Here is a 57,671-nt window from a genome sequence, read left to right on the forward strand (position 1 = left end):
CGTCAGATTTTTTTCCGCCTGCTCCATTGTCGGCTTTTCTCCGGGCTTAAGCGGTTTATAAGCAATCGCGATCGTACGCAAAGCTTGCGACGCCAGCTCTTTCAGAACCGCTTCCGTTTCTGCTTTCTTTTCTCCTGAAAATGGCGCGCTTCTTGCGTCGTACATCAGATGTGACGAGCGGTCAATCAGCACATCGGGCGCTCCTTTAGTGATGACGAACTGCTTTTTTTCCTTATCCTCTACAATGACGGTCATCATTTTGCGGACGGAGTCAAACGGAAACTCGGCAACCACACGGTAATGCCCGCTGAGCCAATCGTTTGAATAGCCGCCCTTTCTTGCAGCCGTCAGCAGCGCTCCTTCTGTCGGATCACCGTCGAGTACATAATGGCCGTCTTTCAGTGCGATTTCGGATGTGTTGCACAACGCGCCGAAAACCAGCATCTGTTCAAGAATCTTCTCATCTTTCGGCTTGATTTCCCGCTCATCTCGGGTGAAAACGCCCTCAGGCTCATAGCCGATGCCTGACACTTTAAATGTTTTTCCCCCTGACCACATATGGGTGACGGTCATTTTGTTTTGTGTCAGCGTGCCGGTTTTATCAGAACAAATGACAGAGGCGCAGCCCAATGTTTCAACCGCCGGGAGCTTTCTGACAATTGATTTTTGTTTGATCATGCGCTGGACGCCGATTGATAAGGCCACCGTAACAATGGCGGGAAGCCCTTCCGGAATCGCGGCGACGGCCAATGACACTCCGGCCAAAAACATGCTGTAAAGCTCATGTCCCTGTAAGACGCCGACTGCAACGACCAATACCGTTAAAAGGAGCGCGACGATAATTAAAATTTTGCCGAGCTCTTCAAGTCTTCGCTGCAGCGGTGTTGAAAGGCTGCCGGCGGATTCCAGCATATCGGCGATTTTCCCCATTGCCGTATTCATTCCTGTACCGACGACGACGCCGACACCGCTGCCGCGCGTTACGATCGTACCCATAAACGCCATATTGCTGATGTCGCCTAACGAAACCTCCGGCTTTCTCAGTTTATCAGCTTGTTTCACCACCGGAATTGATTCCCCGGTCAGCGCCGATTCCTCAATTTCAAGGCTTTTCGCTTCAACGATCCGCACATCCGCGCCAATCCGGTCGCCGCTTGAAAATTTCATAATATCGCCGGGAACGAGCTCCTTGGACTGAATTTTCTTCCAGCTCCCGTCCCGCAACGCTGACACATACGGCGTTGACAGCTCTTTTAATGCATGTAAAGACTTTTCCGCACGCCGCTCTTGAAAAAAACCGAGAACCCCATTGACAAATACAATCGCCATAATCGCTACGGCATCTACATATTCGCCTAAAAACCCGGATATTAAGGTTGCCGCCAGCAGCACGAGCACCATAAAATCTTTAAATTGGGCGAAAAACACCGCGATCGCCGGTGTCCTCTTGCCCTCCTGAAGCTCGTTCGGTCCGTGCTTTTCAAGGCGTTTTTTCACCTCTTTTTCGGTCAACCCCTGTTTAATGGACGTATTTGTTGCTTTCAGCAAATCGGTTTGTCCCATTTCATGAAACTTCATTCTTCTCGTCCACTCCCCTGCCTCGCTTTAGAGATGTCACTCTGTAAACAAGCTTATTCTGACTCGTCCCTTTTCATGCTATAATTATCGAATGCAGGAAGAAGGAAAGGGTGTTTTATATGTCTTTTGATGGCATGTTTACATACGGAATGACACATGAATTAAACAGCCGGATCGCCGGAGGCCGGATCACGAGAGTCCATCAGCCTTTTAAGCACGATGTGATATTCCATATCCGCGCTAACGGAAAAAACCATAAATTATTATTATCGGCGCATCCGAGCTATTCACGGGTGCACATGACAAACCAGGCCTATGAAAATCCGAGCGAGCCGCCGATGTTTTGTATGCTGCTCAGAAAGCATATAGAAGGCGGATTTATTGAGAAAATAGAACAGGCCGGATTAGACCGGATTATGATATTCCGCATAAAAAGCAGAAATGAAATCGGCGACGAAACCGTCAGAACGCTGTATGTTGAAATTATGGGACGGCACAGCAATATTATTCTGACTGACGGAGAAGGAGCCATCATCGACGGACTGAAGCATTTATCTCCGTCGATGAACAGCTACCGGACCGTTCTGCCGGGCTATGATTACAAGCTTCCCCCCGCTCAGGAAAAAATTTCGCCGCTGGCCGCGGATGAAGAAGACATTTTGCGTTATCTCAGTTTCCAGGAAGGACGGCTTGACCAGCAAATCGTCAGACATTTCTCCGGTGTTTCTCCGCTGTTTGCAAAAGAAGCCGTGCACAGAGCGGGTCTCGCTAACAAAATAACGCTGCCGAAGACGCTGATTGAAATGTTCCATGCTGTGAAAGATTGCAGGTTTACACCGAACATTACAACAGCCGGCGGAAAGGAATACTTTTATCTCCTGTCTCTCACACATGTAAACGGAGAGGAGCGCACCTTTCACTCACTGAGTGAGCTGTTGGACCGGTTTTATTTCGGCAAGGCGGAACGCGACCGCGTCAAACAGCAGGCTCAGGATCTCGAGCGGTTTGTCGCAAATGAACGGAAAAAGAACGCCAATAAGATAAAAAAGCTGGAAAAGACGCTCGACTACTCAGAGAATGCGAAGGAATTCCAGCTATACGGCGAACTGCTGACGGCAAATTTGTATATGCTGAAAAAAGGTGACAAAGAAGCGGAAGTCATCAATTATTATGATGAAGAAAGTAAGACAGTGACCATCCCTTTAAATCCGAACAAAACACCGTCAGAAAACGCGCAGATGTATTTTACAAAGTATCAAAAGGCGAAGAATTCCGTCGAGGTGGTAAAAGAACAGATCCGTCTGGCCGAGGAGGAAATCGCTTATTTCGATCAGCTGATCCAGCAGCTCTCCTCCGCCTCCACAAAGGATATTCACGAAATAAGGGAAGAGCTTGTCGAAGGCAAATATCTGCGACCGAAACAGCAGCGAGGACAGAAAAAACAGAAGCAGCACGTTCCTGTTTTGGAGCAATATGAATCTTCACGGGGATTGACGATTCTTGTCGGCAAAAACAATAAACAAAATGAGTACTTAACGACAAAAGCTGCCGCAAGGGATGATTTATGGTTCCACACGAAAGACATTCCGGGTTCCCACGTTGTGATTAAAAGCAGCGATCCGGATGAACAATCCATACTGGAGGCGGCTGCGATCGCCGCTTATTTTTCCAAAGCGAAAGATTCCGGCTCCGTTCCGGTTGATTATACAAAAATCAGACACGTGAAAAAGCCAAACGGCGCAAAGCCCGGATTTGTCACCTATGACAGCCAGCACACCGTATTTGTCACACCTGATGCCGACCTTGTCATACGGCTGAAAAAATAAACGCACCTCCAAGCTGAAATCCACACTCAGCTTGGAGGTGTTTTTTATTACGTATAAACGGAGACGAAACTCTACCAGCCGTCAGAACCGATCTTTACAATATCTGATCAGTTTCCCGTCATGTCTGCCTGATCCGCCGGGGCCGTCTCTGATTAAAGCGGTCACACCTTGATTTGGCGGCGGATACTGTCAACTTCCCTCGCCGCACCTGAGCACATCCGGGCGGGTCTCTGATCTTTCCTTGAATGCGGGCGGAATCCAGGCGGCATTGGGATCAGATACATATTCCGCATCACTTCGCAATCCTGACCGCTTGTCGGCATATACCGTTCAAACTGCCCGCTTTCGTTTTGAATTGTTCACATTCGACGGACTGTCAGGACAGTATAAAAAACACCCTGCCTGATGACAGACAAGGTGTTTTTATGGTCTTCTTCTTTTCTCAAATAATCGATCCACTTCTTCAGCCAAATCAGCAGTAATGAGAGGCTCTATGTCCTCAGCCAGTCTTTTCGTATGTACCGGGCTTGCGCCGCTTGTTGATACGGATACTTGAATGCGCCCTTTGCGGATGATCTTCGGCATATACACGCTGCCCTGTTCAGCATCGCTTACACAATTGACCAGCTGCGTTTCAGAAGCGCTCGCGGCTATCTCCTGATTCACGCTGCGGTCATTTGTCGCGGCAATGATGAAAAAAGCGGGCGCGAGATCCTTCATTTCAATTTTACGGGAAACCCAGCGGATACGTCCTTCATCCGCCAGCTGTTTAATTTCAGGCAGGGCATCGGGACTGATTACAGTAATATCCGCGCCTTCCGGAAGCACCGTTTTGAGCCTTCTTAAGGCAACATTGCCTCCGCCCGCGATGATAATTCTTTTTCCGCTTAAATTAATGTGCAGAGGCAGCATACTGTCCCCCCTTAAAATCAAACTGACCGCCGGGGTTTCGAACAGCTTCTGACACACGGTTCAAAAACGCCTGCTTAATATGAGGGTGAAAACCTAAGTATGAAGCGAGATGAACATTTTGATTGATCGTTTGAAGCTTTTGAACTTCCCGTTCAATCTCAGTCATTAAAAGCCCGGTAAACAGAAGATATGGAACGATAAAAACGGGTGCTCCGTCATCCTCTTCAAGGCCGGCAAACACTTCTTTATAGTGCGGGTCACATGCTGTTAAAAAACAAGGGATGACTTCTTTAACAGGTGTAATCGCCTCAAGTTTTCCGGCAATCTCACTGACTGCGTTTTTAACTGCCGGATCTGTGCTTCCTCTTCCGATCAGCACCACTTTCGCCTGCTCAATGGGCACTCCGGTATCTTCAATGCGATGATGCACCGCTTTTAAGACTTCATCGTCCACTCCGATCGGAACACCATATGTCACTTTTATATCGGGATGCAGGGCCGCCGCACGGGCGATTTCAGCCGGAATGTCATGTTTTGCGTGGACAGCGGTCAACAGCAGCAAAGGCACGGCCGCAATATGAGTGGCGCCTTGTCTGACACATGCTTCAAATCCCGCTTCAATAGACGGTTCCTGCAGTTCTAAAAAACAGATTTCTTGAATGGGAGCGTCAGCGTGCGGCATGCACCCTTTTAAAAACGCCGCCGACTCTGTCTGCGCTTTTTTCAGCCTGCTTCCGTGCCCGATGTATAAAATCGCCTGCTTCATTTACAACGCCTCGCTCAAATCCAGATTTTTCTGATCAGATGCATACCAGTCCAGTTTGCAGTGATAATTGACGACATCACCGATAACAATTAAGCTCGGGTTTTTGATTTCTTCTTTTATCACGGTGTCTGAAAGCGTGCCGACGGTGCAGACGACTGTTTTTTGCCTGGCCGTCGTTCCCCAATGAATAAAGGCTGCCGGAGTGCCGGCGTCTCTGCCGTTTTCCAGCAGCATTCTTTCAATCTGCCGGATATTTTTAATTCCCATATAAATCACCAGCGTATCAATGCCCGTCGCCAGCGCTTTCCATTTTTCTTCAAAGTCGTCTTCTTGTTTATAATGCCCCGTAACGAATGCGACATTGGAGCTCGCCTCTCTGTGCGTCACGGGAATGCCGGCATAAGCAGCAGCCGCGATTCCTGATGTAATGCCGGGAACGATCTCAAACGGAATGGCGTTTTGCGCGAGAGCCTCCGCTTCTTCGCCTCCGCGGCCGAAAACAAACGGGTCGCCTCCCTTGAGCCTTACAACGGTTTTCCCCTTTTTCGCATACTTCACAAGGAAACGGTTGATCGTATCCTGTTTCATAATGTGAAAATCCGGGAGCTTGCCGCAGTAAATCAGATCCGCCTCTTCTCCGGCATACTGTAAAATCTCTTTGCTTACCAATCTGTCATATAATATAACGTCCGCTTTCTGTATGGCTTTCATTGCCTTCACCGTTAATAAGTCCGGATCTCCCGGACCGGCTCCAACGATAAATACTTTCCCCATAGCATGTCTCCCCGATCCGTTTTGAAATCTTCCCAGAACAGCCGCGAGGCCGCACTTCAGCTATTTTACCATATCCCGCCATTGCGGGGGATATCCGGCTGATTGCGCGGCCTTTTTGGACCTATTATGCTAAGCTGTTTTTCACAAAGTCAACCAGTCTTCCGGTGCATTCTTCGCGTTCACATTTGCCTGAATCAAGTACGAGCTCAGGCGCTTTCGGCTCTTCATACGGTGAGTCGATCCCCGTAAAGAACGGAATTTCACCATTTCTTGCTTTTTTATATAAACCTTTCGGATCGCGCTTTTCACATATATCGAGGTCGCATTTAACATAGATTTCATTAAATTCGCCCTCTGCCACAAGCTCTCTCACCTGATCTCTGTCCTCACGGAACGGAGAAATAAAAGCCGTGATGACGATGGTTCCCTGCTGAACGAAAAGCTTCGCCACTTCCCCGATGCGGCGTATATTTTCCTTGCGGTCATCATCAGAAAAACCTAAGTCCTTGTTTAAGCCGTGGCGGATGTTATCACCATCAAGCACGATGACTTGATAGCCTTGTTCAAACAGCTCGCGCGCTGCGGCGTTTGCAATCGTGGATTTCCCTGAACCGCTTAAGCCCGTCAGCCAGAGGATAGAGCTTTTATGCTTGTTTTTCTGCTGGTATTCTTCTTTCGTTATTGAGGCTTCATGCCACACGATATCACGATTTGTCACTCTATTTTCCTCCTTAAGAAACGCCTGCTTCTTCTTTCGTTTTCAGCCCTTTAATCAACACCTCGACAACTTCAGGACGGCTGAATTCCGCCGGCGGCATGACGCCGCTTCGCAGCATTTCTCTGACCTTTGTTCCTGACAGAATGACGTGGTCTTCTCTTTCATGCGGGCATGTTTTGGCAGTTCCCATGTTGCCGCATTTCTGGCAGAAGAAGCTGTGCTCGAATTTCATCGGTGTAATCCCGAGTTCATCCGCTGTAAATTGATCAAACAGCTCTTGCGCTTCATATGTGCCGTAGTAATCACCGACGCCGGCATGATCGCGGCCGACGATGAAATGCGTGCAGCCGTAGTTTTTGCGGACAAGCGCGTGGAAAATGGCTTCTCTCGGCCCCGCATACCGCATAGCCGCCAAAAATACGCCGAGGAAAACGCGGTCTTTCGGATAATAATGATCGAGCAGCACCTGGTAGCTTTCCATTCTGACATCCGCCGGAATGTCATCTGATTTTGTTTCACCGACGAGCGGGTTCAAAAACAGGCCGTCTACCGTCTCAAGCGCGGTTTTTTGGATATATTCGTGGGCGCGGTGGACCGGATTTCTCGTTTGGAAACCGACAATGGTTTTCCAGCCCTTTTCTTCGAAGCTTCGTCTTGTATCGGCAGGTTCAAATGTAAACTCGGGAAACTGCTTTGACGCTTTTTTAATTAATGTGATCGGCCCGCCGACATACGTATCGCCGCGTGAAAATAATTTTTTCACGCCCGGATGCGCGGCATCATCGGTTTTATACACGTGAACGGCTTCTTTTTGTTTATCCGGCGTATAAATATCTTCGATGTCGACTACGCCGTATGTTTCTCCGCCGTAAGTCAGTTTCACCGTGTCGCCGACGGCAAGCTCAGCCGCTTTTTCTGAATCGACCGGAAGCGTGATCGGCAGGGACCAGACAACCCCGGATGCCAGACGCATATTTTCAACGACTGACACGTAATCTTTTTCTGTGAAAAATCCTTCAATCGGGCTGTACCCCCCGATCCCGATCAGCTCTAAATCAGCGAACGAAATCAAATCAAGCTCAATTTCTTTTTGGACGGATGTAAGATCATACTGCTCATTCACCCGGTTAATTAATGTTCCTCCGTGCGGTGCTAAACTCATAATACATGATTCCTCCCAGTTAACAGATAAATAAACTCAGATTAATAGTTAAATGCCTCCGCCTTGTTCATGGACAGAGCGTTTCTCTTTTCGGATGGCTTTCATCAGACTGGCGGCTCCGCCAGCTGCCAAAAGCACGCTGGCCATCATAAAGATGGAATAGTAATCTCCTTTTAACAGCAGGGAGACAAGCAGATACGAAATCGACAGTGACAAAAACGGCGAAACGACCCATACTTTGAGCATCGTTTTCACGACTTCTTTATGAAAAACGTTCGGCCCGTTTTTGGCCATTCCGATACCGATAATTGATGATGATGTGACTTGCGCCAATGGGACCGGCAGACCGAAGACGGAACTGATAATGACAAGCCCCGCGCCGGTTCCTGAAAGCAGTATACCTTCTCCGGCTGAAAAGCTCGTAATCTTTTTCCCGTTGGTTTCAAGCACTTTACGTCCTAAAAGCAGAGCGCCGAGAGCGACAAAGATGCCTCCGTACAGCGTTCCTTTGGACACGCTGAGCACGCCCGCAGCAACCAAAGGGCCCACCGCATTTGCGACATTGTTCATTCCGGCTGAAAAAGCTTCCCAAAACCCCGCAATCAGCAGCACAATCCCTAAAATCTTCTGTTTCCGATTCGAAATGACTCGAATATTCAGAGAACTGAATACCTTCGAGACGAGAAACGTGAAACAGAACGCAACGAACGGTACGAGCACCCAAAAACTCACGATGACCAAAAGATGCTGTAAAAACAATACTTTGTACGCGACGCCGACACCGACAATCGCCCCGACAGTGACCTCACTCGTCGACAGCGGAATGCCGAGCACATTCGCCGTGAATAACGATAGCGCCGCCGATCCGATAATAATGCAGACAATGGTGAGCGTAATAGTTTGTTCGGGAATGATTCCGCCGCTGATCGTCTTAACGACTTCACCGCCGCCGATAACCGCCCCTGACAGGACTCCGGCCGCGCAGATGATCAGCGCATACGTTTTCTTTTTGACGGCGCCGGACCCGTAAGCGACTCCCATTGATGCCGCGGCCCCGCTGGCTCCGATATTCATGGCAAAAAACAGGCAGAATAAAATAGCGGCTAATTCCATCGTGGAGCTCCTTTATTCATGCAGTCCGCATTCTGTTTTCGCCATGCCGTTCCATCTGCCGCTCCGCAAATCTTCCGCGGTAAACGCAGGTGAAGTGCACGGTTCACAGCCGATGCTCGGATACCCCTGATCGTGGAGGATATTGTAATCCAGCTCATGCTTGGAAGTATATCTCCAGATGTCTTTCCATGTCCAATGGATCAGCGGGCATACTTTAATCGATTGAAACTTGTCGTCTTTATTCAGGAAATTCGTGTTCGCCCGGCTCGGCCCTTGATCCCGGCGAAGACCGGACAGCCATGCCGGATGCCCTGCGAGCGCTTCTCTTAACGGCAGAATTTTTCTGATGTAGCAGCACTGGTTCGGTTCTCTTTCCCACAGTTTATCTCCGTGAGCCTCGGCCTGTTCTTCAAGAGTAAGGCTTGGCTTTTTCAGGATAATGTTCAGTCCCGGGTAACGCTCTTTCACTTTTTCGATCGTTTCATATGTTTCTTTAAAGTGAAGACCCGTATCGAGAAACACGATTTCCGCGTCTTTCTTTACTTTAGAAATTAAATCGATCAGGACGATGCCTTCAATCCCGAAGCTGCACGCGTAAACAAGCTGGTCTCCGTAGTGGCCGTATGCCCATTTTAAAACGGACAGCGCCCCTTTATAGGAATCGTCTTCCGGAAATGTAATCGCCGGCTCTTCCCATGTGTCATACGTTAGCATTTTTCCTTTCCTCCTCCCGGAGACAATCAAACAGCTGTTGTTTTCTGCCGGTTGTCTTATCCCTCAATCTTTTTTCATATAAAAAACTTTCAATCCAGCGGAATGAAAGACAGTGACCCGGTATAGCCCTTATCTTCAAAATGCTGTGCATTTTTCTGGATGCGGCACCTTGCATGACACGCAGGTTGCCGGGCGTCATCGGTCCAGTCCCTCAGCCGCTCTTGATAAGCTTTTTAGATTTGTACTAAATTTTAGCACAATTCTAACAGAAGTCAACCCGAGTTTTTTGATAGGAATAATAAAACAGGCCCTGAGGCCTGTTTTTATTGTCATTATTTTTTAAACCAATCTTTTGACTCGGGATTCAATTTCCATGATTTCAGTTTTTCAATGTCAGCTGAATGAATCGTTCCGTTTTCAAGCGCGACTTCAATCAGCGTGTCATAATCCGTTAACGAGTAATAAGGAAGACCCGCTTTTTTAAAGGCTTCTTTTGCTTTCGGCAGTCCGTATGTAAAAATGGAAATGACGCCGAGGACTTCCGCGCCCTCTCTTTGAAGGGCCGCCGCAGCTTCAAGCACGCTGCCCCCGGTAGAAATCAAGTCTTCAATCACGACTGTTTTTTGTCCTTTCTTAATGGCGCCTTCTATTTGATTTCCTTTGCCGTGCGCTTTCGGTTTGCTTCTGACGTAGCACATCGGCGCGCCTGTACGGTCTGCGAGAAGCGCAGCATGCGGAATGCCCGCCGTTGCAGTGCCCGCGATCATCTCTGCCTCGGGAAAATGCTCTTTCAGCAGTTTGCCGAGCCCGTCCGCCACATCATTTCTCACTTTTGGATACGACAATGTCAGACGGTTGTCACAATAGATCGGTGATAAAATGCCGCTCGCCCACGTAAACGGCTCATTCGGGCGTAAAAAGACAGCTTCAATGTGTAATAGATGTTTTGCGATAGCCTGTTTCATCGGCGAACGCCCTCCCATTCCAGTTTAATTGCTTCATATGCTTTAACGGGGTTTTCCGCTTTTGTAATTGAGCGGCCCACGACGATGGCTGACGAACCGTTTTCTTTCGCAAATGACGGAGTCGCCGTCCGGACTTGATCGTCAGCTGCGTCACTGGCCGTGCGGATGCCCGGCGTGACTGTCAGAAATGAAGGCCGGACCGCTTCATAAATGGCTTTTGTTTCATGTACCGAACATACCACTCCGTCCAGCCCGCACTCTTCCGCCATTTTGCCGTAATGCACAACCGTTTCTAACAGCGGCTTATGCAGCAGAAGCTCTTCCTTCGCCACCTGCTCTGAAGTGCTGGTCAGCTGAGTCACCGCGATTAAAGACGGGCGTTTTCTGCCTGCCGGCGTGCCTTCTTCAAGCCCCTCAAGGGCCGCGCGCATCATGCGTGCGCCCCCTGCTGCATGCACATTGACGAGATCAACGCCGAGGCCGGCCAGCCGCTTCATCGCTTTATTGACCGTAGTCGGGATATCATGAAGCTTTAAATCTAAAAATATATCACAGTTCCGTTCTTTTAATTGGTGAATGATGGCGGGGCCTTCCTGATAAAAAAGCTCCATCCCCGTTTTGACAAAAAGCCTTTCCTTTTCAAACAAGTCTAAAAACGTTAAAGTCTCTTCCCCTGATGCAAAATCAAGCGCGATGATGGGCAGGTTGTTTTTCATGTTTCCAGCTCCTTCCGATGCATTCACTTACAGATTGAAAGCCGTGTTGGCGCAGCACACGGGGGAGCTGTTCTATGATTTCCGGGCAGACGAACGGATTGACGAAGTTTGCCGTGCCGACGGCAACCGCACTCGCTCCCGCAAGAAGAAATTCTAATGCATCCTCTGCGGTCTGAACGCCTCCCATCCCGATAATCGGAATTTGAACGGCCTGGCTGACTTCGTATACCATCCTGATGGCGACCGGTTTGATCGCCGGGCCTGACAGTCCGCCCGTTTTATTTGCTAAGATCGGCCGTCCCGTCTTGAGATCGAGCCTCATCCCGATGAGTGTATTAATCATCGTCAGACCGTCAGCACCGGCCGCTTCAATCGCTTTGGCAATTTCGGTTATGTTTGCGACATTAGGCGAAAGCTTCACATACACAGGCACTGCGGAAACTTCTTTCACCGCTTTTGTCAGTTCGGCCGCCATGACGGGATCAGTACCAAAAGCAATCCCCCCCGTTTTGACATTCGGACATGAAATGTTAAGCTCAAGCGCATGCACATTCGGCGCTTGGCTGATGTGCTCGGCCACTTCTTTATAGTCGTCCACCTGAGAACCGGCGACATTTGCGATAATCGGCGTGTCAAATTGTTCGAGCCAAGGCAGCTCATGATTGAGCACATGCTCAAGGCCGGGATTTTGCAGTCCGATGGCATTCAGCATTCCCGCGCTTGTCTCCGCCACTCTCGGTGTCGGATTTCCGAAGCGGGCTTCGTTCGTCGTGGCTTTAATCATAATGCCTCCGAGGCATGATAAATCGTAAAACCCGGCATATTCTTTCCCGAAACCGAAACATCCGGAAGCGGGGATGATCGGATTTTTCAATTGGAGACCCGGCAGATTCACTTCTAACATTACAGCGCCACCTCCTCAGCTTTAAATACCGGCCCGTCAAGGCAGACCTTTACATAGGATGTATCGCTTTCACCCGTGCGGCACACGCAGGCGAAGCAGGCCCCGATGCCGCAGCCCATCCGCTCTTCCATCGAAAGATAAACCTCTTTATGGCTGTACTGCTGCTTCAGAGCTTTCAGCATCGGTGTCGGTCCGCAGCTTAGCAGGACATCGAATTCGAGCTGCTTTTCACGGATGACATCGGTGACAAACCCTTTCTCTCCATATGTTCCGTCAGCCGTCGCCACATAGGTGTCTCCGTACGCACGACATTCCTGTTCGTAAAAAACATCCTTTGCTGATTGAAATCCAAGCACATGAATGACGTTTATGCCTTTTTCCGTCAGGCGCTTTGACAGTTCCTGCAAGGGCGGAACCCCGACTCCGCCTCCGACTAACAGCGCGGTTTTGCCGGGTTCAATCCGCCGGACGGGGAACCCGTTCCCGAGAGGGCCGAGAACGTCTATCCTGCCGCCCTCTTTTTTCTCGGCCAAAAGACGCGTTCCCTCACCGTCAGCTCTGTAGATAACGGATACTTCATTCGCAGCGAAATTGACGTCCGCAATGCTGAGCGGTCTTCTTAATAGCGGCGTGACCGCGTCACTCACCTTCAGATGAAGAAATTGACCCGGCTCGGTAAGGTGCCGGACAAGCTCTCCTTTCAGCACCATCTTATAAATCCGGTCGGCAATCTCTAAGTTGGATTGAACAGTCAAATGCGCTTTTTTCATATCGTGACTGCCGCCTTTTGATTGGTTTCGGATGCAGGCATATGATCCGCCCGGAATGTCATGCTTTCCAGTACCCGCAAAATGGCTTCGGCCGTATCTAAAGATGTCAGGCAGGCGACTCCGTTCTCAACGGATTCGCGGCGGATTCTGAAGCCGTCTCTGGCCGGCTGTTTGCCCTTTGTCAGCGTATTGATGACAAATTGCGCTTCGCCGTTTCTGATAACATCGAGCAGATTTTTCCCTTCTTCGCCGATTTTTCCGACGACTTGAGCCGGAATCTGAGCGTCTTTCAAATAAGCCGCCGTTCCTTCCGTTGCCAAGATTTTATAGCCGATGGCGTGGAACCGCTTGGCGATCAGCAATCCTTCTTCTTTATCTTTATCGGCAACAGTCAACAGCACTGAGCCGTAGTTCGGGATTTGAATGCCAGAAGCAATCAGCGCTTTATAGAGCGCTTTTTCCAGGGTTGAATCTTTGCCCATGACCTCTCCCGTCGACTTCATTTCAGGGCCTAACGTAATATCCACTCTTCTCAGCTTCGCGAATGAGAAGACAGGCGCTTTCACGAATACCCCCTGCTGTTCAGGCTGCAGCCCCTCTTGATAGCCGAAATCAGCAAGCTTTTGACCGAGGATGACCTTTGTCGCCAGGTTCGCCATCGGGATTTTTGTGATTTTGCTTAAGAACGGCACGGTTCTGCTTGACCGCGGATTTACCTCAAGCACATACACCTCACCTTTCGACAGGACGAACTGGATGTTCAGCAACCCGATGATGTTAAGGCCTTTTGCCAAGGCTACAGTGTATTGTTCGATTTTTTTCTTTATGTCTTCGCTTAAAGACTGAGGCGGATAGACGGCGATTGAATCCCCTGAATGGACGCCGGCCCGCTCAATATGCTCCATAATTCCCGGAATAACGACTGTTTCGCCGTCAGATACGGCATCGACTTCGATTTCTTTCCCCGTCAGATAACGGTCGATTAACACCGGGTGCTGCGGGTTGATTTTGACCGCATTTTTCATATAGTGAAGCAGCTCTTCTTCGTGATAGACGATTTCCATCGCCCGGCCGCCGAGCACATACGAAGGGCGGACAAGTACCGGATAGCCGATGGATGCGGCGATTTTGACAGCTTCGTTCACCGACACGGCGGTTTTTCCGAGAGGCTGCGGCACATTCAGCGCCTCAAGCGCCTGCTCGAACTTATCCCGGTCTTCCGCACGGTCTAAATCTTCTAGTGATGTGCCGAGAATTTTGACGCCGCGGGCGCTCAATTCTTCCGCAAGATTGATCGCCGTCTGGCCGCCGAATTGGACAACAACGCCTTCCGGCTGTTCCAAATCGATGATGTGCATGACATCTTCAACCGTTAGCGGTTCAAAATACAGTTTGTCTGATATGCTGAAATCAGTGGACACCGTCTCAGGATTGTTGTTGATAATAATCGCTTCATAGCCTGCCTGCTTGATCGCCCAGACAGAATGAACGGTCGCATAGTCAAATTCCACGCCCTGTCCGATGCGGATCGGACCGGAACCGAGGACGACGACGCTTTTTCTTGATGTAACCTCAGACTCGTTCTCTTCCTCATATGTGCTGTAAAAGTACGGGGTTTCTGATTCGAATTCCGCCGCGCATGTATCCACCATTTTATATACAGGCTTGATGTCGGCTTCTTTACGCATTTGATACAGCTCTTGTTCCGGCATATTCCATTCCCGGCTGATATATTTGTCGGAGAAACCGAGTTCCTTCGCTGTTTGAAGGACGGCGAGGCTGCCTTTTTCCGCTTTCAGCTCTGTTTCAAAAGCGACCAGCTTCCAGAGCTTGTGCAAAAAGAATACGTCAATTGCGGAAAACTCATGAAGCTGCTCCACTGTATAGCCTCTTCTGAACGCTTCAGCAAGATAAAACAGGCGTTCATCCCCGGCTTTTCTGATCCGTTTTTCCAAAAGTCCGTCCGAAATCTCTTCCGCATCCTTCAGTTCCAGGTGATAGACATCGGCTTCCAGTGAGCGGACCGCCTTTAACAGCGATTCTTCAAGGGTGCGTCCGATGGCCATGACCTCTCCGGTGGCTTTCATCTGCGTCCCGAGCCTGCGGTTTGCCGACTCAAATTTGTCGAACGGCCAGCGCGGGATTTTAGAAACAACATAGTCCAGCGCGGGCTCAAAAGCCGCATATGTTTTTCCCGTTACGGGATTCATCATTTCATCAAGAGAAAGCCCGACTGCGATTTTCGCCGCAAGCTTTGCGATCGGGTAACCCGTCGCTTTTGAGGCGAGGGCAGATGAGCGGCTCACCCGCGGATTCACTTCGATAATGTAATATTGGAAGCTGTCGGGATCGAGCGCGAGCTGAACATTACAGCCGCCTTCAATGCCGAGCGCGCGGATCAGCTTTAATGAAACATTGCGCAAAAGCTGGTATTCCCGGTCGCTCAAAGTCTGGCTCGGGGCAACGACGATGCTGTCACCCGTATGGATGCCGACCGGATCGATATTTTCCATGTTGCAGACGACGATCGCGTGATCTCTGCTGTCTCTCATGACTTCATATTCGATCTCTTTGTAACCGGCAATGCTTTTTTCCAGAAGGCACTGATGGACGGGGCTGAGTTTTAATCCGTTTTCGACGATCTCTTTCAGTTCCGCTTCATTCGAGCAGATGCCGCCGCCCGTTCCGCCTAATGTGTAAGCAGGGCGCACGATAACCGGAAACCCGATCCGGCCGACAAATTCCTCGGCTTCCTGTAAAGTGCGGATGATCTCACTTTCCGGCACCGGTTCATTCAGCTCATTCATCAGCGTACGGAATAAGTCGCGATCTTCCGCCTGCTGGATGGCGGACAGCTTTGTGCCGAGCACTTCCACTCCGCATTCCTCAAGAACCCCAAGTTCAGACAGCTCGACGGCAAGATTCAGTCCGGTCTGTCCTCCCAGAGTCGGCAGGATGGCGTCCGGCCGTTCTTTTCTGATAATACGCGTGAGAAACTCCGGCGTCAGCGGTTCTATGTATACCCGATCAGCCATTTCCGTATCCGTCATAATCGTTGCCGGATTCGAGTTGACGAGAATGACTTCATAGCCTTCTTCCTTTAAAGCGAGACACGCCTGTGTGCCCGCATAATCAAATTCCGCCGCCTGTCCGATAATAATCGGGCCAGATCCGATCACTAAAATCTTTTTAATATCTACGCGTTTTGGCATACCGCTTCCCCTTCTTTCTCAGTTGTTTCGATCAAGTCAATGAATCTGTCAAATAAATGATTGGCGTCTTCCGGCCCCGGTGAAGCTTCAGGGTGGTACTGAACCGTAAATGCCGGCAATGTTTTATGCTTGAGTCCTTCGATCGTTTGATCATTGATCGCAATGTGCGTCACTTCAAGCTCTGTCTCATCTATTGAAGAAACTGTATACCCGTGGTTTTGGGCGGTTAAAGCGACTTTCCCTGTCGCAAGCTCTTTAACCGGATGATTGGAACCCCTGTGTCCGAATTTCATTTTTTCCGTTTCCGCTCCGGATGCCAGCGCAAATAATTGGTGGCCGAGGCAGATTCCGAATAACGGCACCTTCCCGAGTATGCCTTTTATCATTTCAATGGCTTCCGGCACATCTTTCGGATCTCCGGGTCCGTTAGAAAGCATGATGCCGTCCGGCTTGAGCTGAAGCACTTCTTCCGCCGTTACATTGTACGGCACAACGATGACATCGCATTTTCTTTTGTTTAACTCTCTTAAAATGCCGTGCTTCATACCGAAATCGACGAGTACGATGCGTTTGCCGCGGCCCGGACTCGGATATGCCGTTTTCGCAGATACTTGAGCGACTTGATTTCTCGGCAGTTCCGTTTCTTTCAGCCTTGCAAGAACCTCTCCGACATTCTCCTCACTTGAAGCAAACGTTCCTTTTAATGCGCCGGCCGTGCGGATCATTCTTGTGAGCTTTCTCGTGTCAATCCCTTGTAAGCCGGGGATATTTTTCATTTTCAAATACTCGTCAAGCGTGTAAGCCGAACGCCAGTTGGAAGGCAGCTCGCACAGTTCTTTTACGATCAGCCCTTTTACAAAAGGAGTGATGGATTCAAAGTCATCTCTGTTAATTCCGTAGTTGCCGATCAGTGGATACGTCAGCGTCACGATCTGCCCGCAGTAAGAAGGGTCTGATAAAATTTCCTGATAACCGGTCATTCCCGTGTTGAATACGACTTCACCTGCTGTATGTTCCAGGCTCCCGAATGCTTCACCCTCAAATACCGCTCCATTTTCCAGCACTAGTCTTCTTTTCATTTGACGAGTCTCCCTTCTTCGTATGCAAGCTTACCGGCAGCCATCGTTGCAACAGGCCAGCCGAAGCACTTCATCTTGTTGAATGGCGTATTTTTTCCTTTAGATAAAAATGTATCTTTGTCAATGGCCGCTTCTTTTTCCAGATCAATCAGGGTGATGTCAGCCGGCGCGCCCGGTGCAAGCGTTCCGTACGGAAGACCGAATGCCTCGCAAGGTTTTGCCGTCATGAAATCAACCAGCTGCTTCAGCGTCCACGCCCCGTTTTTCACAAAATGTGTGTACAGAAGCGGAAAGGCTGTTTCTAAACCGACGATACCGAAAGGCGCAAGCTTCATGTCCGTGTTTTTCTCTTCTTCTGTATGCGGCGCATGGTCAGTGGCGATGAAATCAATCGTGCCGTCTAAAAGCCCTTCAATCAGCGCCTCTCTGTCCTCTTTGCTGCGAAGGGGCGGATTCATTTTAAAATTGGTATCAAGTCCCGGGATATCTTCGTCACAAAGCAGCAGGTGGTGCGGCGACACTTCCGCCGTCACGCGGATTCCCGCTTTTTTTGCGTCTCTTACGGCTCTGACGGATTCTTTCGTGCTGATATGACACACATGGTAATGGCAGCCCGCCGCTTCCGCCAGCAGCACGTCACGGGCGATATGTACCGCTTCACAAATGGAAGGTATGCCGTTCAGGCCGTTCGCTTTTGAAAAAGAACCTTCATGCACGCTCCCTCCGTAAATAAGCGAGTTATCCTCACAATGAGCGACAATCGCTTTATTTATTGAAGCCGCCCGTTTCATGGCTTCATACATCATTCCGGCAGTCTGAACGCCGACGCCGTCATCGGTGAAGGCGAATGCGCCGGCTTCATGAAGCGCTTCAAAATCTGTCATTTCTTCGCCGGTTTGTCTGATCGTAATCGATGCGTAAGGAAGAACTCTGACAGATGAGGTTTCTTTGATCCGGTTTTGCAGCCATTCCATCTGCTCTTTCGTATCCGGCACCGGTCTTGTATTCGGCATAGCTGCGACTGTGGTAAAGCCGCCCCGCGCCGCGGCTTTAGAGCCCGTCTCAATGGTTTCTTTTTTCTCGCCGCCCGGTTCTCTGAAGTGGACATGAAGGTCTACGAGTCCCGGTGAAACGAACAGTCCCCCAGCGTCGATCACCGTTTCTCCGTCTTTCGCTGTCAGAAGCCCGGTTTCCGAAATGAATTCACCCGTTACCCGGATATCCTGTGCCACTTTTTCTCCTTGTTCATTTAACATCCAGCCGTTTTTAATGAGATAAGACATAAGCCGCTTCTCCCCTTTTCACATTGGTTTGCAGTGCTCTTTTTAAGACTGCCATTCTGATATACACACCATTTTCCATTTGTTTAAAGATTCTTGATTTTCCGCATTCCACTAATGTTGTGTCAATTTCGACTCCTCTGTTCACCGGTGCGGGATGCATGATGATGGCATGCCGCTTCATGCTCTCCGCCCGCTTTGCGGTCAGCCCGTATGCTTCCAGGTAGCCTTTTTGGTCGGCTTCTGTCTGATGCCTTTCATTTTGGATGCGGAGCAGCATGACGACATCTGAAGCTTGTATGGCTTCATCCGTCTGAACACAGGTGCCGAAGGCGTTTTTCTCATCCTGCCATTGCGGCGGACCAGAAAACAGCACACGTGCGCCGAGCCTTGTCAGCACTTCGGCATTCGACCTTGCCACCCTGCTGTGTTTGATATCGCCATGAATGGAAACCGTCAGGCCCTGAAAGGTCTCAAATTCCTCTTGAATCGTCATTAAATCAAGCAACGACTGGGTCGGGTGCTGGCCGCAGCCGTCGCCGGCGTTTAAGATCGGAATATTGACTCTGCCGGTCAGATCTTTGTAATATTCATCCGTGCTGTGCCTGATGATGCAGGCGTCCGCTCCGATTGATTCCAGTGTTTTGACCGTGTCGTATAAGGACTCGCCTTTTTGAACGCTTGTGCTCGTGCCGTCTAAGCTGAGCACGTTCATCCCGAGTTTCTTTTCCGCCACTTCAAAGCTGAACCGCGTCCTCGTGCTCGGTTCAAAAAACAGATTCGCAACGAATTTTCCCGCGAGATCGGGACGGACTGTACCCTCTTTTATCGCTTTTGCCTCACGCAGCAGTTCTGTAATTTCAGCAGTGCTCAGTTCAGACATCGCCGTTAAATGATTCATGTTTTTCTCCTCCGTTTCCGCTTGAAGGCCGTAAAAAAACACCCCGGTCTATAGACTCGGGGTGCGGTTAAAGAGAGAAGCAGCGTACAGCTTCTTCCCGTTATAACCCTTCCAAGCCTCTCTGGACTTTCTTTAAAAGGTTTTACATATGATTTTGTTTTTCTGATGCCATCGCGTCTTCTTCATTTGCATGCGGCAGGATAAGGTTTAGGATGACTCCGACAATTGCCGCAAGCGCCATGCCGGATATTTGGAACCCGCCTTTTGATACTTGAATAAAAGCCCCTCCGACGCCGATCACGAGGATGACGGATGTGATAATTAAATTTCGCTTGTTTTCATAATCAATGTTGTTGTCAATCAGCATTCTTAAACCGCTGGAGGCGATAATTCCGAAGAGCAGGAAGGAAACGCCTCCCATAACTGCGGACGGAACAGAGCTGATCAGCGCTGATACTTTTCCGATAAATCCGAAGCACAGCGCAATCACTCCCGCGCCGCCGATGACAAAGACGCTGAAAACTCTCGTAATTGCCAGTACACCGATGTTTTCGCCATATGTTGTCGTGGGCGGGCCGCCGATTAACGAAGCAATGATCGTCGCTACGCTGTCCCCCATTATGGAGCGGTGCAGTCCCGGCTTTTTAATGAAATCCTGTCCGACGACTTTACTCAGCACCATTTGGTGGCCGATATGTTCTGACATCGTCACGAAAGCGACCGGCACCATCGCAGCCGCAATGCCCAATGTCACTGACGGCGTATAGTCTTTGAAAGGGATGATAAATTCAGGAACGGCGAACCACTTTGCATCAATGACCGGCTGAAAATTGACGATGCCCTGTGTCAGCGCAAACAGATATCCGCCTATAATGCCGATCAATACCGGAATCAGGCTTAAAAATCCCCGTAAAAAGATGGCGCAGATAATGGTGATTGCCAAAGTGACGCCGGCTACACTGAAATGTTTCAAGCTGTAGACGAGTTCCTTCGCATTCGGATCAGCATACATTGCCATATTGACGGCTGTGCTTGCCAGTCCGAGGCCGATGACGATGATGACCGGCCCGACGACCACCGGGGGCAGCAGCTTCATCAGCCACCCCGTTCCAAGCTGCCTGATGAGAAGTGCGATCAGGCCGTACACAATTCCCGCCAGGAAAGCGCCGACCATGGCAGCCCCCGGCCCTCCCGTCGCCTTCACCAAGATAATCGGTGATATAAAGGCGAATGATGAGCCGAGATAAGCGGGAATCTGGCCTTTTGTCACCAAGAGATAGGCGAGTGTCCCGATTCCGCTCGTGACAAGCGCCACTGCCGGGCTCATTCCGACCAGTTTCGGCACGAGTATGGTTGAACCGAACATGGCGAATAAATGCTGCAGGCTGAATGACAGCCAGGACAATGGATTGGGGACGTCCCTGACTCCCAGGTTTACTTTTTTCTTACTCATGGCGTTTTCCTCCCGGTTGACTTTCAAATGGTATAAAAAAACCTCTTTGCTTTTTGCGCAAAGAGGCATACAAAACCCGGCCGCGTCGATCCGCCCGGCTCTGTGTTTTAAAATCCTCTTTGCAAACTCTCTGGAATGCATTTAAAAAGGGTGATTATTCATTTTCGTAAATGGCGACCATATCAGTCTGATCAACTTCGCTCAGCTGAACCATCACTTTTTCAGCTTTTGAGGTCGGAATGTTTTTCCCGATATAGTCCGCTCTGATCGGCAGCTCCCGGTGCCCTCTGTCGACAAGCACGGCAAGCTGTATCGATGACGGCCGCCCGACATCAACGAGGGCATCCATCGCAGCTCTCACCGTCCGGCCGGTATAAAGCACATCATCAACCACAATGACCTTTTGGTCTGTGATATCGGCCGGAATGTCCGCGCCTTTTACAAGCGGCTCTTCATTGCTCGTTTTTTTCGTGAGATCGTCACGGTAAAGGGTGATATCAATTTCCCCGACGGTGACCGGATTTCCTTCAATCTGTTCGATCCGCTCGGCCAGCCGCTTCGCTAAATAAATGCCTCTTGTTTTAATCCCTACAAGAATGCAGTCATTCATTCCTTTATTCCGTTCGATCATTTCATGGGCTATCCTTGTGAGCGCCCGCCTGATCGCCTGTTCGTCGAGAATAACAGCTTTTTGATTCACTCGTGACACCTCTCCATTCGTATATAAGAAGAAAAAACCCCTCCTGCCAGAGCATAGAGGGGTTCCTTTCCAGGACGAAGACACATGCGTATCTCTTCTGTCCTATCCGTTATCCTTCTCAGCCTCTCTGGACTGTGTTAAAGAATCTATTCAGCTTGTTTTTATTATTTCAGAAAAGAAAGTCGCTGTCAATGGCTATTTCTTAAATCTTCAATGAGTTTTTTCATATCTTCAGGAAGGGGCGCTTCAAACTCAATGTATTCGCCCGTCCGCGGATGATCAAAACCTAATATTCCGGCATGAAGCGCCTGACCATTGAAATCAATGGTTTTTCTCGGTCCGTATTTCGGATCGCCCGCCAAAGGAAACCCGATATATTTCATATGAACACGGATCTGATGCGTTCTTCCGGTCTCAAGCCGGCACTCTACGAGCGTGAAATCTTGAAAACGCTCAAGCACGTGGAAATGCGTGACGGCGTTTTTGCTGCTTTCTCTTGTTACGGTCATGCTTTGACGGTCTTTTTTATCTCTCCCGATCGGAGCGTCAATCGTTCCGTCATCATGTGAAATCACCCCGTGGACAACCGCTGTGTACTTTCTGGTCACGGTTTTATTGACGAGCTGATTAACGAGTGATTCATGCGCCATATCGTTTTTAGCGACCATTAACAGGCCGGAAGTATCTTTATCAATCCGGTGGACGATTCCCGGGCGCATGACGCCGTTAATGCCGGAAAGGTCGTTGCAGTGAGCCATCAGTCCGTTTACAAGCGTCCCTGTCACATGGCCGGGCGCCGGGTGTACAACCATGCCGCGCGGTTTGTTCACAACCAAGACATCCTGGTCTTCATAGTAAATGTCCAAATCCATCGGTTCTGCAAGCACGTCCAATTCTTCCGGTTCAGGAATGGTGACGTTAACCTGATCGCCGGGCTGCATTTTATAATTCGCTTTTACGGATTTGCCGTTAACGGATACCAGTCCCTCTTTTACCCATTGCTGCACTTGAGTGCGTGACCAGTTTTCTCCCGTTGAAGCCAAAAATTTATCAATCCGTTCGCTCTTTTGTTCAGGCTGAACGGTTATCTCAAATTGATTCATGTTATTGCTCCTTCTTTTTCCCGCTGTCAAACAGCATATGAATAAATAAAAGTATTACACCGACGCATAGTGAGGAGTCCGCGATATTAAAAATCGGATAGTGATAATCCACGATGATGACATGAATAAAATCCACCACTTCCTGGCGCGCCGCCCGGTCAATAAAGTTTCCGGCCGCACCGCCCAGCATTAAGCCGAGAGAAATTCCGAGTAACATCTGCCCTTTTGCATAACGCTGTATGTAATAAACGATTCCGATAATCACGGCGATGGTAATGACGTAGAAAAACCACATTTGGCCGGCTAAAATCCCCCACGCCGCTCCCGTGTTGCGATGAGATGTGATATAAAGCACCTGATCGATGACAGGTATGCTTTGTCCCAATTCCATATGGCTGACGACAAGCCATTTGGTCAATTGGTCGGCAATAATAATAAAAAGAGCGATAAGATAATAAAGCACACACGTTCCTCCAGTATACAGTTACTTTTATCCTTTATGAATTTTATCAGTAAAAGATGCCAGAGTAAAGGCAGATCATAAGCGCATGCAAACAGACGCTGTCACTCATACAGCGCCTGATCATATGCATAATCTCCGGGTTCCCAATATGGAAGGGTTTTCTTTTCAAATTGAGCGGGATAATAAAAATCATCAGCGGTTCTGGCCGTAGGCAACACCGCAAGTTTTTCAATCGGAATGGGGTCGCCTGTTTTTTCACAATAACCGTACGTATTGCTTTCAAACTTAGACAGGGCAAGAAGAACGTCCTGAAGTTCTTCTTTTATATGATAGATCAGAGTTGCTTCTTGGTCGTTCATTGAAGGTTCAACAGATGCTGACATTTGAAAGCAAGAATATTCGAATAGTCTTGATTGAAGTTCTTCTTTCATCATGAGAAGCTCCGTGTGGATTGCGGTCAGTTGATCATTCATTCATCACAACTCCTGCTCTTGATGTTATGGCTTTATTGTTGCCCCCAGAGCGCCATTTGAAGCCCATAAGATTTTTCCTGTCGTTCTAATCGATGACATTGCTGGCATGTAAAAAAGCGCCCGGCTGTCACCGGGCGCTTTCTCATTTATTATTTTTGATAATATTTTTCAACGATTTCCGCATTGCGCAGTGATAATGTCGGATATTTCGGATTGGCTCCGACATCTTTAGAAATTACGCGGGAACGTTCACACATCTGGCCTTCCGCTTTTTCTACGATCATTTTTCCTGTTGTGAAGCTTTGCGCGTTTTCCGGCGCTTCACTTTCGTCTTTTACTGTCAGTTCTGAAACGATAAACAGCTGCGCGATGTTTTCTTTAATGGATGACAAGAGGTCGCGGTTTTCTTTGTTCGGATACAAAGTCAGGCTCGCTTCCAATGATCTTCCGATAATTTTTTCGTTACGGGCTGTTTCCAAAGCTTTCAGTACGTCGTTTCGAAGCTCCATGAAGCGGTCGAACTTTTCTTCTGTCGCTTGACTGTCCGGAACAGCAATGGTTTCCGGCATATCTGTCAGCTGCACGCTTGCTTCTTCAACAAATGATAAGTGAGACCACATTTCATCCGCCGTGTGCGGGAGAATCGGCGCCGTCAGCTTCACTAACGCCAGCAGCGTTTCATAAAAGACGGTCTGCATGCTGCGGCGGTCCGGATGATCCGCATGCTCGATGTACACAACATCTTTTGCAAAATCAAGATAGAAAGAGCTGAGCTCGATCGTACAGAAATTGTGAATGCTGTGATAAACAACCGCAAATTCATATTCATCGTACGCTTTTTTCACCTTATCGATCAGCTTATTCAGCTTGATCAGCATATATTGATCCACTTCGCGGAGATCTTTTACATCCACGGCATTGACGCTTGGATTGAAATCGAACAGGTTGCCGTGAAGGAAGCGGAACGTGTTGCGGACTTTCCGGTATACTTCCGCGACCTGCTTCAGAATATCTTCAGAAACCGGGTGATCGGCCTGATAGTTTACGGAAGATACCCATAAACGCAGAATTTCAGCTCCAAGCTGTTTTGCGATTTTTGTCGGGTCAATCGTATTGCCGAGTGATTTACTCATTTTACGGCCGTTTGCATCAAGTGTAAATCCGTGGCTTAATACGCCTTTATACGGCGCTTTGCCGGTGACTGCAACAGCGGTGGAAAGAGATGAGTTAAACCAGCCGCGGTATTGGTCAGAGCCTTCAAGGTATAAATCAGCCGGACGGACAAGATCATCACGTTCTTCAAGAACAGCCTGATGGGAAGAACCTGAATCAAACCATACATCCATAATGTCTTGCTCTTTCGTGAAGATTCCATTCGGGCTTCCCGGATGTGTAAATCCTTCCGGCAGAAGGTCTTTTGCCTCTCTTTCAAACCAGACGTTTGAGCCGTGCTGTTTGAACAGCTCAGACACGTGTTCAATCGTTTCGTCAGTGATGACCGGCTCACCGTTTTCTGCATAAAATACCGGGATCGGAACGCCCCAGACGCGCTGTCTTGAGATACACCAGTCACCGCGGTCACGCACCATGTTGTAAAGGCGCTGTTCACCCCACTCCGGCACCCACTTCGTTTGTTTGATGGCATCAAGCAGATCGGATCTGAAATCTTTAATTGACGCAAACCATTGCGCCGTCGCTCTGAAGATGGTCGGTTTTTTCGTTCTCCAGTCATGCGGATAGGAGTGTGTAATAAACTCGAGTTTCAAGAGCGCGCCGTTTTCTTCAAGCTTCTCCGTGATCGGTTTATTGGCTTTATCGTAAAACATTCCTTCAAAGCCCGGCGCTTCGTCGGTCATGTTTCCTTTTTCATCAACAGGGCACAGTACTTCTAAGCCGTACTTTTGGCCGACGATAAAGTCATCTTCCCCGTGGCCCGGAGCAGTATGAACACAGCCTGTTCCGGCATCGGTTGTGACGTGGTCACCGAGCATGACGAGTGAATCTCTGCCGTACAGCGGATGTTCTGCAGTGATGTATTCTAATTCTCTGCCTTTATATGATGCGACAACTTCAGGATTTTCAAAGCCGCATGCCTCCGCTACGTTTTCGATCAGTTCAGCCGCCACTACATAACGCTTGTCTCCAACCTTGATGACATTGTACTCAAGATCAGGATGAACGGAAATTCCGAGGTTGGCAGGCATCGTCCACGGCGTCGTCGTCCAGATGATGAAGCTTTCTCCGTTTTCCAGAACGCCTTTACCGTCTTTCACCTTAAACGCAACATAAATAGACGCGGAACGTTTGTCCTGATATTCAATTTCCGCTTCCGCTAAGGCAGATTCACTTGAAGGCGACCAGTTGACCGGCTTCAGACCTTTATAAATATAGCCTCTTTTCGCCATCTCGCCGAAAACGCGGATCTGCTGCGCTTCAAATTCAGGCTGAAGCGTAACATACGGGTTTTCCCAATCGCCTCTGACGCCGAGACGCTTGAATTGTTCGCGCTGTCTTTCGATCTGCTGCCATGCATAATCTTCGCAAAGCTTGCGGAACTCAGCGACGGACATTTCTTTCCGGTTTACTTTTTTGTTTTTCGTCAGCGCCGTTTCAATCGGCAGTCCGTGCGTATCCCAGCCCGGCACGTACGGTGCGTTGTAGCCGCTCATTGATTTATAGCGGACGATGAAGTCTTTCAGGATTTTGTTCAGGGCATGGCCCATGTGGATGTCTCCGTTTGCATAAGGAGGTCCGTCATGCAGCACGAATTTCGGGCGGTCTTTCGTCCGTTCTTGAACAAGACGGTAAATGTCCTGCTCCTCCCAGTCTTTTTGCATGTCCGGCTCACGATTCGGCAGATTTCCGCGCATCGGAAAATCTGTTTTCGGCATTAACAGCGTATCTTTGTAATCCATTTTCATTCCTCCACAACATTTTTCAGAAAATAAAAAAAGCCCTCTCATCCCATAAGGGACGAGAAAGCTTATCTCGCGGTACCACCCTTTTAGAAAAAACGGATCATCCGTCTTTTCCTCTCGAACATCGTAACGTGATGGAACGTCCTATCCTACTCTCGGTTCAGAAAGGAAACTAAAGGGCTGATCTGCATGATTCCGGCCATCCCGGGCTTTCACCTTCCCCGGGTCGCTTTATAGCCTGTTTTGAGTCATGCCGGTCCCTTTCAATCGTCTTTTCATCTGAATTTATGAACGTATTATATTCGAACGGGCCGGAGAATGTCAAGAAAATCAGAAAATTATTCTTTTTCCTCAAATACCGCGTCGACTTCGTATTCCAGCAGATGATCCCAATCATCGTTCTTCAGCAGGTCGAGCTGCGCCTCAATCAGCATTTGGAAACGTGTTCTGAAGACTTTAGACTGTTTTTTCAGCTCTTCAATTTCCATTGCGATTTTTCTTGATTTGGAAAGCGACTCATTGATGATGCGATCGGCATTTTTTTCTGCTTCACGGACGATCAGCTTCGCTTCCTTCTGCGAGTTGCGCTTTACGTCTTCTGCGGCTTCCTGGGCTACGAGAATTGATTTATTCAGCGTTTCTTCGATATTGGCAAAGTGGCCGATTTTTTCGTCCAGCTCGTTCACTTTCGCCTCAAGCTCCGTTTTTTTACGGAGTGCGATTTCGTAATCTTTTCTGACCTGCATTAAAAATTCATTTACTTCATCTTCATCATATCCGCGAAAACCTTTTGTAAACGTTTTGTTATGGATATCATTCGGCGTTAATGGCATATTGCCACCTCCATTTTTACATTTCAGTACGGTTATCTAGTTCACATTATAAAACAAATACGGCACAGATGGAGAAAAAAACTGAAAAAACGACTCATTTTTGCCGTTCAAATGTAACTTTCCATTTGTCTTTTTTCGTTTTTCCGTCAACTTTTGCCAAACTGCATCGTCCGAAGCCGCGAATCGAGAGCATGTCCCCTTCAGCAACCTGATAAGACGGATCTTCAATGGCTTTCCAATTCACCTTAACGAGCCCGTTTTTCACAAGCGCCTGCGCTTTCTGACGGGATTGCCTGCTCATTGAAGCGCAGACGGCGTCCAGACGCAATGAAGAAACCGTGTCATCCCTTATTTCGACATCTGAAGCGGGAATGTGAAGAGCGGAAAGCTCGATTTTCTCAAGCTTTACCGGCGCTTTGCCCGCCTTGGTCAGCTGAGTGCTGACAAAATCGGCGATTTCACCGGAGACGATCAGCTGCACGGCTTCCTCTGAGAAAATCAGATCGCCGTATTTCTGCCGCTTTAAGCCGATCCCCATTAATGATCCGAGAAGAGAGCGGTGGTCAATGCTGACGAATTTTTCAGCGTATTGAACGTCAAAAGCCCGAAGCTCAAAATCATCCTGTTCAGGTTCCATATATTCAGGGTATAAAATCGCGCGTTTGCGCTCAGCCCTGTCATATCCTCCGAAAAACGCAAGACCGCAGGCGTCGCCGATAACGGCCTTTACAATGACCTGTTCTCTGGGATCTAAGAAATCAGTCAGCTTCATCCGATACTGGTCCAGGACAATCTGTTTCCATTCAAGCGCCTGATCAATAAAAGGCCGCTCGTCTTGTCTGAAGTGCTGGTAAATATCGCTCATGTTCTTTCCTTTCTATGTAAAGAGGCTTGGCTGGTGCCAAGCCCGTATCAAACTGTCGCATTCAAGTATACATTGCGATCATGCGGTATAGGCCCCAAAGTCCCGTCGTGGCAAACCGAAGCACGATAATCGCTACAATCGGGGATATATCCAGCATGGCAATGGGCGGAATGATCCTTCTGAACGGCTCTAAATACGGTTCGCAAATCGCTGCGAGAAACCGTCCGACCGCCGTTTCTCTCGTACTCGGCACCCATGACATAAAGATATAGATGATCAGGGCAAACGAGTAGATGTAAATTAAATAACTCAGAACGGAAAAAATTTGATAAAGAATCATCCTGCTTTACCACCTCTGATGTTCGTCTTCATTTATAAGCTCCGAAATCGTGCCGGAAACGTCGACATTATCAGGCGTGCACAGAAAAATATCTGAACCGATTCTCTGAATGTCGCCGCCGATGGCGTAGACGGTACCGCTTAAAAAGTCGACGATTCTTTTCGCCTGATCATGCTGGATGCGCTGCAGATTGACGACAACCGCCCGCCTGTTCTTTAAATGATCGGCGATTTCCTGCGCTTCCGCATATACACGCGGTTCACTCAAGACCACTTTAGAGGATTTCTGAACACTTTGCAAGCTTACTACGTTCTGCTTGCCCTGCGGCTTCTGAGCGTAAGCAGGCTGTTTATCTTTCTGCTGTTCATGCTCTTCCTGATGATCCTGCTCTGTTTCAATGTATTCGTACTCGTACTCCTCCTCATCCATTGAGAAAAAGTTTTTCAGTTTATTTTTCATGCTCATTTGTTTACACCCCCCGGTTCATTTCCGACTAATGAAGAGCCGATTCTGATAAAAGTTGCGCCCTCTTCAACAGCGATTTCATAATCATTTGACATGCCCATTGACAGTTCCCGGCACGGTGCGTTTGTCTGATTCAGTTTTTGCACCTGATCCCTCAGATCACGCAATTGCCGGAAGCAGGCTCTGATCGTTTCTGTATCGTCTGTCAGGGGAGCCATCGTCATCAGGCCCTCTACAGAAATGTTTCTAAACTCAGAAAGCTCTCTGATAAAGGGGATGACCTCCTCTGTTTTCAAACCGTGCTTAGACGGCTCAAGCGAAGTATTCACCTGCACAAAACAGCGAACCGTATGCTGCGCCCGTTTTTCAATCTCTTTTGCCAATGACAGTCTGTCTAAGGAATGAATATAAGATACACGGTCAACGACGGCCTTCACCTTTCTGGACTGAAGACTGCCGATAAAGTGCCACTCCGGGCTGCCTTTGATGACTTCCTGCTTATGGATAAGCTCGGCATCCCGGTTTTCTCCCAGACTTGTAATACCGGCATCAACGGCCTCTTGAGCCCTTTCGGCTGATACGTATTTTGTAACCGCGATGACGGTAACATCTTCGGGGCTTCGGCCCGATCTGTTACATGCTTCGTTTATTCTTTCGTTTATATGTCGTAATTGATCAGCAACACGCAAGATCTTACGCCTCCTTCATTCCGATAAAGGACATCATGCGTCCCGTTTTCCCTTTGTCGCGGCGGTGTGAAAAGAATAGTTCACGCTCTCGTTCAGTGCATAAACCGCTGACTGAAATGTTTTCTTCCGGAATGCCGCAATGTATCAGAAGAAGACGGTTGACCTCTTTTAAATCAAGCTGATACTGGCCTTTTTCCGTTTCGCATATGGCGGATTCAGCCGTAAAAGGCAGCGCCCGCACTTCATTGATGACGCGATCGTCGACTTTATAGCTTCCCGCGCTGATGGACGGACCGATGACAGCCTGAATATCTGTTAAACGGGAGCCTTCTTCGTTTACCCAGCGTTCCGTCATGATGCGTCCGATTTGTTTGACCGTCCCCTTCCATCCGGCATGGGCAGCACCGATAATGGATTTTACCGGGTCATAAAAATACAAGGGCACACAGTCCGCAAAACAAAGGGCCAAAAAAAGATTCGCATCTTTCGTGTAGAGCCCGTCCGTCCCGCGGAATGCGGAAGAATAGTCTCTCGCTCCTTTTCCTTTATCCCCGGCTGTCACGCGCCGGACGCGGTTTTCATGTGTCTGGTCGGCGAACACCCAGGAATCCAGATCAGTACCGCATAAGGACGCTATGACTTCACGGTTTGTCACAACATCATGAGCTTCGTCCCGGACGTGCAAACCGGTATTTAATGACTCATACGGAGGATTGCTGACCCCGCCGTTTTTCGTTGTGAATCCGGCGATGACCTTTGTGTTAAGCTGATTCACACAGTTCCAGTCTTCTATCATGAGTGCCGAGGGGGTGGTAAGACTAAACGGGTGATATGTATTCATGGAGATCCAACCTTTCGACAAACATTAAAAAAGCGTAATTTCCCAATCATTTTAACACAATTTTGAGCATACGTTTAGCGGCTGATTGAAAAATGAGATAAATAAATGTGCCGGAAACATTGAGATTTCCGGCATTTTACAAGTAAAGGGAGGATTACGCTCCCCCCTTTGGTTCGTTTACACGCACTAAGATGACATCTTCCCCAATTTTAACTATATTTCGCCAAGGAATGATCATTTCCTCTTCTTTTCCGAAAAAACCGAGAACTTTTCCGCTGCCGCCTAAAATAATCGCCTGAATTTTTCCCGTTGTCACGTTAATATCAATATCACCGATGCTTCCGAGTTTTTTTCCGTTCGACACGTTTACCACATCTTTTATTTGAAATTCAGATATGCTGATCATCCGTATCACGCCCTTTGCCCATTCTTTTTCCTATTATATGAACGGCCGGGCTGAACCTTGTCACATCGGGCAATCTTTTTTGCGGCTGCACCAGCCGAGGATAAATCTCAGCATGATTTTCGTATAGTCCATAAGCTCATCAACAGACACTTCCTCGTTTACGGAGTGGGCGTTTTTTAAATCGCCGGGACCGTATATGACGCTCGGAATCCCGGCATGATAAAGCCACCCTCCGTCAGTTACGGTTTGGGAAACATCAATGACGGGCTCCTGTTTTTTGACGGCTGAGTGTGATGCAGCCAAGACAGAAACTGCCGGATGGTCCGGGTCGATTTCCAGCGCCGGGAATACCTCTCCTCTGTCTTCAATCATCGAAGATCCGCCCCATTTGAACACCGGCCTGTTTTCTTTGAGCCACAGATCACTGTCAGCGACACGATTAATATAGTCTTCGATTTCTGCGGCTGCTTGTTCGTGCGTTTCGTTCGGATAAAAGTGGACGGTGATCCATAAACGGCATTCATCGGCGACAAACGCTGCGTGTCTTCCGCCTTCAATGACGGCGGGGTTGATCGTATTGGTGCCGGGCGCAAAGCCGGGATAGCTTTTCGTTACCGCCCAGTGGCGCTCCAGCTCTCCCAAGGCAGCGATGATTTTCGCCATTTTTTCAATGGCGCTCGCTCCGAATGTGCCTCCGCCCGCATGAATCATATTGCGCCTCATGCCGTCATGAAATGTTTGTTTGCTTTTCAATTCTATCCAGCCGGTGATGACTCCGCCCTGCCCTTGAATATGCAGGCTGCTCGTATCCGCGACAACCGCAAAATCCGCGTGATAGCCGCGTTTGCAGCATTCCAGCGTCCCCGCCTCACCGACTTCTTCTCCGATTACAGACTGTACAATGAGGTCGCCCGGAAGCTTAATGCCGGCATCATGAATCAGCTTCAGAGAGAAAAGAACACACGCCAACCCCCCTTTCATATCAGCGGCGCCCCTTCCGATCAGCATGCCGTCTTTTACGAGCGGCTGAAACGGGTCAGAGTGCCAGTCTTCGCCCCCGGCTTCTGCCACATCAATGTGTCCGTTTAAAATCAGGCTTTGATGCCTGCTTGAATCTGTCCCTTTTAAAACACCGACTACATTCGGGTCTTCCGGATACACATCCCACATATCGACCGAGCAGCCCGTTTCTTTTAAAAAGCCGGCCACCCACTTTTGGGCTTCTGCCGTATTTCTTGCTGGCGGAGCCGGAGTGGGAAAGGCTATCAGTCTTTCAGCAATATGTATGAAGTCGTGCCGCCGTTTCTCCGCCTGGTGTAACAGCATATCAATCTGATGCATTGGAAATCTCCCCTTTGGCTGTATCAAAAAACCCGTTCATTCATGAAATGAAACGGGTAAAAAACGGATCTTCCTCCGCTTTTTTCACCGCTTCCCTCCGCCGGCATGATCCGGATCAGGTCCGTTAAGGGTTGAGACAAACGTCTCTCTCAGCCGCATGGCAGCACCCCCAGGGTGAATTTATGTTATTTTACGGATGATGCCTCTTTTGCACGCGTTAAAAACGGACGGCCATTGTTCCACAAGACATTGACAGGCATATCGAAAAACGCTGTAAGCCGCTCGTCAGAAAGCATGTCCCTGATTTTCCCGGAGGCGAACACCTCGCCCTGTTTTAAAAGCAGCGCCTGATCAAACACCGGCAGAATTTCTTCAGCGTGATGGGTGACATAAAGGATGGACGGCGCATTTTCTTTTTCGGCGATCGACGTAATCGTGTCCAGCAGCTGCTCCCTTGCCATAAAATCAAGACCCGTCACGGGTTCGTCCAAAATCAGCAGTTCCGGATCAGCCATAAGCGCCCGCGCAATCAGCGCTCTTTGTCTTTCCCCTTGTGATAATGTTTCATACCGTCTGTCGGCGTAACCGATGGCGCCCAAATCCTTCAGAAGACCGATCGCTTTTTCCCTTACCTGCTCACTCGGAGTTTCGTACAGCCCGATTGAGGCGTACGCGCCGCTGAGGGCGATTTCAAAAGCGGAGTCCGCGGCATATAATTTGTGCTGAAGACCTGCCGAAACAAGACCGATTTTCCTTCTGAGCCTGTCACCGAGCTCTGTTTTGCCGAATTGATGGCCGAGCACCTGCATCTCTCCTGAAGTGGGGAAATAATAAGAGCATAACATATTCAGCAAAGCCGTTTTTCCGGCTCCGTTTAATCCGTACAGCACCCAATTTTCGTTTTTCTCGACGCGCCAGTTAATATCTTTCAAAATCCATTTCCCGTTTCTTTTTAATGACACACTGTCCAGCTGTAAAATCATTGCCGTTTCCCCCGTTTGCTTTGTTTAAATTTTCTAAAAACTTTTACACATTAGAATACATTACTTTTTTGCAAACGTAAACCATCGCATGAAAAAAGCCTTTAAACAAGGTTTAAAGGCTTTTTTCGTTATTGATGGATATTCTTATTCATTTGTTTAATGGCTGCCTTTTCAAGCCTTGAGACCTGAGCTTGGGATATGCCGATTTCTTCAGCGACTTCCATTTGGGTTTTCCCTTGGAAAAAGCGCTTTCGCAAAATCATTTTTTCCCGTTCGCTCAGTCTTCTCATGCCTTCTTTCAGAGCCAGCTCCTCAATCCATTGTGTATCCTTGTTGCGCTCATCGCTGATCTGGTCCATCACGTAAATCGGATCGCCGCCGTCATTATAAATCGGCTCAAACAGTGAAACCGGATCCTGGATGGCGTCAAGGGCAAACACAATTTCTTCATGGGGCACTTCAAGAACTTTGGCGATTTCCTCTGCTGTCGGCTCCCTGCTTGTCTCACTGATTAACCGCTCTCTTACTTGAAGCGCTTTATATGCGATATCGCGAAGCGACCTCGAGACGCGGATCGGATTGTTATCCCGCAAATATCTGCGGATTTCTCCGATGATCATCGGTACAGCGTATGTTGAAAACTTAACATTATGGCTTAGGTCAAAATTATCAATGGATTTCATTAGTCCGATGCAGCCGACCTGAAATAAGTCATCAACATACTCTCCTCTGTTGTTAAACCTCTGAATGACGCTTAAGACAAGGCGCAGATTGCCGTTTACAAGCTTTTCCCTCGCTGAATCATCGCCCTCATCCTGTAATTGCCTAAACAGCTTTCTCATCTCTTCATTCTTGAGCACCGGTAATTTGGAGGTGTCCACCCCGCAAATTTCGACTTTATTTCTTGACACGTTTTTCCCTCCCACTAGGAGCTGCTGTACAACGTTAAGTATCTCCTCGGGTGGGAAAAATATGCACCGTCATTTTACAGAAATAAACATCCGGCGGCGGCAATCCTTGCAGCAGTAAGGGCTGTAAGATGGAAAAAAATTTACACCATTTTGTTAAACTCTTTTCTCAGTCTTTTGATAATCCGCTTTTCGAGCCGGGAGATATAAGATTGTGAAATCCCCATCATGTCGGCTACATCTTTTTGTGTTTTTTCTTCTTCTCCGACAAGCCCGAAACGCAGTTCCATAATCTGCTTTTCTCTTTCGTTTAATTGCTCAAGCGCTTTTTTCAAAAGTTTTTTATCCACATTGGCTTCAATGTCTTTTGTAATAATATCATCATCTGTGCCGAGCACATCCGAAAGCAGCAGCTCGTTTCCGTCCCAATCAATATTCAGCGGTTCATCAAAGGACACCTCTGAACGGATTTTGTTGTTTCGGCGCAAGTACATTAAAATTTCGTTTTCGATACATCGCGACGCGTAGGTGGCGAGTTTGATTTTCTTTTCCGGATTAAAAGTGTTTACCGCTTTGATCAAACCGATGGTGCCGATGCTGATTAAGTCCTCGATATTGATGCCGGTATTTTCGAATTTGCGGGCAATGTAAACGACAAGACGTAAGTTTCTCTCAATCAGAATGGCCCGCGCCGCCTGATCCCCGCTCGGCAGCTTTAATAAGAGCACCTGCTCCTCTTCTTTAGACAAAGGCGGCGGCAGCGCCTCGCTTCCTCCTATGTAATACACTTCATCGCTTTTCAGTCCGAGTTTCATCAGCCATTTATACCACAAATATGTCAGACGCAGCTTAAGTTTTTTCATCTTCCTCCCCCTTCTAAATACAACGCGTTTTGAGTATGATGAATAACAGACTTTTCGTCAGGAAACATGTTTTACAGCCTTCCCTGTCAGCATCTTCGGATGAACGATTCCGTCAAATTCACCGTCCGCGGATAATGGTTTCGTGCTGATGCCGATCAGGCATTTTTCACAAGCGAGCATTTCGTCTTTTGTTAAAATCGTGACGTAATCCGGCTTTAAACAGAGTAAAAATTGATTGTCCTGGCCGACGCCCCTGTATGGAATCAGCCTCAGCTTATCCGCATGGCGGAACGAATCATCAAGCCGCTCTATCACTTCAAGCGGACTGGCGGATTTGATGAGGTCCGTTTCCTTTTCGCTGAGAATCGGAGCGAATCTGTCAATGTGAAGGATCATGACCGGCGTTTTCGTCAGCGGATCATACAGCTGATTCCCGGAATCCACCAATCCTTTCGCGCGGATTGTCTGTCCGCTGAATTCCGCCTGCACCATGACAAGTTCATCGTACTGAATGGACTTCGTCTCGATGTCTTCAATTCTCTTTTTCGAAAAAAACCATATGGCCGGAAATCCGATAACTACAAACATCCAGCTGATCGGGTCGCCGAATCCGGTCTGGCTTGTGACCATTACGCCTTGCTGCACAATTGATTCTGTCTGCAGCAGGGAATGTACGCCGATCATTCCTCCGCCGACGAGAAAAGTCGCGAAATAAAAGGCGAACAAATTTTGAAAAAAGTATCGGAACCGTTTAAAGCCAAAAGCCGCAAGCACGATGACTACTGAAAACGCCATTTTTCCCGCCGGATGCTCCACAAAGGGAGAAACAGGCGTAAACATCAGAAGCACAATGGCTGACCCGATAAAACCGCCGGCGGCCACTCTTCTTTTTTTCACCTGGCGTTTTAAAATAAAGGCGGTCAATAAAAGCAAAAGAGAATCAAAACAAAAGTTCAACAGCCAAATGACATCCAGATAGATTTTCACATCTGACCCCTTTCCTCTTTTGTCTTACTTATCTGTTTCTCTCTCTTGTTTCATAAGTATAAAGCAAGCTCTGTGGGAAAGTCTGTCAATTAATGTTGAGGGTAAAGTACAATTTTTAAGGGATAACCGTTTTATTTGTCGAGGGCCGAAAGGGTTGCTTTCCTATTGTCCGCTTCAACTAAAAAAGCGCTGCCGTGATCTGGCAGCGCTCTGTTTTTACTCATTGATATAAAGTTTTCCTTTAGCCGTCTGTCTCGTTTCATTTCCGTAGTCATCTCTAGCGATAACGTCAATTTTTGCTCCGCTTGCTTTGATGGAAGAAGTCGCCGTCCAGTAACTCTCATATCGTCCCGGAGAAATTTCTCTCAGCGGAAGCTCTGTTGCGTTTTGAGTCCCTGCCCGGGCGTTTGTCAGAGGCAGACGGATAACGAAGGAAGCGTCTAATTTCTTTCCGCTTGAAAAAGCGATTTTCACTGATTCTCCGGCTTTTAATCCCTTATCCGCTCCGGGAACCAATCCGGAAATGATGGGAGCATTGTAATTGACATCGATCACCATCTTTTTCGTTGTTTTGTTACCCGCTTCATCTGAGGCCGTGACCTTGATCTCATTGCTGCCGTTTTCCAGGAGGGTTCTCGCTTGATAAGAACCGTTATTTACTTCAGCTTTTTTTCCGTTCACCTTTACCCATTTTAAATGGGCGTCGTGCACTTTTCCTTTTACGGTCACTGTTTCTTTATTTGTTTTATCACCGTTTGCCGGACTGTCAATCGTCACATCCGGCTTATCCTCATCCAGTATGACCGTGACAGGGCGTGACTCATCGGTTGACCCGCTGTCTGTCACAGATGCTGCCGTCAGCCGATTGGCATCTTTAGTGAGTGTGACGCCGGCCTGGAAATTGCCGTCTGCATCTGCTTTCGTTTCTGCGGCGGTTTTACCGTTATTGGTAAGACGGACAGCGGTTTTTGGTGAAGCCGTTCCTTTCACCGTGATTGACTTCTTGTTTGTAAATGACCGGTCTTCAGGCGACGTTATGTCAGGCACAGAAGCTTCGTAGTCGACCAAAGCCCTGATCATAAAGTTTCCGTCTGATTTATCGGTTTTAGACCAGCGGCCGTCGAGGTATTGCCAGTTTCTGTTCGAGTACGGACTGCCGTCATCAGATGACAGGGCAGGTGTATAAGGATCGGGTTTCGTCTGGCGGAACACAAGATAAAAATCCTTTCCGACCGCGATTCCTTTTGAGCTGAGATCCACTTTGGTCCATTCTCCGTTTCGAAGCGCTTCAGCTTGGAACGGGCCGGCAATTTTGCTGCCCGGAGCGCCGTCAGGGCCGGATGCATCATATACTTCTGCTTGAAATTCGGTACCTCCCGGATCAGGCCAGTCTGCGCCCCAAAATTTAAAAAGGCCTCCCGTCAGCATACCGTGTTCTTTTCCGTCTTTAAGCGTCATCTTAACGGCAGATTTGCTGCCGGCTTTAAAATATGACAGCGCGGCTTCTTCTGTCCCGTTATCATAGGCAATTTCCCCTTCATAACCGATATACGGCTTAAGCTTGACGTTTTTTTCAGCATTCCCTTTGATGTCAACAGAAAATTCGCTATTGTAATAGCCTTTTGCCGCTACTTTGATTGTGTAGGAGCCTTCGTACGCCTTAAGCGAATATTCCCCTTTATCGTTTGTCACCGCCGGTTCAATTGCGGCATCCTCGGCCACATAAAGCGCAGCCCCTTTTACCGGTTTGCCTGTTGACTGATTGGTGATGGTTCCTTTTAGCGTGCCGGACGGCATTTGCTCCAGTGTAAAGTCTGCCTGTGCGGTTTTGTCTGATTGAATAGAAACTTGTTTCGAAGCGGACTTAAATCCGTAAGCCTCTGCTTTCAGCGTATAGCTTCCCGCCTTATGCGACAGGCTGTAGCTTCCGCTTGCAGGGTCGGAATACACGGATTTCCCCGTCTCGGTGACACTGATTTGCGCTCTGAGAGGCAGGAGGTTTGTTTCACGTTTTACTCTTTTTCCGGGTGATTTCACTGCCGGTTTGGCCTGTTTCGGACTGACGGCTTTTTTCTTCAGGTGGCCGGGAGGTGTTTGTCTATTATGTTTGCTTTTTTTAGCCGCCTTGCCGAGAGAGCTGCTTGAAAGCCGGACATCATCGATATACCATCCGTCTTCATTCAGTACTTCGTCTGACTGCATATTAAACATGAGCTTTATGTTTTGGCCTTTATACGCAGATAAATCTGCCTCTTCATCGTTCCATCCTGCGGAGTCACCATTGTAAACGGCCGCCTGCTCCCAATTTGATTTTCCTTCCGGAAGAACGAACACATACCCGTAATCAAAAAATTCTTCGAGCTTGTGCCAGCTTTTAAATTGCAAAAACAGCCGTCCTGTATCCGGAACTTGAATCGGAGGCATCACCAAATTCATGGTGGCTGAATCTGCATAAGGGCCGGACAGATTCGTCGCATACACTTTATCTCCGGAAAATGCGGCGCCGGGCCCTGAACTCGGATTCCCCCATTCCCATTGGTCATGTGTCCCGTAACTGGACCAGCCCGCCGGCTGTGATTCAAAATCCTCTTTGTATCCCGCTGTAATGCTCGGTTTCACGTCAGCCCGGTACGTATCAGATTCTACAGAGTGACCTCCGAAATCTTTTATGGTCCATTTATAACTTATCTTGCTTCCCGTTACATCCGGAATTTCCGCCTGGTATGTTCCCTTTTTTTCATCACCGCTTTTTTGAACGGCGGCTGTCGTTTTCCACTCTCCTTCATCAAACTGATAGGAAAGGATGACTTCAGTTACGCTTACATCGTCTTCTGCTGTAACCGTCAACGGAAGGTTTGCCCCTTTGTAAGCCGCTGAGACCGGTTCATGATGAAAGCTGGGCGGATTGTGATCTTCGCCCGCAGAAGAGACCTTGCCTTCTACGCTCCCGATTCCGTCCGTTACGGCAGAAACGGCATCAAAAGCGTTAACGAGACCGTGGCCGTAACCGTTATTCGGTGATTCCGGAAAAACGGAATCTGTCAGCTTTTCCGCGGTGCGCGTCAAAACGTCTTCCATTTCATCGACCGTAATAGAGGCGTTCGCCTGCCTTAACAAAGCCGCCGTCGCTGCCACATGCGGCCCGGCCATTGAAGTTCCGTCCCAGCCGCCTTCGTATGTTCCTCCAGGAATCGAAGAACGGATATTCACTCCCGGAGCCGAAATGTCCGGTTTTGTTTCATGATACGGTGAGGGGCCTTGAAGTGAGAAATCAGCGAGTTTCTTGTCGATGTCAGTCGCACCTGTCGCAAATGCTTCAGGATAATTGGCCGGATTTGCGATTGAACCCGGTCCTCCCGGTGTAAATAAGTCTTCATTTCCCGCAGAGAATTCCGGAAAAATCCCTGCCGCTCTCCACGCATTCACCATATCGCGGTACCACTCGTCCATTCCCGAACCGCCTGCCCAGGAATTATTAACAACATCCGGCGCCATCTCGGGATGCGGCGTGCCGTTTTTATCTTTAGGCGCGAGCACCCATTCACCGGCATCCAAAATATCGGCATCGGTTCCTCCGTCATCTGAAAATGCTTTTACTGCGATCCATTTCGCCCCCGGAGCCACACCGATTTGATTTGAGCCGTCAGGTTCTGAACCCGTCATGGTCCCTGTTACATGAGTGCCGTGTTCAAGATCATCGTAGGGAGCGTCTTTATGGGACACGGCATCATACCAGTTCATTTCATGAATCGGCGCTGCGGGATTTTCAGGATCGTAACCCCGGTATTTTTCCTTAAGCGCCGGATGATCCCACTGAACTCCCGTATCAATGGAGGCGACAACCGTGCCGGTTCCGTCGTATCCTGAGGCCCAGGCCTGCGGCGCATCAATTTGGCTGATATTCCATTCGATGCCTTCCTTTGCTTTGATCTCTTTTTGTTTTTTCTTCATTTGAAAAGGAGCTTTTGATTGTCGTTGAGTAAGCTGACGTTTTTCATTCGGAAGAACTTTTTCTACTTCAGGAAATGAGGCGGCTTTTTCCATTACCTCTTTCGAAGCAGTGACTGCCATTCCGTTGACAATATAATAGGAATGGATGTGATCAGCCTTGCCTTTCTTTTTTTGTTTTTCCAAATATGTTTTCAGATTCTGCTGCGCTTCATGAGCCGCCAGTTTTAAAGAAGAAACGACGGCTGACCGCTTTTGATATTCGGTTTTTGCTGCGGAAAGCGATTGAGACTTGGCGTTTTTTTCTGCTTCTTTGACCGCTTTTTTCGTATTGGCTTTTTCTTTAAATTTGATAAGAAACGTGACTTTATCATTTTTTTCAAAACGCTTCTTGACTGAATCGGAAATCTTATGCTGAATGCTCTTAGAGGAAGAAAGATCTTTGGTGAAAGAAACTGCTCCCGGTGTGCTGTTCGCTCCGGCTGCACCCGGAAACAGCAGTGAACTGACGACAATCGCGCTTAAAACGGAGCCTGTCCATCTGTTTCTCGTTTTTTTCTTCAATCGTATCCCCCCTTATTTGGTAACGCCCTATAAAATGTGTATCCCTCCTTCATAATTGGAATCGTTTGTCATTTTCGATGCTGTACGTTAAATGTAGACAATCTTCCATCCAGATATTGTCACATTCTGTAGAAAACCGTATGAAACTAAAAAACAATCAATTCGTCATAGGTATAAAGTTGCTTTTTTCACTGTATAGATTACGGGGATAGGAAGGAAGACTGTGCACAAAAGAAAAAGGACAAAACCATGTGGTCTTGTCCTTTTTTACATCAGCCGCGTTTGTTGCGGTTTCTTAAAAATGTAGGAATGTCGAGGGCATCATCCGCCGGCTGTGATGTATGGCGGTTCACCGTGTTTTGATGCTGTGTTTCTTCTCGTTTCGGCTCACGTTTCGCAGCGTTTTGGCCTTGAGATTTCAATCCTTGGTTTAAAGTCGGACGCTGCGGTTTTGAGTCATCTTTTTCCTGTTCGATAAAACCGGTCGCAATAACGGTGACGACGATTTCATCTTTCAGATTTTCATTGATAACTGAACCGAAAATCATGTTGACATCAGGGTCAGATGCAGAAGCGACGATGTCGGCTGCTTCCTGCACTTCGTAGAGGCTCAGGTTTGTACCTCCCGTAATGTTCATCAAAACACCTTGCGCTCCGTCGATTGCCGCTTCCAGTAACGGACTGGAGATCGCCTTTTTGGCGGCTTCAGCAGCACGGCTTTCGCCCGTAGCGATCCCGATACCCATCAATGCTGAACCTTTGTTGGACATGATGGTTTTGACATCGGCAAAGTCCAAGTTGATTAAACCAGGCGTCGCGATGAGGTCAGAGATACCTTGCACCCCTTGGCGAAGCACGTTATCAGCTTCACGGAATGCTTCAAGCATCGGTGTGTTTTTATCGACAATTTCAAGAATGCGGTCATTCGGAATAACGATCAGTGTGTCAACGGCTTCTTTCATTGCCGTGATACCGCCTGCAGCCTGCAGCTGGCGTTTTCTTCCTTCAAATGTAAACGGTCTTGTTACGACACCGACAGTCAAAGCGCCTAAGTCCTTTGCGATTTGCGCGATAACCGGTGCGGCTCCCGTTCCGGTACCGCCTCCCATTCCGGCTGTAACGAACACCATGTCAGCGCCTTTCAGCGCTTCTTCGATTTGTTCCTTACTTTCTTCAGCGGCTTTTTTGCCGACTTCCGGATTCGCTCCCGCTCCGAGACCGCGGGTCAGCTTTTCCCCGATCTGCATTTTCACTTCCGCTTTTGACAGGTTAAGAGCTTGCGCGTCCGTGTTCACCGCAATGTACTCTACACCCTGCACTTCATTTTCAATCATTCGGTTGACCGCGTTATTACCGCCGCCTCCTACTCCGATTACTTTAATTGATGCTAAGCCGTCTATGTTTGTTTCGAAATCCAACATGCTAAATCCTCCTAATCTGCCGAATGACTATCAATCTATTCCCAAAACATGCTTAATAGTTTTTTCATTTTGCTCGGTTTGTTGTGTTCGGCTTGTGTTTTTTGTTTTGCTTTTGGACGCTGCTGCGCCTCTGGCCGCTGATGATGTTCTTCTTCGTGAGAGACCGCGATTTCCTGCACGGCTTCTTCCGGCATATGAAAGCCTATTTTTCTTCCCTGAATTCTGGCATTTCGGCAGGCAAATTGTATCAAGCCGACACCCGTCATATACTGAGGGTCTCTTACACCGATATAATTCGGGCTTGCGACCCTTACATTGTGCCTCAGCACTTCCTGTGCCAATGAAAGCACTCCGGGCATTGCGGCCTGTCCGCCGGTCAGCACAAAGCCGCCGGGCAGATCTGTAATTCCCATATGCTCAATTTCGGCTGCGGCAATCTCAAGAATCTCTTCCACTCTTGCTTCAATAATATTGGCAATTTCCTGCTGTGTAAAAGATTGCTTTTGATTCGTTCCTATGACGGTGACTTCAAATACTTCATCTTCTGAAGCCTCATCGTAGAATGCATGTCCGAATTGTTTTTTTACTCTTTCAGCCTCTTCGGTGGAAGTGCGCAATCCGATCGATACATCTTTCGTGATGTTTTCGCCTCCGAGCGGAATGACGGCTGTCTCCTTCAGGTGCCCCTGTTCAAATACCGCCACCGTCGTCGAGCCGCCGCCGATATCAATCATGGCGACTCCGAGGTTTTTTTCGTCTTTTGACAAAGCCGCCGAACCGGCCGCAAGCGGCTGCAGGCAGATATCAGTAATTTCAACGCCCGCTCTCTCCACACAGCGAAGTAAATTATGTAAGATCGTTTTGGAGCCGGTAATCAGCGTGCCCTCTACTTCCAAGCGCACGCCGAGCATTTTTTTCGGATCGGTAATTTCGTCTCTTCCGTCAACGATAAACTGTTTCGGAACGACGTCTACGATCAGCTGCTCATGCGGAACTGACACGACCTGTGCCGCTTCCATTACCCTGCGGACGTCTTCAACGTGAATTTCTTTGTTTTCACTGGAAACAGCGACAACGCCGTTCGTATCTTGAATATGAATATAATTTCCATTAACGCCGACAATGGCTTTTTTCAGCGGAAAACCTACCATTCTTTCAGCTTGGTCAAACGCTTTTCTTATAGAATGAACGGTTTCATCTATATCAACGATTGAGCCTTTTTTCAACCCTTCAGACGGTACATTTCCCACTCCGATAATGTTAAGGGAATCATCTGTCATTTCTCCGACGATCACTTTTGTATTGGACGTACCGATGTCAAGACTGACGTAAAGTTCATTGTTGTTCATTCTATGGCACCTCCTCACATTTCGATCAAATTCTATTCTATTATTTGCGGAACAACAATACAATGAATGTGGCTTTACAAGTGTGTAACAAAAACAACAGCATCAACAAATTCTTATCTGATTTCTCACAATTTATGTTTAATGAAACTATTCGTTATATTCTATGTATATCCTCTTTTATATCGCATTTTTTTTATTTTTTTTAGAGACGGCCCACCTTACCGTAAGATTTCTTGTCACGGTGTCATACTGTGCAATCCAGATGCAAATATACCCGCTTTCCCTTAGTCTACACTAAGATGAACCTCCAGAAAAGCTATAGATATTGCCAGAAACATCCGAAAAAAGAAGAAACAGGAGGAAAATTCCAAATGTAATGCTCACTGCAGAAGACACGCCCATTGCATTGAGAATTTTCCGCTTGTCCGGCAGCCATATCCCGCGCAAAAACAAACATAGTCATAATGATTCCGCTATCGGTTATATCGGCTGCCCCGCTGATTGTAATAGATTCTTTTGAACCGCCTTTAAATTAGTTCTTTAGAACTATTAATCATTTTCTTTTTTCTTGCCGGATTTACCTTTGTTAAATTCTTCAAAATACGTAGCGACTTCTAAGTGGATAATCCCCTTTTTCCCGCCATCCAGCTGGGAAACGATAGAAGGATAGGTCTTCATCCGGCCGGCAAACGTTTTAATAGAAGCGGTAACTACATACCCGTCGTTCATATACAGCTTGATCCGGTCCTGATCCATTTTTACCGGTGTATAATAGATTTCAGAAATCGACTGCTTAAGCGAACCGGAAAGCTTATCAAGCTGCTCCGCCATTTTGACCCGCTTTTTCGCGTTTGTCCAGTCAACCAAAATCGGGCCCGCGTCATCCGGCGTGACTTCGTTCGGCAGCACAGTGCCGTTTTCGAGCACTTCATAATACACATCATGTCGCTGCAGATACGCGATCGTCTTGTATTCTTCAATGTGAATGCTGACTTTGTTAGGAAATACTTTTGAAAGTTCCGCCTTTTTCACCAGCTTATTCTGCTCAATCTTTTCTTCTGTTTGTTTCTTGTTCAGACTCCAGAACTCGGTTTGTCCGTTATGTATATCAGAAAGCGCGTTGATCTCTTTTACAGACACGTTTTCGTTTCCGGAAACGGTGACAGAAGACACTTTGCTGATCGGCATCTGCAAGTACACGATGATCAGCACCATCATAAAAAAGAGCACAATGAATGAAATCAGCCGCCGGTTTGCTTTTTGTTTCCGCTGCTCTTTGATTTTCGGAATCCGCTCTTCAATATTTACGATTTTTTCTCTTTCATGATTTGGGTTCACTGCCTGTCCACCTCACTAAGAATGAAACAGCTTGACATTCGTCTGATTGAAAAACAAACGGCATGCTGTGATGCCGTTTGACATTTGTTAAAAGTATATCACATGAGCTCATGTAATCAGAGAACCTTTTAACGATTCCCTCCGATGATTTCAACTTCTGTATGCATGTCAACATCATACTGCTCACGGATTGTCTTTTTCACATATTCAATCAGGTCGAGAACGTCCTTGGCAGTCGCTCCGCCGGCATTGACGATAAAATTCCCGTGCATTTCGGACACTTTTGCTCCGCCGATCTGATGTCCTTTTAATCCCGCTTTTTCAACGAGGTTTCCGGCATGATTCGGCAGCGGATTTCTGAATATGCTTCCGGCGCATGGGCTTGAATACGGCTGCGTATTTTTTCTGTAATCTTTGTTCTGCTGCATTTGCGCCGTAATGGCTTCCCGTTCCTTTTGCTCAAGCTGAAGAACTGCCTCGAGACAGACGCCGGGACGTTTTTTCTGCAAAACAGACGTTCTGTAGCTGAAATCCATCTCTTCGTTCGTCAGCCATTCGATTGTGCCGTCTTCAAATAAGATACGGGCTCTCACAAGAATCTCACTCATATCAGATCCGTGCGCCCCGGCATTCATATAGACGGCTCCGCCGATTGATCCGGGAATGCCCGCTGCAAATTCGAGACCGGACATTCCTTTTTTACTCATGGAAGTCGCAAGCCGGACGACCGAATAGCCGCCTCCGACCGTCACCTGATCACCGTCAATCTCCAAATGATCCAGACCCGCGCCCAGTTTGATGACAACTCCTCTTATGCCTTCATCAAGCACGAGCAGATTTGAACCGCGGCCGATAACCGTCCATGGCAGATCATGTTTTTTCACAATATCCATAATATCTTTGACCGCTTCCACACGGTTGGGGATGATCAAAATGTCCGCCGGACCGCCGATTTTCATCGTTGTATGGTTCGCGAGCGGTTCTTGTTCCAGCACTTTGCCGACTTCGCGGTCTCTTAATTCCTGAATTACGTTCTCCATCATAAACCTCCGCATTCCATTTGCTCTATTTTTTAATGTCTTCCATGATACTGTACAGTCTGGCTGCCGCATCGGGAACACCGAGTGATTTTGTCCGCTCACTCATGTCTTTTAGCGTTTCGTCATTCATTACGATTTTGTCCAGCGCAGCGATCAGTTTTTCTCCGCTGAGCTCGGTTTCTTTCAGTACAATTGCAGCGTCATGCTGGCTTAGCGCCTTCGCATTGACTTCCTGGTGATTGGCTGTCACATACGGGCTCGGAATGAGCACGCTCGGAATGCCGAGAGCGGTGATTTCCGCAATCGTCGTCGCTCCGGCTCTTGCCACAATGACATCAATTGATTGTAAGTACTCCGGCATTTGGTGCAAAAACGGTTTTGTCACCATATTATCAGCGGCTTTTCCGCCTTTCAGCTCAGCCGTTACCTTCTCGTAATGCACTTCCCCGGTAATATAAAGGACTTGGTAAGGTCTCGTTTTCAATTCTTCCTGCATATCTATAACGGCACGGTTAATGGGAGCCGCGCCTCTGCTTCCGCCGAAAATGAGCACCGTTTTTTGATTGTCTTTCAGCCCGAACTCAGTTAATGAGCGGCCTGTCTTAATAGAGACGACTTCAGAGGCTCTCGGGTTTCCCGTAAACACGACTTTTTCAGCAGGAAAATGCGATTTTGCCTCTTCAAAGCAAATTGCCACCTTATTAACATATTTCGAGAGAAACTTATTTGTGATGCCGGGCAGGCTGTTTTGCTCATGAATGATTGTCGGAATTCCCATTTTTGCCGCCGCGTATACGACCGGACCGCATACATAGCCGCCTGTACCGATAACGGCATCCGGTTTAAACTCTTTTAAATATGATTTGCTTTTCTTCACGCCTTTTAAGAAGCGCATGACGGTTTTTACATTTTCAAAAGAAAGTTTTCGTTTGAAACCTGTAATTTCAATGGCGCGAAACGGAATATTTTCCCGTTCAACAATTTTTTTCTCAAGACCGTTCTCTGTTCCGATATACAAAAATTCCACATCCGGATGCCGGCGCTGAACTTCTTTAATAAAGGCCAGAGCCGGATAAATATGTCCTCCGGTTCCGCCTCCGCTTACTGCAATACGCATTCGTATGTCCCCCTTAATCACATAGCGATAACCCTGTTTTTTAGGACAGGGTTATTGATGTTGTCTGTTTTTTTATAGATAACGAATAAATCATGAGTGATGAGGCAAGATACAGATCAATACCTCGAGTACCGGCTGACATTTAAAAGCACGCCGACCGCTGCGAGCATCAGCGTCAGTGATGAGCCTCCGTAGCTTAAAAACGGCAGCGTAATTCCTGTTACCGGGATCAGCCCCGTCACAACGCCGATATTAATCATGACTTGAATAGCTATCATAGAAATAATACCGATGGCGACAAAGCTTCCGTATAAATCCGGCGCGCCGAGGGCAATCCTGACGCCCCGCCATAATAAAATACTGAACAGCAGCAATATGAGCGAACCGCCGATAAAGCCGAGTTCCTCAGATAAAATAGCAAAAATGAAATCGGTTTGCGGCTCCGGCAGGTAAAAAAACTTTTGCCGGCTTTGACCCAGCCCCATCCCGAACAGTCCGCCCGGACCTACGGCATAGAGCGACTGAATGATCTGAAATCCGCTTCCAAGCGGATCCTCCCACGGGTTTAAGTAAGAGGTAATCCGTTTAATCCGATAAGGAGCGGACAGAACTAGTGCCGCAAATCCGCTTAAACCGATGAGTCCGAGAAACGCAAAATGAGCGATTCGCGCACCGGAAACAAAAATCATCACGATGCACGTGCCCACCATTACCGTCCCCGTTCCCAGGTCTGGCTGGCACATAATAATAATAAATGCAGAAAACACGATTCCGAGCGCGGGAACGAATCCGCGTCTGAATGACGTAATATTCTTCTGTTTTTCAGAAAGAAATTTAGCCAGAAACGCAATCATCGCGAGTTTCATAAACTCCGAAGGCTGAATGCTGAACGCTCCCACTCCGATCCAGCTTCTTGAACCGTTCCGCACCATTCCGACTCCCGGAATCAGCACAAGCACAAGCAGAAAAAAACAAATGATCAGAAGCAGCTTCGACCATGTGCGCCATGTCCAATAATCCACATTCATAATGAAAAACATGGCAATGACGCCGATTCCCGCAAACAGCAGCTGCCGTTTCGCGAAGAAAAACGAGTCGTCAAATTTATAATCCGCCCATACCGCACTTGCACTGTAGACCATAATTAATCCTATTGTTAAAAGCAATAACGTAATGATAACTAATAACAAATCAGGCGCTGTTTTTTTAGTAGTCAAAGCAATCGACACCCCAAGCATAAGTCATTTAGGGCTGCCGATGAACAGAGACAAGCCCTTACTTAAGCATATGCACGGCATCTATAAACATGTCACCGCGTTCTTCAAATGTTTTGAACTGATCCCAGCTTGCACACGCGGGTGACAAGAGGATGACGTCTCCTTCATTTGAGAGCGCAAACGCCGCAGATACTGCTTGTTCAACATTATCGACACGTTTGACATGTTGTATTCCCAGCTCATTGCCCAGTTTTTCTATCTTCGGCGCTGTCTGTCCGAACGTCAGGACCGCTTTGACATTGTCCATATACGGTTTCAGGTCGTCAAAACCGTTGCCGCGGTCCAGTCCGCCTGCAAGCAGAATAACCGGTGCTTTGAACGCGGAGAGCGCTTTGCTTGTGGCCAAAATATTCGTCGCTTTGCTGTCATTATAAAATTTACGATTCTGGATCGCAGTTACATACTGCAGACGGTGTTTGACACCGGTAAAGCTTGTCAGCACCTTCTGAATCGCTTTATTAGACGCGCCCGCCGTTTTGGCTGCGGCTACAGCGGCTAATATATTTTCTAGATTGTGCGCGCCCGGCAGTACGATGTCATCAACAGGCAGAATCGCTTCATCGCCGAACATCAGCATTCCGTCTTTAATGAATGCGCCGCTTGACAGTTCCTGATGAACTGAAAACGGAACGATGCCGGCTTTTCCGCTTTCGGCAAGCCGCACGACTGTTTCATCGCTTTGATTCACGATGGCCGTATCACTCTCAAGCTGATGAAGATACACGTTCTGCTTGGCTTTTTCATAGTTTTCACGGCTGTGATGGTAATCCAAATGAGCGTCGAACACATTTAAAATCAGGCCGATTTCAGGTCTGAACGCATGAGTCCCCATAAGCTGGAACGAAGAAAGCTCTGTGACGATCCATTCATCACCGTCAGCATGATAAGCCACTTCACTGGCGACAGTGCCGATATTCCCTGCGATCAGCGTCTTTATCGAATCAGCTTTCAGCATTTCATAAATCAGGGTCGTCGTTGTTGTTTTCCCGTTTGAACCTGTAATGCCGATGAATTTTGCATTGGTGATATAATACGCAAGCTCGATTTCCGTCCAGACCGGGATGCCTCTTCTTTGCGCTTCCTCCACCATGATATTTTCATACGGGATTCCGGGATTTTTGATCAGAATGGTAATGTGATGCTGATCAAAAAGTGACGTCGGATGCTCACCGCAGATGACTTCAATTCCTCTTTCTGAAAGCCTTTGGGCAGGTTCGTTCTCTTCAAAGGCTTTTTGATCATTCACGACGACGTTAATGCCTTTTTCATGAAGAATCGACGCAGCCGCATATCCGCTTTTCGCCAGTCCGAGGACCAGAAAGTTTTGTTTTTGCAAAAAAAGTTCGTTTTCCACTTATAACCACACCTCGATGTAAATTCCTAAAACGGCAAGCAGCAGTCCCGCAGTCCAGAATGTGACGACAACTCTCCATTCAGACCATCCGACCAATTCGTAATGGTGGTGAAGCGGACTCATCTTAAAGATTCGTTTTCCTGTCGTTTTAAAGCTGATGACTTGTAAGATAACAGATAAGGTCTCAATAACAAATACTCCGCCGATAATGACGAGCAGAATTTCAAGCTTCGTCAAAATGGCAACGGTCACGATCGCTCCTCCGAGCGCAAGCGAACCGGTATCCCCCATAAATACCTTGGCGGGATGGGCGTTGAATACAAGAAAACCGAGAACGGCGCCGACAACGGCAACCGAGAAAATCGCAACGTCATATTGTGACTGGTTCCACGCAAGGATGGCGAAAGCGCCGAATGCGATAGCCGCGGTACCGGACAAGAGACCGTCCAGACCGTCTGTCAGGTTGACGGCATTTGAACCTCCGACAAGCATAAAGAGAACGAGGATAAAGTATCCCCAGCCGAGATCGATTGACAGATGTGTGCCCGGCACCCTGATGCCGGTTGAAAAATGGCAATAATGATATACTCCGTAAAATACAATGGCTATAATGATCTGGCCGATCAATTTCTGCTTCGACGTCAATCCGAGATTCCGTTTCATTACTACTTTAATATAGTCATCCAGAAAGCCGAGCAGGCCGTATCCGATCGTGACAAACAGCAGAAGAAACATTTCCGCGCTCAGATGCGAAAATTTCTGCGTCATGACAATCGCCGTAATGGCGATGGATACAATAATCATGACTCCGCCCATCGTCGGCGTCCCTGATTTTTTCATATGTGATTTCGGCCCCTCTTCCCTGATACTTTGGCCGAATTTTAAACGTCTTAAAAACGGGATAAGAATCGGAGATATCAGAACACTGATTAAAAATCCCATTATTATTGTAAATAAAATCACTTGCTCAAGCATTGCTCTTTTCTCCTCCCGTTTCGTTCAAACGACATACGTATTTATCATATTCACATTGTGTCCCCGTAATTCTTTTCATTTCCCTCATTCTAACACTCTTTCCTGTTTTACTTTTTATTCAGCTCAACAATAGCTCTTCCCGCTACTTCGGCGTCATCAAAGTCGAATGTTTCATTGCCGATCTGCTGATAGGTTTCATGCCCTTTCCCGGCAATCAGAACCACATCTCCCTTTTTCGCGTTGGCAATGGCAAAAAAGATAGCCTGCTCGCGGTTTGCGATACTGTGATAGTAGGTGCCTTCTACCCCTCTTTCCATATCTCTTAATATGGCCAGCGGGTCCTCGCTTCTCGGGTTATCTGAAGTAAAAATCGGTTCGTCGGCAATCCGCACCGCAATTTCCGCCATTTTCGGGCGTTTCGTTTTGTCCCGGTCTCCGCCGCATCCGACGACGACGAAAAGCTTGCCCTCTGTCATGTCTTTGCATGTATTCAGAACGTTTTCCAGACTGTCAGGCGTGTGCGCGTAATCGACGACCACAGGAAACGGCTGATTGTGATTCACCAGTTCAAACCGGCCTCTGACACCTTGCAGCTCTTCAAGAGCGCTTGTGATCGTATCAAACGGCAGACCCGCTGCGATCGCTGTCGCCGCTGCAGCCAGTACGTTATACACGTTGAAGCGGCCGACGAGTGAAACTGTGACCTGCTTTGTTCCTTTTGGCGTAACAAGTTCAAAGCTTGTGCCTTGCGCAGAGATCGCGATTTGTTTCGCCATGACATCGGCATCATTCTCGATTCCGTATGTAAGGATGTGCGCCGCCGTCATTTTTTCAAAATAAGCACTGGCTTTGTCATCTGCGTTTAAAACGGCCCGCTTCGGCTTTTCATGGTTAAAGGAGCCGCCCAGCTGGGAAAACAGGAGGCTTTTAGCCTGTCTGTAGTCTTCCATCGTCTTGTGATAGTCTAAATGGTCCTGCGTCAGGTTCGTGAATACGGCGATATCATAATCGCAGCCGTGAACCCTGCCGAGTGACAGAGCGTGAGAAGACACTTCCATAATAGCTGTGTCAACATGCTCATCATTCATTTTCTTGAACGTTTTTTGCAGTGTGACGCTTTCGGGCGTTGTATTTTTGACCGGGAATGTCTCATCCCCGATTTTAATGTACATCGTTCCGATTAAACCGGTCTGTCTTCCCGCTTTTTTGAAAATCTCATCAACCATGTGCGTCGTTGATGTTTTGCCGTTTGTTCCGGTGATGCCGATAAGCTGAAGCTGCTTTGTCGGCTGCCCGTAAAACGCGTCAGAAAGAACGCTGAGCGCCCGCTGTGACCGGCGGACGATAATGACAGGAACATCGACGTCAAGCTCTTTCTCGGCAACGATGGCCGCTGCGCCGTTTTCTGCGGCTTTTTGGGCGAAATCATGTCCGTCTACCGTATACCCTTTTATACACACAAAAAGACTCCCTTTTCTCACTTCCCTGGAGTCCATCTCAATTGAAGTTATGTCAGGGTCATGAAAGTCATTTTGAACAGGTTCGGCCATTAAATATGTAAGCAGCTTTGTAAGTTTCATTGTATCAAACCTCTCAGAAATTCTATTCATTCTTTTATCATGATAACCGTTTATAAAAGTCAGAATGGCTTTTAAACATACAGTTCATATTTTAGCGTAAATAAAAGGATACATCCAGTTAATCTTAAAAGTTATCTTCTTTTTTTCTCTTTACGATAAGAGGCAGCCGAAAACAATCGGCTGCCTCAAAAAGACTCATTCTTCACTCAAGTAAACACGGATCTTTGAGCCTTCTTTTACTTTCGTTCCGGCTGCAGGTGATTGTTTCACAATTTTGCTTCCTTTTCCTGAGGAGTCAATATTCAAATTGACAAGCAGCGACTCAAGATCAGAGACAGACATCCCTACAACATTCGGAACCTCTATTGTTTTTGTGTCGTTCCATTGATATTTTTTCTCGATTTGATTTTTTCGCGGTTTCACGCCGAGCTCAGGCAGACTGTCTCTCATCATATTTCCGACAATCGGCGCGGCGACGGTTCCCCCGAATTGAATCGTGCCTTTCGGATTATCAACCGCGACATACACGACAAGGCTCGGGTCATCAGCCGGCGCAAAGCCGATAAAGGAGACGATATGGTTGTTTTCGAGATATTTGCCGTCTTTGACCTTTTGTGCGGTACCTGTTTTTCCGCCGACGCGATATCCTTCCACAAAAGCATTCCGCCCCGTTCCCTGAGCGACGACGCTTTCTAAAGCATATCTGATCTGCTTTGACGTTTCCTGGGAAATAACTTGCCTTTTCGCAATCGGCGATTGTTTCTTAACAGTTTTTTTCGTAACGGGATCAACCCACTCTTTGGCGATAAACGGAGTATAAAGCGTTCCGCCGTTTATTGCTGCGGAAACGGCTGCCACCTGCTGAATCGGCGTGACGGAAACCCCTTGTCCGAAAGCGGTTGTCGCCTGTTCGACCGGGCCGACTCTGTCAAGCGGAAATAAGATCCCCGTTCCTTCCCCTTGCAGATCAATGCCCGTTTTCTTTCCAAAGCCGAAGTCCTTAATATATTGAAACAGCTTTTGTTTTCCGAGTCGTTCCCCGAGCTGTACAAACCCGGGGTTGCAGGAATTTTGAACGACTTCAAGATAAGATTGCGAACCGTGGCCGCCCTTTTTCCAGCATCGGAGGCGGGCGCCGTCGACCTCGGCAAATCCTTTGTCATAAAAGTGGTCTCTTTGCAAGTTTACTTTTTGCTCTTGGAGCGCCGCCGCAAGCGTAATAATCTTAAAGGTCGAACCCGGTTCATATGTGCTCCATACCGGCAGGTTCCGGTTGTAAACGGACGGATCCACCGATTGATAGTCAGCCGGATCAAAATCAGGACGGCTTGACATGCCGAGCACTTCCCCGTTTTTCGGATTCATTGCGACCGCAATCATTCCGTCCGGGTTATATTTCGCCGCTGCATTGTCGAGCTCCCTTTCTATAATCGTCTGAACCTTGGCGTCAATCGTCAATTTCATATCAAGTCCGTCTTTCGGAGGGGTGTAATCATCCGCTTCATCAGGCATTTTCTTCCCCTTGGCATCCGTATAAAATTTCACAGATCCCTTTACACCTTTTAAGTCATCATCATAATAAGCCTCCAATCCGAGAAGGCCCTGGTTATCAATACCGGCAAAACCGAGAACATGGGACAAAAAGCTTCCGTACGGATAATGGCGGATGCTGTCTTCAGCCACATAAACCCCTTTTAAGTCGAGCGCTTTGATTTCTTTCGCTTTTTTATTGGAAATTTTCCGCCCCTCGGGTGAGATTTTTTCTATGGAGGTTTTCTTAGTAATGTGTTTGTAGACCTTCTCTTCCGACATATTTAAAACTGACGCGAGAAGTTTGCCCGTTTTTATGGGATTTTGGATCTGGCGCGGTACGACAAAGACGGTCGGCGCGCTTTTATTAGTAGCCAGCTTCACGCCGTTTCGGTCAAGGATCTCTCCCCGCTCAGGCTCAAACGGCAAATTCCGGCTCCAGGAATCCTTAGCCAGTGAAGTCAGCTTTTCTCCCATCACAAATTGGACATAGCCTAATCTGCTGTCAATGATCAAAAAAATGATTACGCCAAAAAGCAAAACCAGTAATAAACGTTTTCGAACCGTTACATTTGAAACGCGCAAGGGACCGTCCACTCCTTATTTAGGCTTGTTTCAATTTATGCCTCAGCTTGGACACATAGAACGGCGGCGCATAAAAAAGAAGCCCGCGGGCATCCGCGGACTTCTCTGTCCCGTTAATCAGGATTTTTAAATTTCACCTTGATCACGGTATTTTCTTTCAGTTCTTTGCCTTTTTTCACACTTTGGCTTGAAGCGTAACCTTCACCGCTCACATCAATGTGAATGCCTGATACTTTGCTGAATTGAAGCACTTCCCGTCTCGACCATCCGGCCATATCCGGCATCGTCATCTTTCCGTCTGTTTTTAAGAAGATTTTCTGATTGGTGATCACATCTTCTCCGGCTGTCGGATACTGCTCTTTTACGGCAACATCGCTGCCGATGACAATCGGTGTGAGATGTTCATTTTTCGCTTCCTTCTCAGCGCTCTTGACCGTCTTATCAGTCAGGTCAGGCATCTTTTGGCTTTTCGTTTCTTCCTGACCGGAATCTGTTTTTTCCGTCGGTTCGATATTCATGTAGTGGAGGCTGTTTTTCATCGTCGGGTTAAAGATTTCCGCGACAGGATCAGAGCTGCTTTGGCCCGCTTTTAATTGCGGCTGCTGCACGGCTACATAGATGACGAGCTTAGGATCATTTTTCGGCGCCATGCCCATGAATGAAAACACATAGTTGCTCGTTCCCTTTAAATATCCGCCCGTCCCGGCGATTTGCGCGGTTCCCGTTTTACCCGCGACGTCAAATCCTTCAATTTTATAAGGTTTTCCCGTTCCGATGTCTGACGTCACGACTTCTCCGAGCAGATTCCGGACTTTTTTCGCCGTATCGGCCGAAATCGGTGTGCCTACTTGCTCTGGTTTTGTCTGCTTGACGACTTTTTTCGTATCGGGGTCGACAATATGATCAATGACGTAAGGTTTCATCATTTTGCCGTTATTGGCAATCGCCGTGACCGCCTGCAGCTGCTGGATCGGCGTTATCGCCGATGCTTGGCCGTAAGCCGTAGACGCTTTGTCAAAATCATATTTGTAGTTAATTTTACTTGATACTTCACCGGGCAGATCAACCCCTGTTTTTTGATAGAGCCCGAATTTGTGCAGGTACTCATTAAACCGGTCAAACCCCAGTTTTTCGTTGGCCAGTTTGGCAAAAGCAACATTTGAAGACCTCATAAGGCCGTCATGGAAGCTTGTCATGCCCCAGCCGGCGCCATCGTTCCAATCTTTAACAGGTCCGCCTCCCACTTTATATGTTCCTGATTTATATTTCTCGTTTGCGGAAAACACATTTTCCTGAATCGCCGCGGCAAGCGTAAAGATCTTCATCGTCGATCCCGGTTCATATGCGTACGACACTAAGTCGTTGTAATAATTGGTGACGTTTCTGATATTCGGGTCAAAACTCGGACGCTGCCCCATCGCAAGCACTTTGCCTGTTTTCGGTTCTACGACAGCCGCCATAATTTTTTTCGGTTTATATTTTTCCGCTACTTTCGTCATGCTGTCTTCTAAAAAGGTTTGAATTTTCTGATCAATGGTTAAATATACATTGTCACCGTTTTTAGGTGCGGTGATTTTTTCGTTGCTGTTCGGAAGTTTCCAGCCGGATTTATCACTTTCGTAAGTGACGGATCCGTCGCGTTCCGTCAGATAGTTGTTCAGTATTTTTTCAAGCCCTAAAGAGCCTTGTATCTCGTTTGTTTTTTCATTCACATCGGCATAGCCGAGAACATTTGACAAAAATATGCCGTTCGGATAGTAGCGCTTCGTATCTCTTAAGAAAGAGATACCCGGAAGATTCATTTTTTCGATCTTTTGTTTTTTCGCATAAGAGATATCGCGGCCGGCTGAACCGAATTCCACCTGCTTCGCGCCATCCCTGTTTAAGATGTCCAGAATCTTGCTTTTATCAAGATTAATAACGGTCGCCAGTTTTTCCGCCGTTTTCTCTTTGTCTTTGACATGCTGAGGATGCTTCGGATCACTCGTCATTTTTTTATCAAGCACGGCAATGAGCTTATATGTCGCCGTGTCCTCTGCAAGCACTTTGCCGTTCCGGTCAAGAATAGAGCCGCGGCTCGCTTCTATCGTCCGCTTTTTTTCGTGCTGCTCGGTCGCTTTTGTTGCAAGTTCTACACCGTTTGCTTTACCGGTTAATTGAATGTACGCCATTCTCCCGAGAATGACAAAGAAAAAGAGAGCGAAACAAATACTGAGTATCGCTGCTCCTCTGTTCATAAACTTATTTTTTTTCGGCATGGGTTATCATTCCTGTATGTTTTTCACTTTTTTATCTTTCAGATTCAAACCGTGCTTTTTAGCGATATCCATCAGGCGCTGCGGCTGGCTTAAGTCAGCAGCCGTCTTTTCGAGATCACCGATCTGCTTATTCTTCTCAGATACTTTCTCCTCCAGTTTTTGCACCTCAATATTGGATTGGTACGCCGCGTATGCCTTTGATACGATAAACATTGATGTGGAGAGAACGGCAATGGCAAACAGGACGAGCAGCACCTTTTCCCCGAGTGTAATGGAAGCCCTCTTTTTGACAATCACCTTTTTTTCGGGACTTATCACTGGCCGTTGTTGTTTTTCCTGCTGGTAAGCTAAGTTGCTCATAGGCTGATGACCTCCTTTAATGTTGTCATTTGCTGCCCGTTATTTTCGTTTCTCCGCAATGCGGAGCTTCGCTGACCGGGCGCGGTTATTTTCTTCAAGCTCCTCTTTTGATGCCGTAATGGGCTTTCTCGTAATCAGTTTTAATTCCGGTTCAAATTCTTCCGGTATCACGGGAAGACCCGGAGGCAGTTCGGGAAGTGATGATTTTTCCTTGAATGTCGTCTTGCACATTCTGTCTTCCAGCGAGTGAAAAGTGATCACAGACACCCTTCCGCCCGGCTTCAGCACCTCTATCGCTTGCAAGAGGGCCTCTTCAAATACTTGAAGCTCGTCGTTTACGGCGATTCGAATGGCTTGGAAAACACGTTTGGCCGGATGACCTCCGCTTCTTCTCGCCGGAGCCGGTATCGCGTCCTTTATTAGATCGACCAGTTGGCCGGTTGTTTGAATAGGCGATTTTTCTCTAGCCTCTTCAATTTTTCGGGCGATCTGCTTGCTGAATTTTTCTTCTCCGTATTTAAAGAAAATCCTCACAAGGTCCTCATACCGCCATTCATTTACGACTTCTTTCGCCGTAAGGGCGGCCGACTGGTCCATCCTCATGTCCAGCGGTGCGTCATGATGATAGCTGAATCCCCGTTCCGGTGTATCAAGCTGCGGAGAGGATACTCCTAAATCAAATAAAATTCCGTCAACACTCGTAATGCCGTGTTCATGTAAACACTCTTTTAAATAACGAAAGTTGCTTTTCACCAGAATAAGCTGTCCTTTGTATTCGGACAATGTTTTCTTTGCGTTTTCAAGTGCTGTGTCATCTTGGTCAAAGGCGATCAAGCGTCCTTTTTCCGATAATTGCTGCAATAAATATGTACTGTGCCCGGCGCCGCCAAGGGTGCAGTCCACATAGGTTCCGTCCGGTTTGATATTTAAACCGTCGACGGTTTCACGAAGAAG

At 47.8% G+C, this 57,671-nt stretch carries 49 protein-coding genes and 2 riboswitches (2 of these 51 running past the window's edge); of the genes, 1 reads left to right on the forward strand and 48 read right to left on the reverse strand.

All coding sequences use genetic code 11. The features are described from left to right. Window positions 1–1,578, reverse strand: partial view of a calcium-translocating P-type ATPase, SERCA-type gene (locus OQ477_RS07400; protein ID WP_265971976.1) — the 5' portion only. The gene continues 1,095 nt to the left of window position 1, outside the view; 1,578 of the gene's 2,673 nt are visible here — the first part of the coding sequence; it begins with the start codon at window positions 1,576–1,578; its stop codon lies beyond the left edge, outside the window. Between the two features lie 119 nt (window positions 1,579–1,697). Between OQ477_RS07400 and OQ477_RS07405 the strand changes: the two genes are divergently transcribed. Further along, a complete protein-coding gene (locus OQ477_RS07405) occupies window positions 1,698–3,404 on the forward strand; it encodes an Rqc2 family fibronectin-binding protein (RefSeq protein ID WP_265971977.1) in 1,707 nt (568 codons plus the stop codon). Window positions 3,405–3,827: 423 nt separating this feature from the next. On the opposite strand, the gene OQ477_RS07410 is transcribed toward OQ477_RS07405, so the two are convergent. The 47 genes from OQ477_RS07410 to rsmH all read right to left on the reverse strand — a co-directional run. Then, complete coding sequence (locus tag OQ477_RS07410; protein ID WP_265971978.1) at window positions 3,828–4,316, reverse strand: precorrin-2 dehydrogenase/sirohydrochlorin ferrochelatase family protein; 489 nt, start codon at window positions 4,314–4,316, stop codon at window positions 3,828–3,830. Continuing rightward, window positions 4,297–5,082 carry a sirohydrochlorin chelatase gene (locus OQ477_RS07415; RefSeq protein WP_265971979.1) on the reverse strand — a complete coding sequence of 262 codons (786 nt, stop codon included), beginning with the start codon at window positions 5,080–5,082 and terminating at the stop codon, window positions 4,297–4,299. Before OQ477_RS07415 ends, OQ477_RS07410 begins: the two co-directional genes overlap by 20 nt. Beyond that, on the reverse strand, window positions 5,083–5,856 hold the full coding sequence (cobA, locus tag OQ477_RS07420) for a uroporphyrinogen-III C-methyltransferase (RefSeq protein ID WP_105937740.1): 774 nt from the start codon (window positions 5,854–5,856) through the stop codon (window positions 5,083–5,085). 124 nt (window positions 5,857–5,980) lie between these two features. Continuing rightward, window positions 5,981–6,574 (reverse strand): adenylyl-sulfate kinase, encoded by a 594-nt coding sequence (cysC, locus tag OQ477_RS07425; RefSeq protein ID WP_007611313.1) that lies wholly within the window; start codon window positions 6,572–6,574, stop codon window positions 5,981–5,983. A gap of 13 nt (window positions 6,575–6,587) precedes the next feature. After that, a complete protein-coding gene (sat, locus tag OQ477_RS07430; protein ID WP_082997990.1) occupies window positions 6,588–7,736 on the reverse strand; it encodes a sulfate adenylyltransferase in 1,149 nt (382 codons plus the stop codon). A 48-nt stretch (window positions 7,737–7,784) separates the two neighbouring features. After that, window positions 7,785–8,849, reverse strand: a complete 1,065-nt coding sequence (locus OQ477_RS07435; protein WP_265971980.1) for an inorganic phosphate transporter — start codon at window positions 8,847–8,849, stop codon at window positions 7,785–7,787. Between the two features lie 12 nt (window positions 8,850–8,861). After that, window positions 8,862–9,563 carry a phosphoadenylyl-sulfate reductase gene (locus tag OQ477_RS07440; protein WP_003154369.1) on the reverse strand — a complete coding sequence of 234 codons (702 nt, stop codon included), beginning with the start codon at window positions 9,561–9,563 and terminating at the stop codon, window positions 8,862–8,864. Between the two features lie 126 nt (window positions 9,564–9,689). After that, window positions 9,690–9,794, reverse strand: a riboswitch (SAM riboswitch). 101 nt (window positions 9,795–9,895) lie between these two features. Further along, window positions 9,896–10,528: an orotate phosphoribosyltransferase gene (pyrE, locus tag OQ477_RS07445; RefSeq protein ID WP_007611309.1), complete on the reverse strand. Its 633-nt coding sequence runs from the start codon at window positions 10,526–10,528 to the stop codon at window positions 9,896–9,898. Continuing rightward, entirely contained in the window at window positions 10,525–11,244 is a 720-nt protein-coding gene (gene pyrF, locus OQ477_RS07450) for an orotidine-5'-phosphate decarboxylase (RefSeq protein ID WP_024085288.1), read from the reverse strand. Before pyrF ends, pyrE begins: the two co-directional genes overlap by 4 nt. After that, a complete protein-coding gene (locus OQ477_RS07455; protein ID WP_003154377.1) occupies window positions 11,213–12,148 on the reverse strand; it encodes a dihydroorotate dehydrogenase in 936 nt (311 codons plus the stop codon). Before OQ477_RS07455 ends, pyrF begins: the two co-directional genes overlap by 32 nt. Next, complete coding sequence (locus OQ477_RS07460) at window positions 12,148–12,918, reverse strand: dihydroorotate dehydrogenase electron transfer subunit (RefSeq protein ID WP_265971981.1); 771 nt, start codon at window positions 12,916–12,918, stop codon at window positions 12,148–12,150. The genes OQ477_RS07455 and OQ477_RS07460 overlap by 1 nt, the downstream gene beginning before the upstream one ends. Then, complete coding sequence (gene carB / locus OQ477_RS07465) at window positions 12,915–16,130, reverse strand: carbamoyl-phosphate synthase (glutamine-hydrolyzing) large subunit (protein ID WP_017417747.1); 3,216 nt, start codon at window positions 16,128–16,130, stop codon at window positions 12,915–12,917. Before carB ends, OQ477_RS07460 begins: the two co-directional genes overlap by 4 nt. Continuing rightward, window positions 16,115–17,209, reverse strand: coding sequence for a carbamoyl phosphate synthase small subunit (locus OQ477_RS07470; RefSeq protein ID WP_007409730.1), 1,095 nt, complete (start codon window positions 17,207–17,209; stop codon window positions 16,115–16,117). Before OQ477_RS07470 ends, carB begins: the two co-directional genes overlap by 16 nt. Continuing rightward, on the reverse strand, window positions 17,206–18,492 hold the full coding sequence (locus OQ477_RS07475) for a dihydroorotase (protein ID WP_265971982.1): 1,287 nt from the start codon (window positions 18,490–18,492) through the stop codon (window positions 17,206–17,208). Before OQ477_RS07475 ends, OQ477_RS07470 begins: the two co-directional genes overlap by 4 nt. Continuing rightward, window positions 18,476–19,390 carry an aspartate carbamoyltransferase catalytic subunit gene (locus OQ477_RS07480; RefSeq protein WP_265971983.1) on the reverse strand — a complete coding sequence of 305 codons (915 nt, stop codon included), beginning with the start codon at window positions 19,388–19,390 and terminating at the stop codon, window positions 18,476–18,478. The genes OQ477_RS07475 and OQ477_RS07480 overlap by 17 nt, the downstream gene beginning before the upstream one ends. A 142-nt stretch (window positions 19,391–19,532) precedes the next feature. After that, entirely contained in the window at window positions 19,533–20,843 is a 1,311-nt protein-coding gene (gene pyrP, locus OQ477_RS07485; protein WP_025284702.1) for a uracil permease PyrP, read from the reverse strand. 154 nt (window positions 20,844–20,997) lie between these two features. Continuing rightward, window positions 20,998–21,543, reverse strand: coding sequence for a bifunctional pyrimidine operon transcriptional regulator/uracil phosphoribosyltransferase (gene pyrR, locus OQ477_RS07490; protein WP_003154392.1), 546 nt, complete (start codon window positions 21,541–21,543; stop codon window positions 20,998–21,000). Window positions 21,544–21,731: 188 nt separating this feature from the next. Then, window positions 21,732–22,646 (reverse strand): RluA family pseudouridine synthase, encoded by a 915-nt coding sequence (locus tag OQ477_RS07495; RefSeq protein ID WP_007611300.1) that lies wholly within the window; start codon window positions 22,644–22,646, stop codon window positions 21,732–21,734. A gap of 1 nt (window position 22,647) precedes the next feature. Beyond that, complete coding sequence (lspA, locus tag OQ477_RS07500; RefSeq protein ID WP_003154398.1) at window positions 22,648–23,109, reverse strand: signal peptidase II; 462 nt, start codon at window positions 23,107–23,109, stop codon at window positions 22,648–22,650. 101 nt (window positions 23,110–23,210) lie between these two features. Continuing rightward, window positions 23,211–23,582 carry a TraR/DksA family transcriptional regulator gene (locus tag OQ477_RS07505; RefSeq protein ID WP_265971984.1) on the reverse strand — a complete coding sequence of 124 codons (372 nt, stop codon included), beginning with the start codon at window positions 23,580–23,582 and terminating at the stop codon, window positions 23,211–23,213. Window positions 23,583–23,731: 149 nt separating this feature from the next. Then, a complete protein-coding gene (gene ileS / locus OQ477_RS07510; protein ID WP_265971985.1) occupies window positions 23,732–26,497 on the reverse strand; it encodes an isoleucine--tRNA ligase in 2,766 nt (921 codons plus the stop codon). A gap of 341 nt (window positions 26,498–26,838) precedes the next feature. After that, window positions 26,839–27,333, reverse strand: coding sequence for a septum site-determining protein DivIVA (divIVA, locus tag OQ477_RS07515; protein ID WP_003154406.1), 495 nt, complete (start codon window positions 27,331–27,333; stop codon window positions 26,839–26,841). Between the two features lie 94 nt (window positions 27,334–27,427). Further along, window positions 27,428–28,198, reverse strand: a complete 771-nt coding sequence (locus OQ477_RS07520; protein ID WP_007409722.1) for an RNA-binding protein — start codon at window positions 28,196–28,198, stop codon at window positions 27,428–27,430. Between the two features lie 61 nt (window positions 28,199–28,259). Next, complete coding sequence (locus OQ477_RS07525; RefSeq protein ID WP_003154408.1) at window positions 28,260–28,538, reverse strand: YggT family protein; 279 nt, start codon at window positions 28,536–28,538, stop codon at window positions 28,260–28,262. A 6-nt stretch (window positions 28,539–28,544) separates the two neighbouring features. Continuing rightward, window positions 28,545–29,003 carry a cell division protein SepF gene (gene sepF / locus OQ477_RS07530; protein WP_003154410.1) on the reverse strand — a complete coding sequence of 153 codons (459 nt, stop codon included), beginning with the start codon at window positions 29,001–29,003 and terminating at the stop codon, window positions 28,545–28,547. Continuing rightward, window positions 29,000–29,692: a YggS family pyridoxal phosphate-dependent enzyme gene (locus OQ477_RS07535; protein ID WP_014417725.1), complete on the reverse strand. Its 693-nt coding sequence runs from the start codon at window positions 29,690–29,692 to the stop codon at window positions 29,000–29,002. The genes sepF and OQ477_RS07535 overlap by 4 nt, the downstream gene beginning before the upstream one ends. Before the next feature lie 4 nt (window positions 29,693–29,696). Further along, entirely contained in the window at window positions 29,697–30,533 is an 837-nt protein-coding gene (pgeF, locus tag OQ477_RS07540; protein ID WP_029325899.1) for a peptidoglycan editing factor PgeF, read from the reverse strand. Between the two features lie 154 nt (window positions 30,534–30,687). Beyond that, window positions 30,688–30,939: a YlmC/YmxH family sporulation protein gene (locus tag OQ477_RS07545; protein ID WP_003154415.1), complete on the reverse strand. Its 252-nt coding sequence runs from the start codon at window positions 30,937–30,939 to the stop codon at window positions 30,688–30,690. 60 nt (window positions 30,940–30,999) lie between these two features. After that, the gene (locus OQ477_RS07550; protein WP_174737334.1) at window positions 31,000–32,280 is read right to left on the reverse strand and encodes an acetylornithine deacetylase; all 1,281 of its coding nucleotides are present in this window, start codon (window positions 32,278–32,280) and stop codon (window positions 31,000–31,002) included. 75 nt (window positions 32,281–32,355) lie between these two features. Next, window positions 32,356–32,461, reverse strand: a riboswitch (TPP riboswitch). Window positions 32,462–32,465: 4 nt separating this feature from the next. Further along, window positions 32,466–33,263, reverse strand: a complete 798-nt coding sequence (locus tag OQ477_RS07555) for an ABC transporter ATP-binding protein (protein WP_007611292.1) — start codon at window positions 33,261–33,263, stop codon at window positions 32,466–32,468. A gap of 128 nt (window positions 33,264–33,391) precedes the next feature. Beyond that, window positions 33,392–34,174 (reverse strand): RNA polymerase sporulation sigma factor SigG, encoded by a 783-nt coding sequence (gene sigG, locus OQ477_RS07560; RefSeq protein ID WP_265971986.1) that lies wholly within the window; start codon window positions 34,172–34,174, stop codon window positions 33,392–33,394. Between the two features lie 140 nt (window positions 34,175–34,314). Further along, window positions 34,315–35,034: an RNA polymerase sporulation sigma factor SigE gene (gene sigE, locus OQ477_RS07565; RefSeq protein ID WP_007409714.1), complete on the reverse strand. Its 720-nt coding sequence runs from the start codon at window positions 35,032–35,034 to the stop codon at window positions 34,315–34,317. Window positions 35,035–35,091: 57 nt separating this feature from the next. After that, window positions 35,092–36,021 (reverse strand): sigma-E processing peptidase SpoIIGA, encoded by a 930-nt coding sequence (spoIIGA, locus tag OQ477_RS07570; RefSeq protein WP_265971987.1) that lies wholly within the window; start codon window positions 36,019–36,021, stop codon window positions 35,092–35,094. A gap of 216 nt (window positions 36,022–36,237) precedes the next feature. Continuing rightward, window positions 36,238–40,533, reverse strand: a complete 4,296-nt coding sequence (locus OQ477_RS07575; protein WP_265971988.1) for a S8 family peptidase — start codon at window positions 40,531–40,533, stop codon at window positions 36,238–36,240. A gap of 272 nt (window positions 40,534–40,805) precedes the next feature. Next, window positions 40,806–41,954 carry a cell division protein FtsZ gene (ftsZ, locus tag OQ477_RS07580; protein WP_044801395.1) on the reverse strand — a complete coding sequence of 383 codons (1,149 nt, stop codon included), beginning with the start codon at window positions 41,952–41,954 and terminating at the stop codon, window positions 40,806–40,808. Window positions 41,955–41,989: 35 nt separating this feature from the next. Continuing rightward, window positions 41,990–43,303, reverse strand: a complete 1,314-nt coding sequence (gene ftsA / locus OQ477_RS07585) for a cell division protein FtsA (protein ID WP_003154425.1) — start codon at window positions 43,301–43,303, stop codon at window positions 41,990–41,992. Between the two features lie 549 nt (window positions 43,304–43,852). After that, window positions 43,853–44,641, reverse strand: coding sequence for a cell division protein FtsQ/DivIB (locus tag OQ477_RS07590; RefSeq protein WP_007409710.1), 789 nt, complete (start codon window positions 44,639–44,641; stop codon window positions 43,853–43,855). 128 nt (window positions 44,642–44,769) lie between these two features. After that, on the reverse strand, window positions 44,770–45,681 hold the full coding sequence (murB, locus tag OQ477_RS07595; RefSeq protein ID WP_265971989.1) for a UDP-N-acetylmuramate dehydrogenase: 912 nt from the start codon (window positions 45,679–45,681) through the stop codon (window positions 44,770–44,772). 25 nt (window positions 45,682–45,706) lie between these two features. Beyond that, window positions 45,707–46,798, reverse strand: a complete 1,092-nt coding sequence (gene murG / locus OQ477_RS07600; protein ID WP_045506286.1) for an undecaprenyldiphospho-muramoylpentapeptide beta-N-acetylglucosaminyltransferase — start codon at window positions 46,796–46,798, stop codon at window positions 45,707–45,709. Between the two features lie 116 nt (window positions 46,799–46,914). After that, entirely contained in the window at window positions 46,915–48,015 is a 1,101-nt protein-coding gene (gene spoVE / locus OQ477_RS07605; protein WP_003154430.1) for a stage V sporulation protein E, read from the reverse strand. Between the two features lie 58 nt (window positions 48,016–48,073). Next, a complete protein-coding gene (gene murD, locus OQ477_RS07610; RefSeq protein ID WP_082997978.1) occupies window positions 48,074–49,429 on the reverse strand; it encodes a UDP-N-acetylmuramoyl-L-alanine--D-glutamate ligase in 1,356 nt (451 codons plus the stop codon). Next, window positions 49,430–50,404: a phospho-N-acetylmuramoyl-pentapeptide-transferase gene (gene mraY, locus OQ477_RS07615; protein ID WP_007409707.1), complete on the reverse strand. Its 975-nt coding sequence runs from the start codon at window positions 50,402–50,404 to the stop codon at window positions 49,430–49,432. It abuts the gene before it with no gap. A 107-nt stretch (window positions 50,405–50,511) separates the two neighbouring features. Beyond that, window positions 50,512–51,984, reverse strand: coding sequence for a UDP-N-acetylmuramoyl-L-alanyl-D-glutamate--2,6-diaminopimelate ligase (locus OQ477_RS07620; RefSeq protein WP_265971990.1), 1,473 nt, complete (start codon window positions 51,982–51,984; stop codon window positions 50,512–50,514). A 195-nt stretch (window positions 51,985–52,179) separates the two neighbouring features. Continuing rightward, window positions 52,180–54,099: a stage V sporulation protein D gene (locus tag OQ477_RS07625; RefSeq protein ID WP_003154438.1), complete on the reverse strand. Its 1,920-nt coding sequence runs from the start codon at window positions 54,097–54,099 to the stop codon at window positions 52,180–52,182. A 113-nt stretch (window positions 54,100–54,212) separates the two neighbouring features. Continuing rightward, complete coding sequence (pbpB, locus tag OQ477_RS07630) at window positions 54,213–56,357, reverse strand: penicillin-binding protein 2B (protein ID WP_265971991.1); 2,145 nt, start codon at window positions 56,355–56,357, stop codon at window positions 54,213–54,215. A gap of 6 nt (window positions 56,358–56,363) precedes the next feature. Further along, a complete protein-coding gene (ftsL, locus tag OQ477_RS07635; RefSeq protein WP_003154442.1) occupies window positions 56,364–56,717 on the reverse strand; it encodes a cell division protein FtsL in 354 nt (117 codons plus the stop codon). Between the two features lie 39 nt (window positions 56,718–56,756). Continuing rightward, on the reverse strand, window positions 56,757–57,671 hold the 3' portion of the coding sequence (gene rsmH / locus OQ477_RS07640; RefSeq protein WP_007409704.1) for a 16S rRNA (cytosine(1402)-N(4))-methyltransferase RsmH. The gene runs 21 nt beyond the window's last position; 915 of the gene's 936 nt are visible here — the last part of the coding sequence; its start codon lies beyond the right edge, outside the window; its stop codon occupies window positions 56,757–56,759.

It is taken from the genome of Bacillus sp. ChL18 (assembly GCF_026241425.1).
Taxonomy (GTDB): Bacteria; Bacillota; Bacilli; order Bacillales; family Bacillaceae; genus Bacillus; species Bacillus velezensis.

Bases quoted from the DNA above. Each gene is read 5' to 3' on its own strand.
- ftsA (WP_003154425.1), bottom strand. From the start codon at position 43,303: ATGAACAACAATGAACTTTACGTCAGTCTTGACATCGGTACGTCCAAT.
- OQ477_RS07410 (WP_265971978.1), bottom strand. From the start codon at position 4,316: ATGCTGCCTCTGCACATTAATTTAAGCGGAAAAAGAATTATCATCGCG.
- OQ477_RS07415 (WP_265971979.1), bottom strand. From the start codon at position 5,082: ATGAAGCAGGCGATTTTATACATCGGGCACGGAAGCAGGCTGAAAAAA.
- ftsZ (WP_044801395.1), bottom strand. From the start codon at position 41,954: ATGTTGGATTTCGAAACAAACATAGACGGCTTAGCATCAATTAAAGTA.
- OQ477_RS07440 (WP_003154369.1), bottom strand. From the start codon at position 9,563: ATGCTAACGTATGACACATGGGAAGAGCCGGCGATTACATTTCCGGAA.
- divIVA (WP_003154406.1), bottom strand. From the start codon at position 27,333: ATGCCATTAACGCCGAATGATATCCATAACAAAACGTTTACAAAAGGT.
- OQ477_RS07470 (WP_007409730.1), bottom strand. From the start codon at position 17,209: ATGAAAAGAAGACTAGTGCTGGAAAATGGAGCGGTATTTGAGGGTGAA.
- mraY (WP_007409707.1), bottom strand. From the start codon at position 50,404: ATGCTTGAGCAAGTGATTTTATTTACAATAATAATGGGATTTTTAATC.
- murG (WP_045506286.1), bottom strand. From the start codon at position 46,798: ATGCGTATTGCAGTAAGCGGAGGCGGAACCGGAGGACATATTTATCCG.
- pyrF (WP_024085288.1), bottom strand. From the start codon at position 11,244: ATGAAAAACAACCTGCCCATCATCGCGCTTGATTTTGCATCAGGGGAA.
- OQ477_RS07545 (WP_003154415.1), bottom strand. From the start codon at position 30,939: ATGATCAGCATATCTGAATTTCAAATAAAAGATGTGGTAAACGTGTCG.
- OQ477_RS07455 (WP_003154377.1), bottom strand. From the start codon at position 12,148: ATGTTAGAAGTGAATCTGCCGGGTCTCCAATTGAAAAATCCGATCATC.
- sigE (WP_007409714.1), bottom strand. From the start codon at position 35,034: ATGAAAAAACTTAAGCTGCGTCTGACATATTTGTGGTATAAATGGCTG.
- OQ477_RS07475 (WP_265971982.1), bottom strand. From the start codon at position 18,492: ATGTCTTATCTCATTAAAAACGGCTGGATGTTAAATGAACAAGGAGAA.
- pyrE (WP_007611309.1), bottom strand. From the start codon at position 10,528: ATGAAACAGGCTATCGCAAAACATCTATTACACATTGAAGCTGTCTTT.
- OQ477_RS07520 (WP_007409722.1), bottom strand. From the start codon at position 28,198: ATGAGCGATATTTACCAGCACTTCAGACAAGACGAGCGGCCTTTTATT.
- OQ477_RS07405 (WP_265971977.1), top strand. From the start codon at position 1,698: ATGTCTTTTGATGGCATGTTTACATACGGAATGACACATGAATTAAAC.
- carB (WP_017417747.1), bottom strand. From the start codon at position 16,130: ATGCCAAAACGCGTAGATATTAAAAAGATTTTAGTGATCGGATCTGGC.
- OQ477_RS07480 (WP_265971983.1), bottom strand. From the start codon at position 19,390: ATGAATCATTTAACGGCGATGTCTGAACTGAGCACTGCTGAAATTACA.
- pyrP (WP_025284702.1), bottom strand. From the start codon at position 20,843: ATGAGTAAGAAAAAAGTAAACCTGGGAGTCAGGGACGTCCCCAATCCA.
- murB (WP_265971989.1), bottom strand. From the start codon at position 45,681: ATGGAGAACGTAATTCAGGAATTAAGAGACCGCGAAGTCGGCAAAGTG.
- OQ477_RS07505 (WP_265971984.1), bottom strand. From the start codon at position 23,582: ATGAATGATCAACTGACCGCAATCCACACGGAGCTTCTCATGATGAAA.
- OQ477_RS07555 (WP_007611292.1), bottom strand. From the start codon at position 33,263: ATGATTTTACAGCTGGACAGTGTGTCATTAAAAAGAAACGGGAAATGG.
- OQ477_RS07550 (WP_174737334.1), bottom strand. From the start codon at position 32,280: ATGCATCAGATTGATATGCTGTTACACCAGGCGGAGAAACGGCGGCAC.
- OQ477_RS07495 (WP_007611300.1), bottom strand. From the start codon at position 22,646: ATGAATCAATTTGAGATAACCGTTCAGCCTGAACAAAAGAGCGAACGG.
- OQ477_RS07525 (WP_003154408.1), bottom strand. From the start codon at position 28,538: ATGATTCTTTATCAAATTTTTTCCGTTCTGAGTTATTTAATTTACATC.
- sepF (WP_003154410.1), bottom strand. From the start codon at position 29,003: ATGAGCATGAAAAATAAACTGAAAAACTTTTTCTCAATGGATGAGGAG.
- OQ477_RS07620 (WP_265971990.1), bottom strand. From the start codon at position 51,984: ATGAAACTTACAAAGCTGCTTACATATTTAATGGCCGAACCTGTTCAA.
- ileS (WP_265971985.1), bottom strand. From the start codon at position 26,497: ATGGATTACAAAGATACGCTGTTAATGCCGAAAACAGATTTTCCGATG.
- pgeF (WP_029325899.1), bottom strand. From the start codon at position 30,533: ATGAATACATATCACCCGTTTAGTCTTACCACCCCCTCGGCACTCATG.
- sat (WP_082997990.1), bottom strand. From the start codon at position 7,736: ATGAGTTTAGCACCGCACGGAGGAACATTAATTAACCGGGTGAATGAG.
- OQ477_RS07460 (WP_265971981.1), bottom strand. From the start codon at position 12,918: ATGAAAAAAGCGCATTTGACTGTTCAATCCAACTTAGAGATTGCCGAC.
- pbpB (WP_265971991.1), bottom strand. From the start codon at position 56,357: ATGCCGAAAAAAAATAAGTTTATGAACAGAGGAGCAGCGATACTCAGT.
- ftsL (WP_003154442.1), bottom strand. From the start codon at position 56,717: ATGAGCAACTTAGCTTACCAGCAGGAAAAACAACAACGGCCAGTGATA.
- cobA (WP_105937740.1), bottom strand. From the start codon at position 5,856: ATGGGGAAAGTATTTATCGTTGGAGCCGGTCCGGGAGATCCGGACTTA.
- OQ477_RS07435 (WP_265971980.1), bottom strand. From the start codon at position 8,849: ATGGAATTAGCCGCTATTTTATTCTGCCTGTTTTTTGCCATGAATATC.